Consider the following 55708-nt stretch of genomic DNA (forward strand, 5'->3'; position numbering starts at 1 on the left):
AGTTGATAAAAGCTCAAAAAGTTAATCTGGCTTGTTAAACTTCTTAAAAAGAAGTTTTGTTAATGTTTGGTTGTTTAGTTTTCAAAGAGCAATTTTCCACCGCTCAAAAGCGACTTTCTTAATTTAACACTTTTAATCACAACTGTCAACAAGTTTTTAATTTAAAATTTAAATTAATTTTGCTCAGCAGCGACGTTTTTTAATATATCAAAATAATAAACACTATGCAACTATTTTTTTAATATTTTTTTCACATTAACTTTTATATGCCTTTTTTCCCTTTGTTCTCATGTATTTTAGGCAGTCAGTTGGAGTAGCTACCCGCTTAAATAGCGTAAATAATATTTTATATCTTTCTTCCATTGCACGCTTAACAATGTGGTCAATACGATCATCCTTGAGGTCAAATAAGATTTCATCCATTTCCCTTTTTATTAAATATTGAATTTCTTTTATTTCCTTTTCATTAATTAGCATTCCAATCATTCCATACCCTCCAATTTAATTCTTGTTTATGTAGTGTTTTCCAATTTTATTTTTTTTATAAAAAAATTTTGTTCATAACTTCTTTATCTTTGCATAGAAATAGGACAAGAAGTGTTGGACGAGGTGATGAGGTTGAATTTCTTTTTTGTTATGAATGGTAAGGTTTTAAAACAATTAGCTTTGATTATTGTATTAGCTTTTATTACTGCCTTTTTACTCTATTTTGAAAACCTGGGCTATTCTCCTGTTTTTTCGACAAAAGATGGGCCAAAAGCTGTTTATCGCGGAGAAAAGGATATTGCCTTAACCTTTAATATTGGTTGGGGAGATGAAAAAGCAGCTCCGATCTTAGATGTTTTAGAGAAAAGAGGGGTTAAGTCTGCTACATTTTTTCTTGCAGGATCTTGGGCAGAAAGACACCCTGATTTGGTTGCAAGAATGGTTAAATCCGGTTACGAGATTGGCATGCTAGGCTACGATTATGTAGATTATTCATCCATAGAGGATAGCGAAATTCGAAAGGATATTTCAAAAGCACAGGTTGCATTTGGAAAATTAAATATTAAAGACATAAAACTATTACGAGCACCTACGGGTCACTTTGACAAAAGAACATTGTCGATTGCTAATCGTTACGGGTATACGGTTGTTCATTGGAGTGTAGATTCAAATGATTGGGATAATCCAGGAGTCGATATTATTGTAAAAAATGTCGAGAAAGCTGGAAAAGGTGATATTATTCTTTTACACGCATCAGATTCGGCGAAACAGACAGCCAAGGCCTTGCCTAATATTTTAGATAGTATAGATAAAAAAGGACTTAAGTTGGTGTCCGTATCTGGCATGATCGCTAACGGGTCTGCCTATTCAAGTGATATAAAATAAAGCCATCCTATTTGGATGGCTTTATTTTTGGCTGTGGTTTCATTTTTGGTTGTTGTTTTTTATTTGTTTGCTGTTGGGTTGTTTCCAGTTGCGATGCTTTCAATTTTGCTTTTTCTTCTCGTTCAAGATTCGATTTTTCGTTTATTTTATGCAGTGTTAATAATTGATAAGCGTTACATACTAATAAAGCTAGCCCCATTAAATAAACCCAACTTTTTTCATTTGGTCTAAGAACCGGAACCCATTCAATGGTTGTTACAACAACCATAAAGAATAAAGCAGGAATAAAAGCCTCTTTATTTGTTTGTTTTGCTTTAAAATAGGCTACTATTATGCCGACTAATAATACAATGCACGCTAAAGCAAGATAAGGGAACATGCCTTCGCCCTTTTTTGCAAACGAAATATAACGTAAATAAACAAGGTCAAATAATACAAAACCAATTAATACAACCTGGACCGAATTCCATAATTTTGCCGATTTAAAAATTCCTAAACCAAAACGGTGAACGGTTAAATAAGCAAAAAAGCCCATTTGGCTTATAAGACTAAAAATTAGTCCAACACCTATTAACCAGATTAAAACCATTAGAATTTCAATTATCTCAAGATTTACTACATATTGTTCAAATTCTTTCCATCGAATAAAAAAACCTGCGATTCCTGTTGTTAGTCCACCTATTAATAATGTGGAGAAGAACAATTTTACCAAATTACGGCTAGTCACTTACTTTTCCCCCAAATATTTAATTCCATCCTTCTAATTGTATCAATCCAAATTTAAAAAATCTAGGTCGAATAATTTTTCACGAAATTCTCATCCTAACATTAAGGTTAAATATGTGAAAGGAGCTTGTTAAAGATGAAGGGAAAATGGTTGCTCCTCCTAGCTTTAATGGGATTGATTATTACTGGCTGCACTGCCGCCGATGAAAGTGGTGGGGAGTTAGATTATGAAAAAACGAAGAAAATGGTTGTTGATATTTTAAAAACAGATGATGGCAAAAAAGCATTACAAGAAATTATGTCCGACGATAAAATGAAAGAACAGCTTGTTATGGACCAAAAGGTCGTTTCGGACACAATCGTTAGCACTTTAACATCGAAGGATGGAAAGGATTTTTGGAAGAAGAATTTCGAGGATCCAAAATTTGCTGAAAGTGTTGCTAAAAGTATGAAAACGGAAAATTCTGCTCTTCTAAAAGATTTAATGAAGGATCCTGAATATAAAGGGATGATGATTGAGGTTTTAAAAGATCCCGAACTTGAAAAAGAAGTGACGAAACTGTTAAAAAGTAAAGAATATCGTGAGCATTTACAAAAAGTGATTACCGAAACCTTGGAAAGCCCTTTATTTAAAGTGAAAATGCAGGATATCCTAATTAAAGCTGCTGAAGAAATGAAGGGTTCAAAAGAAGGCGGAGGTAGCAGCGGCGGTGGCGACTCCGGCGGTGGCGGACAGTAATTTTGCGAAAAAAGAGGCTGAGTGATTTCAGCCTCTTTTTTGTGATTATTTTTCAAGCAGTTGAACCACTTTCTCAGCAATACCTAGGTATTCTTTACCAAGTTTATGTTCAACTTGGTACACGGATGGAGCAAAATCGGTCTCATTTTTATCTGGCTGGGCTAGAGGTAGTTTGCCAAGAAGTTCTGTTTGCAGTTCTTCAGCTAACTTTTCTCCTCCGCCTTGTCCAAAGACGTATTCCTTTTCACCTGTCAATTTACTTTCAAAATAGGACATATTTTCAATAACACCTAAAATTTCATGGTCCGTGCGTAAGGCCATTGCACCTGCTCGAGCGGCAACAAAGGCTGCTGTTGCGTGTGGTGTTGTAATGATGATCTCTTTACATGAAGGTAGCATTGTGTGGACATCTAATGCAACGTCACCGGTACCTGGTGGGAGATCAAGTAGTAAATAATCAATATCCCCCCACTCCACTTCGTTAAAAAAGCTATTCAGCATTTTCCCAAGCATTGGTCCGCGCCAAATAATCGGTGCATTATCTTCAACGAAGAATCCCATTGAAATGACCTTTACACCAAAGCGATCAACCGGTAGGATTTTTTCATTTTTAACAACAGGTCTTTTCGTAATACCCATCATGTCTGGAACACTGAACCCATAAATATCGGCATCAATTAAACCAACTTTTTTGCCTAGGCGCGCTAAAGAAACCGCTAAGTTTACAGATACAGTTGATTTACCTACCCCTCCTTTACCGCTGGCAATCGCGATAAAGGTAGTCTTACTTCCTGGACTTAGTAATGTTTGATTTTCCTGTTTAGCTGCCTGATGTTTTACAAGTTCCTCATCAGGTAATTGACCAAATCTTAACCCAACGGATTCTGCACCCGCTCCTTTTAAAGCGTTAACAATTTGCGTTTGCAATTGGAGTTGTTCAGCTGTTCCGGTTTTCGCAATCGCAATTTTGACACTCACATGGTTCTTTTCTTCTTTTATTTTAATTTCTTGAATTGCATTTACTTCATTTAAGGATTTATGTAAAAAGGGCTCCTTCAATCCACTTAGCACTTCCAAAACCTTTGCTTCTGTTAACATCCTTAAACCCCCCAATTTAATTATTCAATACCATTTTCCAGTATAACACATAAAATCATTATAACTGTTAACTACATCACTGCACAAATGAGTGAAATACAAACAAACATCACTTTAGCGCTTTAAAGGATGTGGGGACTGTCCCCGCATCCTTTAAAGCGCTAAAGTGTAATTATTTTATTTTGTTGTTATTCTTCGTCTTTTTCTTCGTTTTCTTTGGTGTAGTAGCGGAGTATTCCGTTATAAACGGCTGCGGCTACTTTTTCTTGGTATTTTTCTGATTTGAGGTTTTCCTTCTCGTCAGGGTTAGATAGGAATCCAATTTCGACAAGGACTCCTGGTTTTTGTGCGTTTTTCAGCATATAGGTGCTTGTCATAGGTTTGGCTTTCCGGTCTGTGTTCTCTAAATTTCGTCTTAGCTCTGCTTGAATAAACTTAGCAGCTCTTTTGTTCTCTATATATTGAGGGGAATAGAAAACTTGTGCGCCTCGCCATTGTGGTTCAGGAATAGCGTTTAAGTGGACACTTATAAAAAAATCAACCTGAGGGTCATTAATCATTTCCACTCTTCGACGCAAGTCTTGAGACTTTCTTTTACTATATCCTTTCAAGCCTGGATCGGCTAAATCGGTATCCGTCTCCCTTGTCATCAGCACTAAGGCCCCTTGTTGTTGCAAAAAGTCCCTCATCTTAAGTGAGACAGACAGGGCGATATCCTTTTCGATCGCATCTTTAGGTCCCGCTCCTGGGTCAGGATATCCATGTCCTGGGTCAACTAAAATTATTTTTCCTGACAAAGGAAGATTCCAGGAATTCCAAGAATCATCTTCCATAAAATCATATTGTAAAATGATAAATAGCACAAGAAGCCCTACCGTAAAGATACCCATCTTCAGTTTCTTATTCAACAAAACCATTCCTTCCTGCTCGTCCCTAGTCATTTACACTATATGGGACAGGAAGGTATTTTAGAACTAAAAAAGCTGCATCACCACGGCCTAGGCGATGTAGCTATATGACCATAATTCTTCTAATGGAGCCTTAATTTATATCTTCTTTCACCTTTTTTAAATCCCTCCATCCACCATTCCCCTACATACTGCTCGCACAGATAGTAAAGTGATTCGCTATAGCGCCCCTCATCCAAGGAACCCCAGTATAAAAGGAAATTATACAAAGTATCCGCAAAATGCTTTTCTTCGATCGCACATCTGTTTCGAATTTGATCGATAGACTCACCATAATAGCCGAACTTACTAAATTTTGCACCTAGTAGATATGCCTCAATGGCCACATCATAACAGGCCTCTTCAACACCATTTCTCATTAGAATGTTTTGCGACAGATTGGTCGAGCCAAAGAATCGCTGCACTCGAGCCTTTAACATATTTATCGATAAATCACGTAGAATGGTCCGCTCATATTTTATTTGCTTTTCACGTCGCTTATCTTTAAGAGTCGTAATGACATTCATAATTTCACCTCTTAAAAATAGTCTTTAACGTAAGGCTCCGAGTATCCGCAAAATTCATTTCCAGTTCTTGATGAATAAGGAATATATATAATGGCTTTAACCGAAGGACTTTGGGATATTTTATCTGTACAAAAAAAGACCCCCAACCAAAATGGTTGAGAGCCTTCCGAACGTTGATAATTAACGCTTTGAGAACTGAGGCGCACGACGAGCACCTTTAAGTCCGTATTTCTTACGCTCTTTCATACGAGCGTCACGAGTTAATAATCCAGCGCGCTTTAATGTTGGGCGGAATTCTGGATCAGCTTGAAGTAACGCACGAGCGATACCGTGGCGGATAGCGCCAGCTTGACCAGTGTAACCTCCACCTTTAACATTTACAAGCACATCGTATGCACCTAAAGTTTCAGTTGCATTTAATGGTTGTTTTACTACTTCACGTAATGCTTCAAACGGAATGTAGTTTGTGATTTCACGATCGTTGATGATAATTTGTCCGTTACCTGGTACTAAACGTACACGAGCAACAGAACTTTTACGGCGACCTGTACCGATATATTGAACTTGTGCCAAGTTAATAACCTCCCCTTAAAATTATCCGCGAAGTGTGTAAACTTCAGGTTGTTGTGCTTGTTGCTTGTGCTCAGGACCAGCGTAAACGTGCAATTTCTTGAACATTTGACGTCCTAAAGAATTTTTTGGAAGCATTCCTTTAATTGCAAGCTCAAGCATTTGCTCAGGAAACTTTGTTCTCATTTCAAGAGCTGTACGAGTCTTTAATCCACCTGGGTGCATAGTGTGACGGTAGTAAATTTTGTCAGTTAATTTCTTACCTGTTAATTCGATCTTTGAAGCGTTGATGATGATAACATGATCACCAGTATCAACATGTGGTGTATAAGTTGGTTTATGTTTACCACGTAAAATGGATGCTACTTCACTAGCAAGACGACCTAAAGTTTGACCTTCAGCGTCAACTACTAACCATTTACGTTCGATGTTTTGTGCGTTCGCCATAAATGTTGTGCGCATGGTTTACCCTCCTAAGAAATTGTTTCATTACTAAATTGGTTTCGTATATTTTTAATCACAGATAAGTTCCGGGGCTTATTTGTGGGGATATATAACATACCATATGCTATAATATAACTTTCCCAAACAGATGTCAAGAAAATGTTACACCAGGATGGGTTGTTAATGAAATTTTTTTTTATATTATTATTAAAGACACTTGGAAGACCCTTTTTCCATTTTGTTACCGAAAATGGGTATCAAAACACTAGTAAAAAACCTTCCACAGATATAACCCATGGGCAGGTGCGGTTTTACCCGCGGCAGCGCGGTCCTTTTTATCAATGATGGACGAAATCGAGTTTGCAGTTCTTTTACCCCCACCAATTTCTAAAAGGGTTCCTGTTAAAATCCTTACCATATTATACAAGAATCCGTTGCCAATATATTGAAATATCAACATCCCGTTTTCTTCAAAAAGGTCTATATCATAGATGGTTCTAACCTTGTCCTCTACTTCTGTTCTTGCAGCGCAAAAACTGGTGAAATTATGGGTTCCCCGTAATTCTTGCATCGCCACTTTTATTGCCTCAAGATTTAGCGTATAAGGAACACTTAACGAATAATGACGCAAAAAAGGATCCTTTTCGGCCGTTGGATAGACGAAATAACGATATTCCTTTCCTTTTGTATCAAAGCGCGCATGAAAGCTAGAGGAGACCTTCTCCGCCTCCAGAAGAGCAATATCGCTTGGAAGTAGAGAATTTAGTGCCGTTGGCCATTTTTCAACAGGTATCCTAAGAGGTGTATCAAAGTGAATCACCTGACCCTTCGCATGGACACCTGCATCAGTGCGACCAGAAGCGACAATTTTTACCTCTGTGCCCTTGTGCAAGGTTTGGAGGGCTTTCTCCACTTCCTCCTGTACAGTGCGACCTTTAGGTTGGATTTGATAGCCGGAAAAATTTGTTCCATCGTATGCTAATGTGCATTTTATTCTTTGCATTTGCAATCATCCCTACGTTCTATAGATAACTAGAAGAATCGTCAAAACCGCCACTAATATTAGAATAAACGTATCAGAAAAAGTCCAAGATAATTGGCGGTATTTCGTTCTACCTTCACCACCTCGATAGCCCCGTGCCTCCATCGCGATGGCCAGTTCTTCTGCACGTTTAAACGAACTGACAAACAAAGGAATTAACAATGGAACAATAGCCTTTAAACGAGCCTTTATTGGACCGCTTGAAAATTCAACTCCCCTAGCAATTTGCGCCTTCATAATTTTATCAGTTTCCTGCATTAAAGTTGGGATAAAGCGCAAGGAAATCGACATCATTAACGCCATTTCATGGACAGGAAATTTTATCTTCTTCAAAGGATCGAGCAATGTTTCCAATCCATCGGTAATTTCAATTGGAGTGGTCGTTAAAGTCAATAACGAAGTCATTAATATCAAATAAAAAAACCTTAAACTAATAAAAAGACCCTGCCTTAAGCCTTCTTCGTAAATCTCTAACCAACCAAGCTTAAATAGAAGGTCCCCTTCTTTTGTTAAAAATAAATGTAATAAGAGCGTAAATACAATAAGCAATAGGACAGGCTTTAATCCACCGTATAAGAAACGCACCGGAATTTTTGATAAAACTAACATGAAAACGGTGAATATTCCTAATAATAGATAGGTTAAAGCATTATTAGCTATAAAAACGATGCAAACAAACGCAAAGACAAGTATTAACTTGGAACGAGAATCCATACGATGGACCAATGAATCCATTGGCACATATCTGCCGAATATAAGTTTTTCCATCATAAGCGAACACCTTCCTTCGCTAATGCTGCAATTGCATCCGTAAGCTCCTCAAGCCGAAGATACCTTTTTGAAAAGGTCTTTCCGATTTTTTTCTCAACCTGCATTTGAAAACGAATCACTTCAGGAACATTTAGACCGAGACCTACTAACTCATCTGGAGAGGAAAAAATATCCTCCGGCGTCCCTTTTTTATAGACAGTACCCTTATGCATAATCACAATCTGATCGGCATAGTCAGCAGCATCTTCCATACTATGGGTTACTAAGATAGTAGAGAGATTCTTCTTTTTATGAAGGTCATAGAAGAGATTCATGATCTCCTTTCGACCTCTTGGATCCAGTCCGGCAGTGGGCTCGTCAAGAACAAGGCAATCTGGCTCCATGGCTAATACCCCGGCAATGGCTACACGTCTCATTTGTCCACCTGATAGATCAAATGGTGATTTCAACAGAATTTCTTCTGGTAGGCCCACAAGCTTAATGACTTCTCGCGCTCTTTTTTTTGCTTCCGATTCGGAGACACCAAAATTCATCGGTCCAAAACAAATATCTTTTTCTACCGTTTCATCAAAAAGCTGGTGCTCTGGAAATTGAAAAACAATCCCTACCTTTTTTCGGACGTCCTTTAGATTTTTTTCTTTACGGCCAGCTTCGATTGTCCTGTCACCAATGCTGATACTACCCTTCGATGGTACCAAAATGGCATTTAGATGTTGAAGTACTGTAGACTTCCCTGAACCAGTATGACCTATGATTGCTAAAAACGTACCCGATGGCACCGTAAAGGATACATCAAAAATGGCCAATCGCTCAAAAGGGGTTTTTGCCTGGTAACGATATTCTATTTCTTGAAGTGTAATGTCCATAATTCGTTTACCAGCTCCTCTTCTGACAAATGATGTTTAGCGAGTGTTATCCCTTTATCACGTAGCTGTTTACTTACTTTTACAGAAAAAGGGATGTCCAAGCCTAGCTCTATTAATTCTTGATCCATTTGGAAAATTTCCTCAGGGGTACCTTCACGATAAACCTTCCCCTTGTTCATCACAATAATTCGGTCAGCCTTAGCTGCTTCATCTAAATCATGGGTAATGGAAATAACCGTCATCACATGCTCTTCCTTTAACTTACGAACTGTTTCTAAAACCTCTTCCCGTCCAATCGGGTCCAGCATCGAAGTTGCTTCGTCTAGAATAATGATGGCAGGTTGTAGGGCTAAGACTCCGGCAATGGCAACCCGTTGTTTTTGACCACCTGATAGATGGTGCGGCTCTTGATTCAGAAATTCCTCCATCTTTACCTTCTGTAAAGAATCAATCACTCTAGTAGTCATTACTTCTCTAGCTAGTCCATTATTTTCTAACCCAAAAGCCACATCATCCTGTACGGTTGTACCAACAAACTGATTGTCTGGATTTTGGAAAACCATACCGATTTGTTTTCGAACTTCCCAAACATAATCTTCATTTATTTCTATACCACAAACCTGGATATAGCCCTTTTGGGCAAATTGTAGTCCATTTAGTAATTTTGCCAGTGTAGATTTTCCTGAACCGTTATGACCTACAATAGCAAGCCATTCGCCCTCATACACAGATAAATTAACCCCTTGAAGGGCGTATTCAGACTCTTGTTCATAACGGAATGAAATATCCTTCATTTCAACAATCGATTTACTCATCGCTATTCATCCCCTCAACTCTGCTTCTCTATCTCAACTTATCTCAACATATAAAAAAAAGCCTGCACCTTCTCCCGGTTTGCAAAAATCGATTTATTTTTGCAAATGCGAATAATGGGAGAAGATGCTAGAGCTAGACAAGACATTAGATTGTGATTACCGTACTTAGAAGCAAATATCCAAAACAATAAATGTTTTGCTAATGCTCATCATAACGCTCAGGTTTGGCTTGGGCGTCGAAACCTTGGTTTGAACTTAAAATACACCATCCTGGTTTCCACGAATGTTACTTAAAAAGGGCCAAGAACAAGTTTGTGCTAAACTGTCCTAGAAGCCCTTGTTATTGAAAAGTAACTATTAAACTAATTCGATAATGACCATTGGTGCGCCGTCACCGCGGCGTGGTCCAAGTTTCATCATACGAGTATATCCACCTTGACGCTCAGCATAACGAGGAGCGATATCAGCAAATAACTTTTGTAATGCGTCTTGATTCGTTTCAGCATTTGCAATTTCATTACGAACGAATGCAGCAGCTTGACGACGAGCGTGTAAATCACCACGTTTACCTAAAGTGATCATTTTTTCCACAGTAACGCGGATTTCTTTTGCACGAGTTTCAGTTGTTTCAATGCGCTCGTTGATAATTAAATCAGTAGTTAAATCACGAAGCATTGCTTTACGTTGAGAGCTAGTGCGTCCTAACTTTCTGTATCCCATGAGGATTCCCTCCTTCATTGAAGTTTCGATATTTGTGTAAAGATATTCCGTCTAGTCGTCTTTTCTTAAGCCTAATCCAAGGTCTTCAAGCTTTGCTTTAACCTCTTCAAGTGATTTACGACCTAAGTTACGAACCTTCATCATATCTTCTTCTGTTTTATTTGCTAATTCTTGTACAGTGTTAATACCTGCACGCTTTAAGCAGTTATAAGAACGAACAGAAAGGTCAAGTTCCTCAATTGTCATTTCAAGAACCTTTTCTTTTTGGTCTTCTTCTTTTTCAATCATAATTTCAGCATTTTGAGCTTCATCAGTTAATCCGACAAAGATATTTAAATGCTCTGTTAAGATTTTTGATCCTAATGCAATCGCATCTTTTGGACCGGTGCTACCATCTGTCCATACATCAAGTGTCAACTTATCATAGTTTGTCAATTGACCAACACGAGTATTCTCGACTTGATAAGATACACGTGAAACAGGAGTATAGATGGAATCAATCGGAATCACACCGATTGGTTGGTCTTCACGCTTGTTTTGATCAGCAGGTGTATAACCACGACCACGTCTTGCTGTTAAACGCATGCGAAGATGACCATTTTTTGCTAGAGTCGCAATATGAAGATTTGGATTTAAAATTTCCACATCACTATCATGAGTGATGTCAGAAGCCTTAACGGAACCTTCACCTTGGATATCAATCTCTAAAGTTTTCTCTTCATCTGAATAAACTTTAAGAGCTAGCTTTTTAATGTTTAAAATAATAGATGTTACATCCTCTACGACGCCTTCGATTGTTGAAAACTCATGAAGTACCCCGTCGATTTGAATCGACGTGACAGCGGCACCTGGGAGTGAAGATAATAGGATACGACGTAAGGAGTTACCCAAAGTTGTTCCATATCCACGCTCAAGTGGCTCTACGACGAACTTCCCGTACTTGGCATCATCGCTGATCTCAACCGTTTCAATTTTTGGTTTTTCTATTTCGATCATCAAATAACCCTCCTTCAAAACGTCGAAACTTCAGTAAAAATGAATTTACTAAAATCCCTTTGTTTACGTTCCCGTACATGCACAACAACTCGATATATTTTACCTGTATTTCTTAGAATAATTGCATCATATCCCATTATAGACAGATGATACAAATTCTATACAGAAAAAATTAAACGCGACGACGTTTTGGTGGGCGACATCCATTATGAGGAACTGGAGTAACGTCTTTAATAGCAGTAACTTCTAGACCAGCAGCTTGTAATGCACGGATTGCAGCTTCACGTCCTGCACCCGGTCCTTTAACTGTTACTTCTAAAGTTTTCATACCATGCTCCATTGAAGCCTTTGCAGCTGTTTCAGCAGCCATTTGAGCAGCATATGGAGTAGATTTACGAGAACCTTTAAATCCAAGAGCACCTGCACTTGACCATGCTAATGCATTTCCGTGTGCATCAGTAATTGTTACGATTGTATTATTGAAAGTAGAACGGATGTGTGCAATACCAGTGTCGATATTCTTTTTCACACGACGTTTACGAGTATTTGTTTTACGAGCCATTGAAAGTTACCTCCTTTACCGATTATTTTTTCTTGTTCGCTACAGTCTTACGAGGACCTTTACGAGTACGAGCGTTGTTCTTTGTATTTTGACCACGAACAGGTAAGCCACGACGATGACGTAAACCGCGGTAGCAGCCAATCTCCATTAAACGCTTAATGTTAAGGGAAACTTCACGACGAAGGTCACCTTCAACTTTTAATTTATCAATAATATCACGAATTTTATTTAACTCATCTTCAGTTAAATCGCGTACACGAGTGTCTTCAGAAACACCAGCATCAGCTAATACTTTTTGTGCAGTCTTTTTACCAATACCATAAATGTATGTTAAAGAAATAACTACACGCTTTTCACGTGGGACATCCACACCAGCAATACGTGCCATAAATTACGCGCACCTCCTTAAATATTAACCTTGTTTTTGTTTATGTTTAGGGTTTTCACAAATAACCATTACTTTACCACGTCTACGAATAACCTTACATTTTTCGCAGATTGGCTTCACAGATGGTCTAACTTTCATTATCCTAACCTCCTTAATAGTACGGAGTGCAGTTTATTTAAAACGGTAAGTAATTCTACCGCGTGTTAAATCGTATGGAGAAAGTTCCACTGTCACTTTATCACCAGGTAGAATTCGGATGAAATGCATACGAATTTTACCCGAAACGTGAGCAAGAACTGTGTGTCCATTTTCCAATTCAACTTTAAACATGGCATTAGGCAATGTTTCCGTTACAGTGCCTTCTACCTCAATGACATCATCTTTTGCCATTCAAATCGTCTCCCTTCATATCCGTATAGACGTTGTGGTATAAGATTTTTGGGTTTTAAACTGTTGTGAATATCTCATAACCTGATTCAGTGATCGCGATTGTATGCTCGAAATGAGCACATAATTTACCGTCAACTGTTACCACTGTCCAGTCATCAGCCAAAGTTTTTACATAACGACTGCCAGCATTCACCATCGGTTCGATTGCAAGTACCATTCCAGGTTTAAGTCGTGGGCCTATATTAGGCGGACCATAATGTGGAATTTTCGGGTCCTCATGTAAGTCTTGCCCGATACCGTGACCAACATACTCGCGTACAATAGAAAAGCCATTCTCTTCCACATACGTTTGGATCTTATTGGAGATGTTCGAAAGGCGTGCACCTGGTTTTGCCTCTTCTAAACCAAATAATAACGATTCCTCTGTAACATCTAATAAACGCTGTGTCTCCGCATCAATCGTGCCAACTGCGTATGTCCAGGCCGAATCACCGTGATAACCATTAAATTTAGCGCCAATATCAATACTGATAATATCACCATTTTTCAATTTAAGGTCACTGGGGATTCCATGAACAAGCTCATTATTGACCGAAGTACAAATGCTGCCACGGAAACCATTATAACCTTTGAACGAAGGAATTGCACCTTTTTTGCGTATAAACTCTTCGGCAATCCGATCTAATTCCTTTGTTGTCACACCCGGAACAATATGTTTCCTTAGTTCTTGATGGGTTAGAGCAACAATTCGTCCAGCTTCACGCATAATCTCGAGTTCACGAGGGGTTTTACAAATAATCATTAAGACAAACTCCCAAGTAATTCGTTAATGTCAGCAAATACTACATCAATATCTTGCTGTCCATTAATATTGCGTAAATAACCTTTACTCTCGTAGAAGTTTAATAATGGAGCCGTTTGTTGCATATTAACTTCAAGACGGTTTTGTACAGTTGCTTCATTATCATCTGCTCTTTGATATAATTCTCCACCACAACGGTCACATGTACCTTCTTTAGCTGGAGGATTAAAAACTAAATGATAAGTTGCCCCACATGACTTACAAATTCGTCTTCCGGTTAATCGAGCCATTAACAGTTCATGATCAACATCAATGTTAATGACATAATCTATTTTTTTATTTAATCCGGTTAACATCTCTTCCAATGCCTCAGCTTGAGGTACTGTACGAGGAAAACCATCAAGTAAAAATCCTTTTTCACAATCAGGCTTTGTCAGACGTTCGCGAACAATCCCAATCGTAACATCATCCGGAACAAGAGCACCTTGATCCATAAAGGACTTTGCTTTTAAACCAAGTTCCGTTTCTTCCTTCATAGCCGCACGAAACATATCTCCGGTTGAAATATGAGGAATACCGTACTTGGCGACAATTCTTTCTGCCTGTGTTCCTTTTCCAGCACCAGGAAGACCCATTAATACTAAGTTCATGTATATACCCCCTAGTTAAAGCGTATCGGCCAAGGGAACAAAATGTTCCCTTTTAATCCGTTACTGCTTAATGAAACCTTTATAATGACGTTTAACAAGCTGACTCTCAAGTTGCTTCATCGTATCCAAGGCTACCCCAATAACAATTAGCAAGCTTGTGCCACCAATTTGTGCAGATTGCGGTAAATTTGCAATATTAATGAAGACAACTGGAAGGACAGCAATAACTGCTAAGAATAAAGATCCAACTAGAGTTAATCGGTATAAAATACGGGTTAAGTATTCCTGAGTGCTCTTTCCTGGGCGAATCCCCGGAACGTATCCACCTTGTTTCTTAAGATTTTCAGCCATTTGTTCCGGATTAACCTGAATAAAGGCATAAAAATAAGTAAAGGCGATAATAAGCGCTGCATATAAAACCATACCAATTGGATGGCTATAGTCAAAAACTCGTTGAATCCATAAAGTAACATCATTTGTTGGGAAAAATGATGCAATTGTTCTTGGTGTAATGATAAATGAAACAGCAAAGATAACTGGAATAACTCCGGCAGCATTTACTTTTAACGGTAAATGTGTTGATTGACCCCCAACTTGATTACGTCCAGCATTCATGCGCTTCGCATATTGAATTGGAATTTTACGTAATGCTTGTTGAATAAAAATTGTCCCTACAACAATTGCAATAATCGCTAAGACAATTAAGGCAACCGTAATAATGTTTATAAACAAGCTTTCTCCAGCATTCTCAAACTTTTGAGCATAGATTTGGTTAACGACCGTAGGAATACTAGCAACAATCCCAGCAAAGATGATAATGGAAATTCCATTACCAACACCCTTTTCGGTGATTTGCTCACCTAGCCACATTAAAAATGCAGTACCACCTGTTAAAACAATTGATATCAATGCATACGTTGTAAATCCAGGATTTTCAATTAATTGGCCACTAGCCATATTATTAAAGCCATATGACATACCAAATGCTTGAATAAATCCAAGCACAATTGTGAAGTAACGGGTAAACTGAGCAAGTTTACGGCGTCCTACATCTCCTTGTTTTGACCACTCCGTAAATTTAGGAACAACATCCATTTGTAAAAGTTGAACAATGATGGAAGCTGTAATATACGGCATGATTCCCATTGCTAGGATGGAGAAGTTTTTTAACGCACCACCGCCAAATGTATTTAAAACACCAAAGACACTAAGCTGATCTTGAGCAGCTAAAATGTCAGCATTAACATTTGGTACCGGTATAAACGTACCGATACGATAAACCACTAACATTAAAAGGGTGAATATAATCTTTCGTCTTATATCACCCACGCGCATAAAATTGGAGATTGTCGAAAACATTACAACACCTCAGTTTGACCGCCAGCAGCTTCAATCGCTTCTTTAGCAGCTGAGGAGAATTTGTGAGCTTTCACTGTCAACTTTTTCTCTACATTACCTTTAGCAAGAATCTTAATTCCTGCTTTTTCACTTTTCACTACACCGCTCTCGATCAAAAGTTCAGGTGTAACTTCTGTACCATCTTCAAAGCGATTTAAAGTGTCAAGGTTTACTACAGCAAACTCTTTGCGATTAATATTCGTAAAACCACGCTTCGGTAAACGTTGGAATAATGGTGTTTGACCACCCTCAAATCCAAGACGAACTCCTCCGCCTGAACGAGCGTTTTGTCCTTTATGACCTTTACCAGCAGTTTTCCCTTGACCGGAACCGATACCGCGTCCTAAACGCTTGCGTTCCTTACGGGAACCTTCAGCAGGCTGTAATTCATGAAGTTTCATATGGGCACCTCCTTATTGTTAAGAAGAATCGATTAAAGTTCTTTAACCGTCACAAGATGAGCAACTTTATTAATCATTCCACGGATAGCCGCGTTGTCTGGCTGCTCAACAGATTGATGCATTTTACGTAAGCCTAAAGCTTTGACCGTTTCTTGTTGATCCTTATTGCGACCAATTAAACTACGAGTAAGGGTAATCTGTAATTTGTTTGCCATAACATTTCCCCCCTTATCCTAATAGTTCTTCTACTGATTTACCACGTAATTTAGCTACGTCCTCAGCACGTTTTAATTGTGTTAATCCGTCAATCGTTGCACGAATTACATTGATAGGAGTGTTTGTTCCTAGTGATTTAGATAGGATATCTTGAACACCAGCTAACTCAAGGACAGCACGAACTGGTCCTCCAGCAATAACTCCTGTACCTTCTGCAGCAGGTTTTAACAGAATTTCACCCGCACCAAATCGTCCTAGTACTTGGTGTGGAAGTGTAGTTCCAACCATTGGTACTTCAATTAGGTTTTTCTTTGCATCTTCGATTGCCTTGCGGATCGCATCTGGTACTTCTTGAGCTTTACCAGTACCGAAACCAACGTGACCGTTTTTATCTCCAACTACAACTAGTGCAGAGAAACGGAAACGACGTCCACCTTTAACAACCTTAGCTACACGATTAACCGTAACTACGCGTTCTTCAAGTTCAAGTTTGTTTGGATCAATACGACGCATCTTTTTGTGTCCCTCCTTTGACTATTAAAATTCTAAGCCGTTTTCGCGAGCAGCATCTGCTAATGCTTTAACGCGTCCATGATAAAGGTATCCTCCGCGGTCAAAGACAACAGATGAAACGCCTTTCTCTACCGCACGTTTAGCAACTAATTCTCCGACCTTCTGAGCTGCTGCAACATCTTTAGTAGACTCAAGAGATAATTCTTTATCTAAAGTAGAAGCACTTGCAATTGTAACTCCGTTAACATCGTCAATTAATTGAGCATAAATGTGTTGGTTAGAGCGGAACACATTTAGACGAGGACGAGCTTCAGTACCGCTAAGTTTCGCACGAACACGAGCATGTCTTTTCTTGCGAGTAGCGTTTTTATCAAGCTTCGTAATCATTTACGTCACTCCTTTCGTTTACCTATGCGGCATTACTTACCTGTTTTACCTTCTTTACGACGTACAAATTCGCCTTCGTAACGAATCCCTTTGCCTTTGTACGGCTCAGGCGGACGAACTCCACGAATATTAGCAGCTAATGCGCCGACACGCTCTTTATCGATCCCTTTAACAGTGATCTTTGTGTTTGTCGGAACTTCAACTTCTACACCATTTTCAGGTTCAAATTCAACTGGATGAGAATATCCTACGCTTAATACTAATTTGCTACCTTGCTTTTGAGCACGGTAACCAACCCCGATTAATTCAAGGTTTCTTTCAAATCCTTTTGAAACACCTTCAACCATGTTTGAAAGTAACGCACGAGTTGTACCGTGGATTGTACGGTGTTCTTTTGAATCAGATGGACGAGAGACTGTAATAACATTCTCTTCTACTGTAATCGTCATATCAGGGTTAAAAGTACGTGTTAATTCACCTTTAGGTCCCTTCACTGTTACAGTGCCGTTATTATTTGTCAATGTAACTCCTTGTGGAAGTTCAATTGGCTTTTTACCTACGCGTGACATTTAGTGCACCTCCAATCAATTCAGAAAATCTATTACCAAACGTACGCTAATACTTCTCCACCAGCTTGTTTTGCACGAGCTTCTTTGTCAGTTAAAACACCTTGTGAAGTAGAAAGTAGCGCGATACCAAGTCCGTTAAGTACACGTGGTACTTCATTAGATTTCGCATAAACACGTAACCCTGGCTTACTAATACGTTTTAAACCAGTAATAACACGCTCATTGTTTGCACCGTATTTTAAGAAGATACGGATAATACCTTGCTTATTGTCTTCGATATATTCAACATCACGAACGAAACCTTCACGCTTTAAGATTTCAGCGATTTGTTTCTTGATGTTAGAAGCAGGTACCTCTAACTTCTCGTGACGTACCATGTTCGCATTACGAATGCGAGTAAGCATATCTGCAATTGGATCTGTCATGACCATTTGTGTTTACCTCCTTCCCTCAGATAGGGTTTTACCAGCTAGCTTTTTTCACACCAGGAATTTGTCCTTTGTATGCTAATTCACGGAAACAAATACGGCAAAGCTTAAATTTACGATAAACAGAGTGTGGACGTCCGCAACGTTCGCAACGTGTGTACTCTTGTACCTTAAATTTTTGAGTGCGCTTTTGTTTCACAATCATTGACTTTTTAGCCACGATTTCGCCTCCCTTTGTTTACTTTTGGAATGGCATTCCGATTTGTGTTAACAATTCACGAGCTTCTTCATCAGTGTTAGCTGTCGTAACGATAACAATATCCATTCCACGAACCTTGCTTACTTTATCGTAATCAATTTCAGGGAAAATTAATTGTTCTTTCACACCTAATGTGTAGTTTCCACGACCGTCAAATGCCTTTTTAGAAACACCACGGAAGTCACGTACGCGTGGTAGTGAAATTGAGACTAATTTATCTAAGAACTGATACATGCGTTCGCCGCGTAGCGTAACTTTTGCACCAATCGGCATACCTTCACGAAGACGGAAGCCAGCGATTGATTTCTTTGCACGAGTTACAACAGGCTTTTGACCAGTGATAATAGCTAATTCTTCAACAGCAACATCAAGAGCTTTTGCGTTTTGAACAGCGTCACCAATCCCCATGTTTACGACGATTTTTTCCAATCCAGGAACTTGCATTACTGATTTATAATTAAACTTGCTCATTAGAGCAGGAGTAATTTCTTTTACATATTTTTCTTTTAGGCGGTTCATTCAGGCGTACCTCCCTTCTTTAATGACTATTTATCAAGAACTTGACCAGATTTTTTTGCAACGCGTACTTTCTTTCCGTTCACTTCAGTGTAACCAACACGAGTTGGAGCACCAGTTTTAGGATCGATTGGCATAACGTTTGATACATGGACAGGTGCCTCTTGGCTAATAATTCCGCCTTGCGGATTAGCTTGTGAAGGTTTAGAGTGTTTCTTCACTACGTTAACACCTTCTACGAGTACACGGCTCTGTTTAGGATAAGCTTCAAGGATTACTCCTGTTTTGCCTTTATCCTTACCGGAGATGACCATTACTTTGTCACCTTTTTTAACATGCATCTTGCGCACCTCCTTAAAGGCATAGAAATTTATTATAGTACTTCTGGAGCTAAAGAAACGATTTTCATAAAGTTGCTATCGCGAAGTTCACGAGCAACTGGGCCAAAGATACGAGTTCCACGTGGACTCTTGTCTTCTTTAATGATTACACATGCGTTTTCATCAAACTTAATGTATGAACCATCTTTACGACGTGCACCACTCTTTGTACGAACGATTACGGCTTTAACAACATCACCTTTTTTAACAACGCCACCTGGTGTTGCTTGTTTCACAGTACAAACAATAATGTCACCGATACCGGCTGTTTTACGGCCAGAACCACCTAGTACTTTAATTGTTAATACTTCACGTGCACCAGAGTTGTCAGCAACCTTCAAACGTGTTTCTGTTTGGATCATGCTTGTAACCTCCCTTCGGATTTAACTTATCCGAACTATTAAATAATAACAGCTTGTTCTACTACTTCAACTAAACGGAAGCGTTTTGTAGCTGAAAGTGGACGAGTTTCCATGATGCGTACCACGTCGCCAACTTTTGCTTGGTTTTGCTCATCATGAGCTTTAAACTTCTTAGAGTACTTTACGCGCTTACCATATAGAGGATGCTTTTTATATGTTTCTACAAGAACAGTGATAGTTTTATCCATCTTGTCAGAAACAACGCGTCCTGTGTAAACTTTGCGTTGGTTGCGTTCACTCATTTGCGAACCTCCTCCCAATTATCGATTGTTAACGCCGATTTCTCTTTCACGAATCACAGTTTTCATGCGAGCAATCGCTTTGCGCACTTCACGAATGCGAGCTGTATTTTCAAGTTGACCAGTCGCCAATTGAAAGCGAAGGTTGAAAAGCTCTTCTTTTAAAGATTTAACTTTTTGTTCAATTTCGGCAGTGGTAAGTTCTTTAATTTCATTAGCTCTCATTTGATTCACCACCAATTTCTTCACGTTTTACAAACTTACATTTTACAGGAAGTTTGTGTGATGCAAGACGCAATGCTTCACGAGCGATTTCTTCAGAAACACCCGCAACCTCAAACATGATACGACCAGGTTTTACTACAGCTACCCAACCTTCTGGAGCCCCTTTACCTGAACCCATACGCACTTCTAGAGGCTTAGCAGTATATGATTTGTGTGGGAAAATTTTAATCCAAACTTTTCCTCCACGCTTCATATAACGAGTCATCGCAATACGCGCTGATTCGATTTGACGGTTCGTGATCCAAGAAGCTTCCATAGCTTGTAGACCGTATTCACCAAACATTACTTCAGTACCGCCCTTAGATTGACCGCGCATATTTCCACGGTGTACACGACGATATTTTACGCGTTTTGGTAATAACATATTATTTGCCTCCTTCCTCGGTTTTCTTCTTCGTAGGAAGGACCTCTCCACGATAAATCCATACTTTTACGCCAAGTTTACCGTATGTTGTATCTGCTTCAGCAGTAGCGTAATCGATATCTGCACGAAGAGTATGAAGTGGAACTGTTCCTTCGCTGTAATGTTCTGAGCGAGCAATATCCGCACCGCCTAAACGACCAGATACCATAGTTTTGATTCCTTTTGCGCCAGCACGCATTGCACGTTGAATAACTTGCTTTTGTGCACGACGGAAAGAAACACGATTTTCTAATTGACGAGCGATATTTTCTGCTACTAACTTAGCATCGATATCCGCTTTTTTGATTTCAAGAATGTTGATATGAACACGTTTGCCAGTTAGTTCGTTAAGAGCCTTACGAAGTGCTTCAACTTCAGTACCACCCTTACCGATAACCATACCCGGCTTAGCAGTGTGGATTGTGATATTTACACGGTTTGCAGCACGCTCGATTTCAATTTTAGAAACAGAAGCATCGCTCAAACGCTTTGTAACGTATTCACGAACTTTGATGTCTTCGTGTAAAAGATCAGCATAGTCTTTGCCTGCGTACCATTTAGATTCCCAATCACGGATGATCCCAATACGCAATCCGACTGGATTTACTTTTTGACCCACGGCTTATCCCTCCTTCTTTTCTGATAAAACGATAGTAATATGGCTAGTGCGCTTATTGATTTGGCTTGCACGACCCATTGCGCGAGGACGGAATCTCTTTAAAGTTGGTCCTTCGTCAACGAAAGCTTGAGCAACTACTAGGTTATTAACATCCATTTCGTAGTTATGCTCAGCGTTTGCCATAGCAGATTTTAATACTTTTTCCACGATTGGAGAAGCTGCTTTAGGCGTTAAGTTTAAAATCGCCACTGCTTCACCAACTTGCTTTCCTCGAATTAAATCAACGACTAAACGAGCTTTACGAGGAGCAATACGAACTGTTCTTGCAACAGCTTTAGCTTGCATGAAAATGCCTCCTCTCATTAACGTCTTGTTTTCTTGTCATCATTACCATGGCCTTTGTAAGTACGAGATGGAGCAAATTCTCCAAGCTTGTGACCTACCATGTCTTCAGTAACATATACAGGCACATGTTTGCGACCATCATAAACCGCGATAGTATGGCCAATAAATTGTGGGAAGATCGTTGAACGTCTTGACCAAGTTTTAACAACTTGTTTGCCGTCAGTTTCGTTAAGTTTCTCGATCTTAACCATTAAATGATCATCAACAAATGGTCCTTTTTTCAAGCTGCGACCCATGCTTGAACCTCCCTTCGTGACTGATCTACGGTTCTATTGGCGAACCGTAGGACAATCCCGTTATTTTTTACGACGACGTACGATAAACTTGTCGGATTTGTTTTTCTTTTTGCGAGTTTTCGCTCCAAGAGTTGGTTTACCCCATGGAGACATTGGAGATTTACGTCCGATAGGTGAACGTCCTTCCCCACCACCGTGTGGGTGATCGTTAGGGTTCATTACAGATCCACGAACAGTTGGGCGTTTGCCTAACCAACGAGAACGACCTGCTTTACCAATGTTGATTAACTCATGTTGTTCGTTACCAACTTGACCAACTGTTGCGCGGCAAGTTGCTAGAATCATACGAACTTCACCAGAGTTCAAACGTACGATAACGTACTTATCTTCTCTACCTAGGATTTGCGCAGAAGTTCCTGCTGAACGAACTAATTGTCCGCCTTTTCCTGGTTTTAATTCGATGTTGTGAATGGTTGTACCCATTGGAATGTTTGCAAGTGGTAAAGCATTACCTACTTTAATATCTGCCTCAGGGCCAGACATGATTTCCGTTCCAACTACTAAGTTTTTCGGAGCTAGGATATAACGCTTTTCTCCATCAACGTAGTTAATTAATGCAATGTTTGCTGAACGGTTTGGATCGTACTCAATTGTAGCAACGCGTCCTGGAATGCCATCTTTATCGCGTTTAAAGTCGATTAAACGATATTGACGCTTGTGACCGCCGCCTTGATGACGAACAGTAATCTTACCTTGGTTATTACGGCCAGCCTTGTTCTTTAATGGAGCTAATAAAGACTTTTCTGGTGTGCTTGTAGTGATTTCTGCAAAATCAGATACAGTCATACCACGACGGCCGTTAGAGGTAGGTTTGTACTTTTTAATCGCCATGCTGATTCCCTCCTTTTCTTACGGTTGTATTATGCTTCAAAGAATTCGATTTCTTTGCTATCAGCTGTTAGTTTTACGATTGCTTTACGACGCTTATTTGTGTAACCGCCGAATTTACCCATACGCTTGAATTTCCCTTTATAGTTCATGATGTTAACTTTTTCAACATCCACACCAAAGATTTTTTCTACAGCGTCTTTAACTTGGGTTTTATTAGCTTTCACATCAACTTCAAATGTGTATTTTTTTTCTGTCATTAAATCAGTTGAGCGTTCAGTGATTACGGGGCGCTTAATGATATCGCGTGCATCCATTATGCAAGCACCTCCTCTACTTTTTCAACTGCAGCTTTCGTCATGATTAATTGATCATGATTTAATACATCTAAAACATTAATGCCATCTGCTGTTACCACAGTAACACCTGGGATGTTACGAGCTGATAATGCAACATTTTCATCTAAATCTGCAGTAACGATTAAAGCTTTCTTCTCAACAGAAAGACCCTTTAACACACCTGCAAATTCTTTTGTTTTCGGTGCTTCGAAAGCTAGGCTCTCTAATACTAAAATGTTTTCTGCTAATACTTTTGATGATAAAGCAGATTTAATTGCTAAACGGCGAACTTTCTTCGGTAATTTGTAGCTGTAGCTACGAGGAGTAGGACCGAATACGATTCCACCTCCGCGCCATTGTGGAGAGCGGATTGAACCTTGACGTGCACGTCCTGTTCCTTTTTGACGCCATGGTTTACGTCCACCACCACGAACTTCAGAACGATTTTTTACTTTATGATTACCTTGACGTAATGATGCTCTTTGCATAACAACCGCTTCAAAAAGCACATGATTGTTAGGCTCGATACCAAATACGGAATCATTTAATTCGATTTCGCCAACTTGTGTACCTGCTTGGCTGAATAATGATACTTTCGGCATTTACGTTTTGCCTCCTTTCTTTGAAAATAATTATGCTTTTACCGCACTTTTAACTTGAATTAGTCCGCGTTTTGGTCCTGGTACATTTCCTTTTACTAATAAAAGGTTACGTTCAGCATCAACCTTAACGATTTCTAAGTTTTGTACTGTTACTTGTTCTCCGCCCATTCTTCCAGCTAATTTCTTACCTTTGAAAACACGGTTTGGAGCAACAGGTCCCATTGAACCAGGACGACGATGATAACGAGAACCGTGAGCCATTGGCCCGCGTGATTGTCCATGACGTTTGATAACACCTTGGAAACCTTTTCCTTTTGAAACTCCAGTAACATCTACTGTATCGCCAGCAGCGAAAATTTCTACTTTGACTTCCTGACCAACCTCATAAGCTACTAAACCATCTCCGCGGAATTCCTTAACGAAGCGCTTAGGAGCAGTGTTAGCTTTAGCTGCATGGCCTTTTTCTGGCTTGTTAGCAACTTTTTCACGTTTAGTTTCAAATCCAACTTGAACTGCTTCGTATCCATCAACTTCAACTGTCTTCTTTTGAAGAACTACGTTGTCAGCAGCTTGGATTACAGTTACAGGGATAAGATCTCCGTTTTCAGCAAACACTTGAGTCATACCGATTTTTCTACCTAAGATTCCTTTGGTCATTAGTCACACCTCCTATTGATTTTCCTTGTTTATTCATTAAAGTTTGATTTCGATATCTACACCTGACGGTAAGTCTAAACGCATAAGTGAATCAACTGTTTGTGGAGTTGGGTTCACGATGTCAATTAGACGCTTGTGTGTACGCATCTCGAATTGTTCACGAGAATCTTTGTACTTATGAACCGCACGAAGGATCGTGTAAACTGATTTCTCAGTCGGTAATGGAATCGGGCCTGAAACAGCCGCACCAGAACGCTTTGCAGTTTCTACAATCTTTTCAGCTGATTGATCAAGAATTCTGTGATCATAAGCTTTTAAACGGATACGAATTTTTTGTTTTGCCATTATTTTCCCTCCTTTTTCGCCTATTTCGCTATAGACATTCTCCGTGAAAATTTCCCACACACTCGCCATGGCAAAGCGGCCGGGTGTGTCAGCAACCTTTCACATCATCGCAGTCAAAGACCAACATTGTCTATTATACATAAACACTAGGTCATTTGCAACAATTATTATGTTGAAAACCTTGTGATTCGCACTTTTTTTATTATAGCGACCTAGATGTAAATTTTCAAGAGCAGATTTAAAAGACCAAAATTTACATAATACATTTCTCTTCTATATTATATAGAAGAAACTTGAATGAAAAATCCATACAAAAAGCAGATGGCGTCCCATCTGCTTTTATAAGGTCTTGATATTATTCAGTGATTGTAGTGATTGAACCAGAACCTACAGTACGTCCACCTTCACGGATAGAGAACTTAGTTCCTTCTTCGATCGCAACTGGTGCGATTAGTTCAACAGTCATTTCGATATGGTCCCCAGGCATAACCATTTCAGTTCCTTCTGGAAGCATACAGATACCAGTGATGTCAGAAGTACGGAAATAGAATTGTGGACGGTAGTTAGTGAAGAATGGAGTATGACGTCCACCTTCTTCTTTAGATAAAACGTAAACTTGTGCTTTGAACTTTGTGTGTGGAGTGATTGACTTTGGCTTAGCCAATACTTGACCACGTTCGATTTCTTCACGAGATACCCCACGAAGAAGTGCACCGATGTTATCTCCAGCTTCAGCATAGTCAAGAAGCTTACGGAACATTTCTACACCTGTTACAGTAGTAGATTTTGGCTCTTCAGTGAAACCAACGATTTCAACTACGTCACCAACTTTAACTTGTCCGCGCTCTACGCGTCCAGTTGCAACTGTTCCACGACCAGTGATTGAGAATACATCCTCAACTGGCATCATGAAAGGCTTATCAGTGTCACGAGTTGGTGTTGGAACATACTCGTCAACTGCATTCATAAGTTCGATAACTTTAGCTTCCCATTCAGCTTCGCCTTCTAATGCTTTAAGAGCTGAACCTTTAATTACAGGAATGTCGTCTCCAGGGAAATCGTATTCAGAAAGAAGGTCACGAACTTCCATTTCAACTAATTCTAATAATTCTTCGTCATCAACCATGTCACACTTGTTTAAGAATACAACAAGGTAAGGTACACCTACCTGGCGAGAAAGAAGAATGTGCTCACGTGTTTGTGGCATTGGGCCGTCAGCAGCAGATACTACTAAGATACCGCCGTCCATTTGAGCAGCACCAGTGATCATGTTTTTAACATAGTCAGCATGTCCTGGGCAGTCAACGTGTGCATAGTGACGAGTTGCAGTTTGGTATTCTACGTGAGAAGTGTTGATTGTGATTCCACGTTCTTTTTCTTCTGGAGCAGCGTCGATTTGATCATATCCGCGTGCTTCTGCACCACCAGCTTTTGCAAGAACAGTTGTGATAGCAGCAGTTAAAGTTGTTTTACCGTGGTCAACGTGACCAATTGTACCAATGTTAACGTGTGGCTTAGAACGGTCGAATTTAGCTTTACCCATTAGGAAATCCTCCTTAATAATAAAAAATTATATTTTATGTAAGCGTAGAAAAAAGGGTTGTCCCTAGTTTCTACGCTTCATAGCTTACAATAGTAGTTATACTTTAATAGTGAATGAAAATCAATTATTCACCTTTATTTTTTTTGATGATTGCTTCAGAGATTGATTTAGGTACTTCTTCGTAGTGGTCAAAGTGCATTGTAAATACTCCGCGACCTTGTGTACCAGAACGTAATGAAGTAGCATATCCAAACATCTCAGAAAGAGGTACCATTGAACGAACAACTTGTGCATTACCACGAGCTTCCATACCCTCAACACGACCACGACGTGATGTAATTCCGCCCATGATATCACCCATGTACTCTTCAGGAATTACAACTTCTACTCTCATAACCGGTTCAAGGATAACTGGTTGACACTTAGAAGCAGCGTTTTTAAGCGCCATAGATGCAGCAATCTTAAACGCCATTTCAGATGAGTCAACATCATGGTAGGAACCATCAAACAGTCTTGCTTTAATATCTACCATTGGGTAACCAGCAAGTACCCCACGCTCAAGCGCATCTTCAAGACCTGCTTGAACTGCTGGGATGTATTCACGTGGTACAACCCCACCGACGATACCATTTTCGAATTCAAAGCCTTTTCCTTCTTCGTTTGGAGAGAACTCGATCCAAACGTGTCCGTATTGTCCACGTCCACCTGATTGACGCGCAAACTTTCCTTCAACTTGCGCTGAACTACGGAATGTTTCACGATATGCAACCTGTGGTGCACCAACGTTTGCTTCTACTTTAAATTCACGACGCATACGGTCAACAAGGATATCAAGGTGAAGCTCACCCATACCCGCAATGATAACCTGACCAGTTTCCGGATCAGTATGCGCGCGGAATGTTGGATCTTCTTCTTGAAGTTTTTGTAATGCCGTTGTCATCTTGTCTTGGTCAGCCTTTGACTTAGGTTCAACAGAAAGTTGAATAACTGGCTCTGGGAATACCATTGATTCTAGGATAACAAGGTTTTTGTCATCACAAAGTGTATCACCAGTAGTAGTATCTTTCAAACCAACAGCTGCAGCAATGTCACCGGAATAAACCTTGGAGATTTCTTGACGGCTGTTTGCATGCATTTGCAGGATACGACCAACACGTTCACGTTTTCCTTTCGTAGAATTCTGAACATAAGATCCAGACTCTAATGTACCTGAGTACACACGGAAGAACGTTAATTTTCCAACATAAGGGTCAGTCATAACTTTGAATGCAAGTGCAGCGAATGGCTCTTCATCACTAGAGTGACGTACAATTACCTCTTCTGGATCATCCACAGCATGACCATTAATTGCTGGTACATCTAATGGTGATGGAAGATAATCGATTACTGCATCAAGCATTAACTGAACACCTTTGTTTTTGAATGCTGTTCCGCAAACTACTGGATAGAATTCAACGTTTGTAGTACCTTTACGAATAGCAGCTTTGATTTCTTCTTTAGTTAGCTCTTCGCCACCAAGGTATTTCTCCATTAATTCTTCATCTAGTTCCGCAACTGCTTCAACTAACTTTTCACGGTATTCTTCAGCTTGATCTTGATATTCAGCAGGGATTTCACCAACTGTAATATCAGTTCCTAGATCATTAGCATAGAAAGTAGCTGTCATTTCAACTAAATCAATGATTCCTTTGAACTGGTCTTCAGAACCGATTGGTAATTGAATTGGATGTGCATTTGCTTGTAAACGTTCGTGAAGTGTTTTCACGGAATACAAGAAGTCAGCACCGATTTTATCCATTTTGTTTACAAATACGATACGTGGTACGCCGTAAGTTGTTGCTTGGCGCCAAACCGTTTCTGTTTGTGGTTCTACACCAGATTGTGCATCAAGAACAGCAACTGCACCATCAAGTACACGAAGGGAACGTTCAACCTCTACTGTGAAGTCTACGTGTCCTGGAGTGTCAATGATGTTTACACGGTGGTTTTTCCATTGAGCAGTAGTTGCCGCAGAAGTAATTGTGATTCCGCGTTCTTGCTCTTGTTCCATCCAGTCCATTTGAGAAGCACCTTCGTGTGTTTCTCCAATTTTATGGATTTTACCTGTGTAGTAAAGAATACGTTCTGTTGTTGTCGTTTTACCAGCATCAATGTGTGCCATGATACCAATATTGCGAGTTTTTTCTAAGGAGAACTCTCTTGCCATTGGGTCTTTCTCCTTCCTAGTAAGGATAATTTGGTTTTGAAGGTTATTCTACCAACGGTAGTGAGCAAACGCTTTGTTTGCTTCCGCCATTTTGTGTGTATCTTCACGTTTCTTCACTGATGCACCAGTGTTGTTAGCTGCATCGAGAATTTCATGAGCTAAACGCTCTTCCATAGTCTTTTCTCCACGGTTACGTGAATAGTTCACTAACCAACGAAGACCTAAAGTTGTACGACGCTCAGGACGCACCTCTACTGGTACTTGATAGTTTGATCCACCTACACGGCGTGCTCTAACTTCAAGAACTGGCATGATATTTTTAAGAGCTTGGTCGAAAACTTCCATTGGCTCTTTACCAGTACGTTCGCGAATAATATCAAATGCTGAATAAAGAATTTCTTGAGATTTACCTCTTTTACCGTCAATCATCATTTTGTTGATTAGACGAGTAACCAATTTAGAATTGTAAATCGGATCTGGTAAAACGTCTCTTTTTGCTACAGGACCTTTACGTGGCATGTTGTTTCCTCCTTTCAAAGATGCTTAAAAGCTATTTAGATAGATTATTTTTTAGCTGCAGTTTTTCCTGCTTTCGGTCTCTTAGTTCCATATTTAGAACGACCTTGCATACGGTTGTTAACACCAGCTGTGTCAAGTGCTCCACGAACAATGTGATAACGTACCCCAGGTAAGTCCTTTACACGTCCACCGCGAATTAAAACAACGCTGTGTTCTTGTAGGTTATGACCAATACCAGGAATATAAGCTGTTACCTCGATACCGTTTGTTAAACGAACACGCGCATATTTACGTAACGCTGAGTTCGGTTTCTTCGGAGTCATTGTACCAACACGAGTACATACACCACGTTTTTGAGGTGAAGATAAATTAGTTTGTGATTTTTTGAAACTATTGTACCCTTTATTTAACGCTGGTGATTTTGATTTTTCCTCGATTGATTTACGAGGTTTACGGACTAATTGGTTAATAGTAGGCATTTTTATTTCCTCCCTTCACGTTTTTGTTAAGCCCACACATCCAGGTGGTTCATTTTAAAGCAAAAACAAAGTTTTTGAAGATACGCTCGATCTACAAAAACAGTTTTTAATAAATAATTGCAACAGCTGCAGCAGCAACCTCAATTCCACAAGCTTTGCCGAGCTTTTTCATCGAGTCAACTTGCGAGATTGGAATTTGAACTTCTTTAGCTATTTGCATAACCTTTGCTGTTACCTTTGGGTCAGCATCAGTTGCAATGACTAAACATTTCACTTTCCCTTCTTGCAGTGCTTTTACAGTTTGCTTAGTTCCTACAATAATTTCTTTTGCCTGCAATACTTTTTCATAAGACATTTGATATCCTCCAAAGTATCAGGTGTATAGGAGCACCTTTGCTATATTATCATTTGTAAAAATCATTGTCAACTTTAATTTGAAATTTTTATGGTACTTGCGCTGGATGCGCAAGTACCATTTTAACAAACTTATTCAACTAAAGCTGGTTCTTCAGGCATTTCGCCTTTTAAGTATGACTCTGCTTTTCGGTAGCGAAGCATTCCCGTTCCTGCAGGTACTAACTTACCGATAATAACGTTCTCTTTAAGTCCAAGTAATTCATCACGCTTTCCTTTAATGGCAGCATCAGTAAGAACTCGCGTTGTTTCTTGGAAGGAAGCAGCCGATAAGAAAGAATCTGTCTCAAGGGAAGCTTTTGTAATACCAAGAAGTACCGGACGACATGTTGCCGGTAAATTCCCTTTGAGTAAGGCCTTTTCATTGGCGTCAGTAAATTGATGAACATCAAGAAGCGAACCAGGCAATACATCGGTTTCACCCGCATCGATAACGCGTACTTTGCGAAGCATTTGACGTACCATTACTTCAACGTGTTTATCACCAATTTCTACCCCTTGCATACGGTATACTTTTTGAACTTCACGCAATAAATACTCTTGTACAGCACCAATGTCTTTGACTTTTAATAGTTCCTTTGGATCAATAGAACCCTCAGTAAGTTCTTGTCCTCTAGCAATTCTATCACCTACGGAAACTTTTAATCGAGCCGTGTAAGGAGCACTATAGGTACGATCTTCATGCTCACCCTTAATTAGAATTTCATGCTGACGATCGCGGCCTTCATTTATGCTAATGATTTCTCCATCAAATTCGGCAATAACCGCCTGACCTTTCGGGTTACGCGCTTCAAACAATTCTTGGATACGCGGCAAACCTTGTGTAATATCGTCTCCGGCAACCCCACCCGTATGGAACGTACGCATTGTTAACTGTGTTCCAGGTTCTCCGATTGATTGAGCTGCGATAATTCCAACCGCTTCACCAACCTCAACCTCTTGGCCAGTTGCTAGATTGCGTCCATAACACTTTTTACATACACCATGTCTAGTGTTACAAGTAAACGCTGAACGGATATTTACTTTTTCAATGCCAGCATTGACGATTTCTTTGGCAATATCTTCTGTGATTAAACCATTCTCCTCAACAAAAACATGCTTCGTTTCCGGATGCTTAATCGCTTTACGAGCATAACGTCCGATAAGACGTTCTTCTAATGGTTCGATAATTTCCGTACCATCACGCAGAGCACTTACAATCAATCCGCGGTCTGTTCCACAATCATCATCACGAACAATGACATCTTGGGCTACATCAACTAGACGTCGTGTTAAATAACCGGAGTCTGCTGTTTTTAGGGCCGTATCGGCAAGACCTTTACGCGCACCGTGTGTCGAGATAAAGTATTCAAGAACCGTTAATCCTTCGCGGAAACTTGATTTAATTGGTAATTCAATGATACGTCCAGCCGGGTTGGCCATTAGCCCACGCATACCGGCAAGCTGTGTAAAGTTAGACGCGTTACCACGGGCTCCGGAATCACTCATCATGAAGATTGGGTTTGTTTTATTTAAAGACTGCATCAATTTTCCTTGAATGACATCCTTTGCTTGGCTCCAAATGGAGATTACGCGGTCATACCGCTCATCTTCCGTAATTAATCCGCGTCTAAATTGCTTTAATACATTATCAACTTTATTTTGGGCATCTTTTAAGATATCCTCTTTTTCACCTAAAACAACGATATCAGCAACCCCTACCGTAATACCAGCACGAGTTGAATATTTAAATCCTAAATCTTTCATGCGGTCAAGCATTTTAGACGTCTCTGTAATTTTAAAACGTTTAAATACTTCAGCAATGATGTTCCCTAAGATTTTCTTTTTAAATGGATCAATTAGAGGCATTTCCTTAATCTTTGCCCGAACATCAGCACCCTTACCAACAAAATATTTAGCAGGCGTTTCAACCTCTAAATTATGTTGAGTTGGCTCGTTAATGAATGGGAATGATTTTGGTAAAATCTCATTAAATATCAGCTTACCAACAGTTGTAATTAATAGCTGCTGGTTTTGTTCTTCCGTAAAGGTTTCATTATGAAGCGAGCCAGCATGTACTGCTACACGAGTATGCAAATGGGCATAGCCGTTTTGGTAAGCAATAAGTGCTTCATTTGTATCTTTAAATATCATTCCTTCACCAATAGCACCTTCGCGCTCAAGGGTTAGATAGTAGTTACCTAATACCATGTCCTGGGAAGGAGTAACAACCGGCTTACCATCTTTAGGGTTCAAGATGTTTTGAGCTGCAAGCATTAGAAGTCTAGCCTCTGCTTGGGCTTCAGCCGATAGCGGTACGTGAACCGCCATTTGGTCCCCGTCAAAGTCTGCATTATAAGCAGTACAAACAAGTGGGTGAAGACGAATCGCACGACCTTCTACAAGGGTAGGTTCAAACGCTTGAATACCTAGTCTATGTAGCGTTGGGGCACGGTTTAATAGAACTGGGTGTTCCTTAATCACATCTTCTAAAACGTCCCAAACATCAGGCTGAACTCGTTCAATCTTCCGTTTAGCAGATTTAATATTATGTGCTAAGCCCTTTTCCACTAATTCTTTCATAACGAATGGCTTGAATAATTCAAGAGCCATTTCTTTTGGTAGTCCACATTGATACATTTTTAAATTTGGTCCTACAACGATAACGGAACGACCTGAATAGTCAACGCGTTTACCTAATAGGTTTTGACGGAAACGACCTTGCTTCCCTTTTAACATATGGGAAAGTGATTTTAACGGACGATTTCCTGGTCCTGTTACAGGACGGCCACGGCGGCCATTATCAATTAAAGCGTCCACTGCTTCTTGAAGCATCCGCTTTTCATTTTGTACGATAATGCTTGGTGCACCTAAATCCAATAAGCGCTTTAAGCGATTATTCCGGTTGATAACTCGACGGTATAAATCGTTTAAATCTGAAGTCGCAAATCGACCACCGTCTAATTGTACCATCGGACGAAGTTCAGGCGGAATGACTGGTAGGACATCTAGAATCATCCATGAAGGCTCATTTCCGGAATTTCGGAACGCTTCTAGAACTTCTAAACGCTTAATCGCTCGGGTTCTTCTTTGCCCTTGCGCATTTTTCAACTCTTCTTTAAGAGCATTTACTTCTTTTTGAAGGTCAATGTCTTGTAAAAGCTTTTTAATGGCTTCAGCACCCATCGAAGCTTGGAACTTATTACCGTACTTATCACGGAATGAACGATATTCCTTTTCTGATAATAATTGTTTCTTTTCAAGCGGTGTATCTGCATTGTCAGTCACGACATAAGAAGCAAAATAAATGACTTCTTCTAATGCACGAGGCGACATGTCTAAAACTAGACCCATCCGACTTGGAATCCCTTTAAAATACCAAATATGGGATACCGGTGCAGCTAATTCAATATGGCCCATCCGTTCACGGCGCACCTTTGCACGGGTTACTTCAACACCACATCGGTCACAGACAACACCTTTATAACGAACGCGTTTATACTTTCCGCAATGACATTCCCAGTCCTTTGTAGGTCCGAAAATCCGTTCACAGAATAGCCCGTCCTTTTCTGGTTTCAACGTACGATAGTTGATTGTTTCCGGCTTCTTTACTTCACCAAATGACCAAGAACGGATCTTGTCGGGTGAAGCTAAGCCAATCTTCATATATTCAAAGTTATTAACGTCTATCAAGGGGCTACCTCCCTTTCAATCTACTTCGTTTTTCGAAGCAAACTTATTCAGAACTAATATTGAATAGTATTGATGTCTAGCTGCAGGCGCCATCGGCTCGAGGTCATAAGCCAATCCGACAAGAAGGTTAAAAAACAACCTTCATGCCAGCTCGTCTTATGCTTGTCGCCGATAGGCAGGCGCCTTCCGCTTTTCAATTCAATCTTTTAAACTAACTGTTTCAACTTCAGGTGTATCTACTTCTGGAGCTATTGGAAATGAGTCGGCTTGCCCGATGTCATCCTCATCTTCCATATCTCTCATTTCGATCTCTTCATCATTGCTTGAAAGGATTTTAACATCCATACCTAAGCTTTGAAGTTCCTTAATTAATACTTTAAATGATTCCGGAACACCTGGTTCAGGAACGTTTTCACCTTTTACAATGGCTTCATACGTTTTAACACGACCAACAACATCGTCCGATTTAACCGTTAAGATCTCTTGTAATGTATAAGCTGCACCATATGCCTCAAGCGCCCATACTTCCATTTCCCCGAAACGCTGACCACCGAATTGAGCCTTACCTCCAAGTGGCTGTTGCGTAACAAGTGAGTATGGTCCAGTTGAACGAGCATGAAGCTTATCATCAACCATGTGGGCAAGTTTAATCATGTACATGACACCAACAGAGATTCGGTTATCAAACGGTTCACCGGTACGGCCATCATAAAGAACGGTCTTAGCATCTCTTGCCATACCCGCTTCTTCAATTGTTGCCCAAACATCTTCTTCACTCGCTCCATCAAATACCGGAGATGCAACATGAATATTTAAATATCTAGCTGCCATTCCTAAGTGAAGCTCTAATACCTGACCGATATTCATCCGTGATGGAACCCCTAATGGGTTTAACATGATATCAACTGGTGTTCCATCAGGTAGATATGGCATATCTTCCTCTGGTAATATACGAGAAATAACCCCTTTATTACCATGGCGTCCCGCCATTTTGTCCCCTTCGGAAATCTTACGTTTCTGAACAATATATACACGTACAAGTTGATTTACTCCTGGAGGAAGTTCGTCTCCATCTTCGCGGTTAAAGACTTTTACATCTAAAACAATTCCACCACCACCATTTGGCACACGGAGAGAAGTATCACGTACTTCACGAGCTTTTTCACCAAAGATCGCATGTAGTAAACGTTCTTCAGCTGTAAGTTCGGTGACACCTTTAGGTGTTACTTTACCAACAAGAAGATCACCATCTTTTACTTCAGCTCCAATACGGATAATTCCACGCTCATCAAGGTTACGTAGTGCATCTTCCCCGACATTCGGGATGTCACGAGTAATTTCTTCAGGCCCTAGCTTTGTATCACGAGATTCAGACTCATACTCTTCAATGTGAATCGAAGTATAGACATCATCTTTCACAAGACGTTCACTCATGATGATAGCATCCTCGTAGTTATAGCCATCCCAGTTAAGGAAAGCAACTAACACGTTACGACCTAATGCCAATTCTCCAAGTTCCATCGAAGGACCATCTGCTAAAATCTCACCTTTTGTTACTCGGTTGCCGACTGCAACAATCGGGCGCTGATTATAACAAGTTCCTTGGTTAGAACGAATAAATTTCAATAACTTATATTTATCAAGGTCGCCTTTTACTTCTTGACCGTCGATTTCTTTCACCCGGCGGACCCATACTTCACGCGCTTCCACATGCTCAACAATACCATCATGTTTACAAATAACAGCCGCACCAGAGTCTTTACCTGAAACGTATTCCATCCCAGTTCCTACTCTTGGCGCCTCTGGTTGCATTAGAGGCACAGCTTGACGTTGCATGTTCGCACCCATCAAAGCACGGTTGGAGTCGTCATTTTCTAAGAATGGGATACAAGCAGTCGCTGCTGATACTACCTGTTTAGGCGAAACGTCCATATAGTCGATTCGATCACGATTAACAACAATATTTTCATCCTTAAAACGAGCAACAACATCCTCATCTAAGAATGAACCGTCATCACCGAGACGAGCATTCGCTTGCGCTACGACATAAAGATCTTGTTCGTCTGCTGTTAAATAATCGATTCTTGATGTTACTTTACCTGTTTCCGGGTCAATTCTTCGGTAAGGTGTTTCGATAAACCCAAAACGATTTACCTTAGCATAGGATGATAAAGAGTTAATCAATCCGATGTTTGGACCTTCCGGCGTTTCAATCGGACACATACGACCATAGTGAGAGTAGTGAACGTCACGAACTTCGAATCCTGCGCGCTCACGAGTTAATCCCCCAGGTCCTAGTGCAGATAATCGACGTTTATGGGTTAATTCAGCTAATGGATTGGTTTGATCCATGAACTGAGATAACTGTGAACTTCCAAAGAATTCTTTAATGGAAGCAATTACAGGGCGAATGTTAATTAATTGTTGTGGTGTAATCGTAGCTGTGTCCTGAATGGACATTCTTTCTCTTACCACACGTTCCATCCGAGATAAACCGATTCGGAATTGGTTTTGCAACAATTCACCTACAGAACGCAAACGACGATTTCCTAAATGGTCGATATCATCTGTATCACCAACACCATGCAATAAATTAAAGAAATAACTTATTGAAGCCATGATATCAGCAGGAGTAATATTTTTAATTGGCTCTTCGACATAGGCGTTACCAATGACGTTAATGACCTTTTCATTATCATCATAAGGAGCATAAATTTTAATAGATTGAAGAGTAACAGGCTCTTCGACTACGCCACCAACCGGTTGAGAAGTTTTATAGCCAATATGATTATTTTCTAAATAAGGGAGAACTTTATCTAACGTACGGCGGTCTAGAATAGCCCCTTTTTCAACTAGGATTTCACCTGTTTCAGGGTCTACCAAATTTTCTGCTACTCTTTGACCAAAGAGACGATTTTTTATATGGAGCTTTTTATTGATTTTATAGCGTCCAACACTTGCAAGATCGTAACGCTTTGGATCAAAAAATCTTGAAACTAATAAGCTCTTTGCATTTTCTACGGTTGGCGGTTCACCCGGGCGGAGACGTTCATAGATTTCTAACAACGCCTTTTCAGTACCTTCTGTGTTATCTTTATCAAGGGTGTTGCGAAGATACTCGTTATCGCCGATCAATTCGGTAATCTCTTGATTAGAACCGAACCCTAGAGCACGCAAAAGAACCGTAACGGGAAGTTTCCGAGTACGATCGATTCGAACATATACTACATCTTTCGCATCTGTTTCATATTCAAGCCAAGCACCACGATTTGGAATAACCGTAGCGGAAAAGCCTTTTTTTCCGTTTTTATCAAGCTTACCACTATAGTAAACACTTGGTGAACGAACAAGCTGAGATACGATAACTCGCTCTGCTCCGTTAATAACAAAGGTACCTGTTTCAGTCATCAATGGGAAATCACCCATGAAAACATCCTGGTCCTTTACTTCACCAGTTTCCTTGTTGATAAGACGTACTTTCACACGCAACGGCGCTGAATATGTGACATCTCGTTCTTTTGATTCCGCAACGGAATATTTCGGCTCGCCAAGACTGTAATCAATAAATTCAAGCGATAGATTACCAGTAAAGTCTTCAATTGGTGAAATATCCTGGAACATTTCACGCAAACCTTCATCTAAAAACCATTGATAAGATGCGGTTTGAATCTCAATTAAATTTGGTAATTCTAAAACTTCACTGATTCGTGCATAACTTCTTCGTTGGCGGTGTCGTCCATACTGAACTAGTTGACCTGTCAACTGATTCACCCCTCAAATCAAGCGTTATAGTTACATCTATTAAATCTTACAAATGCATGTTATAATAACACCTGTAAGACAAAAAGAAAAAGGGTTTTTAAGCTAAAAAACCACATTTTCACATTTACACTATTATTTTATTAGCATACCCCTCTATACCCAAATTTATACAATTAATGATTAAATTAGTATGTATACAGAGTATACTATGTTGGCATTTTATAATATTAGCATAGGGTATAATCCTACGTCAAATGTTTTGTTGCTTTGATAATAAAATATCCCTTTTTCTTATCAACCACTTCTACTTCCGCAAAAATCTCTTTCAGTTTATCGATTGCAGAAGGCGCCCCTTGTTTCTTTTGAATAACAACCCACAATTGCCCACCAGTCTGCAAATGGTCGAAACTTTGTTCCAAAATGGCATGGACCACCTTTTTACCAGCACGAATTGGTGGATTGGTTAAAATAGCTGCGAAGTCCCTTCTTTGCACACTATTTAAACAATCACTTTCGTAAATCACAACATTGTGAATCTGATTGGCCTGGGCGTTTTCACTCGCTAAAGAAAGGGCTCTTTCATTTACGTCCACCATATGCACAACTCGATTTTGAGCTTCCTTTGCAAGACTAAGCCCGATTGGTCCGTATCCGCAACCCACATCTAAAAGATCACCGTTTATGGACGGGAATTCAAACGCTTCAACTAACTCCCTAGAACCAAAATCAACTTCCCCTTTAGAAAAAACACCATTGTCTGTTTTAAATTTCAAAAGATGTTTCCTTAAGGTAAAATCAATGAACCTTGGTGCACTTTCCACATTTTGTTCTCTAGAATAATAATGATTTGTCATGATCGGCACCACCTTGAGAAATCCTTTCTAGCGAAAAAAAGCCCGCTTTATTAAGCGAGCTTTTCATTCTTGGATTACTTAACTTCAACGTTAGCTCCAACTTCTTCAAGTTTAGCTTTGATTTCTTCAGCTTCTTCTTTAGAAACGCCTTCTTTAATTGGCTTTGGAGTGTTGTCAACAAGATCTTTCGCTTCTTTAAGACCAAGACCTGTGATTTCACGTACAACTTTAATAACTTTGATTTTTTGGTCGCCTGCAGAAGCAAGAACAACGTCAAACTCAGTTTTTTCTTCAGCAGCAGCTGCACCGCCACCTGCCATTACAGCTACAGGAGCAGCAGCAGTTACACCGAATTCTTCTTCGATTGCTTTTACAAGGTCGTTTAATTCTAAAACAGTCATATTTTTAACTGCTTCAATGATTTGTTCTTTAGTCATGATAAATTTTCCTCCTTATTGGTTGTTTTCATTTTATCGATTATGGGAGTAAGCTCAGCTTACGCGCCTTGTTCTTCTTTTTGATCTGCAACTGCTTTTGTAACAAGAGCAAGATTGCGGATTGGAGCTTGAAGAACGCTGAGTAACATAGAAAGTAAACCTTCGCGAGATGGAAGTTCAGCAAGTGCTTTCACTTCTTCAACTGTCGCAACGCTTCCTTCGATAACACCAGCTTTGATTTCAAGTGCTTCGTTTTTCTTAGCAAAATCATTAAGGATTTTCGCTGGAGCTACAACATCCTCGTTAGAAAATGCGATAGCGTTCGGGCCTGTTAATGCGGCATTTAAACCTCCTAACTCAACAGCATCCGCTGCACGGCGAGTCATAGAGTTTTTGTATACTTTGAATTCAATGCCAGCTTCACGTAATTGCTTACGAAGTTCAGTTACTTGTGCAACTGTTAATCCACGGTAATCAACAACGATTGTTGATTTACTGTTTTTAAGCTTTTCTGCGATTTCATCAACAACAAGCTTTTTTGATTCGATTGCGCTGCTCATTCATAACACCTCCTGTAGTAGTACTACATTTATACCGAGCATATAAAAACCTCCACGCTGTTTAATAGACATGGAGGCAGATGAAAAAGTCGTAAAAGAAACGGACTGTATTCAATCAATTAACCTCGGTAGGATTTTTAAGCGTTAGCCCCTACTGTCTACGGTACAAATGTTATTTATTTCAAACAACAGATATTAATATATCATGGTGTTTTATTAATGTCAATTACCAATATATTACTTAACTGCAACTGAAGATGGATCTACCTTCACACCAGGTCCCATTGTAGAAGCAACAGTTACGTTCTTCATGTATGTTCCCTTAGCAGCAGCAGGCTTTACTTTTACCATAGTATCAAAAACAGTTGTAAAGTTTTCAATAAGCTTTTCGTTTTCGAATGACGCTTTTCCGATAGGAACGTGGATGTTACCCGCTTTATCAACACGGTATTCTACTTTACCCGCTTTGATTTCGTTAACTGCTTTCGTTACATCGAAAGTAACAGTTCCTGTTTTAGGGTTTGGCATTAAACCTTTAGGTCCTAATACACGACCAAGTTTACCAACTTCACCCATCATGTCAGGAGTCGCAACGATTACATCAAACTCAAACCAACCTTGTTGGATTTTGTTGATAAACTCTGAATCGCCAACAAAGTCAGCACCAGCAGCTTCTGCTTCTTTCACTTTTTCACCTTTAGCGAAAACTAAAACACGTTGAACTTTACCAGTACCGTTTGGTAATACTACCGCACCACGGATTTGTTGGTCAGCTTTCTTAGGATCTACTCCTAAACGGAAAGCTACTTCTAAAGTTGCATCGAATTTTGCATAGTTTGTTTTCTTTGCTAATTCAATCGCTTCAGCAATTGGATAAGCTTTTGTGCGATCTACAAGCTTTGCAGCTTCTAAATACTTTTTACCTTTTTTAGCCATTGTAAAATCCTCCTAAAATGTGGTAATAACGAAATTTTCTCCCACGAATAAAGGTTGCGAAGTGAAACTTAATTCGCCCCCGCAACCCCTTAACACTTCAAACACGGATTAATCTTCGATTACAATACCCATGCTGCGAGCAGTACCTTCAACCATGCGCATAGCTGCTTCAACGCTAGCTGCATTTAAGTCAGGCATTTTCTGTTCAGCAATCTCGCGTACCGTATTACGCTTAACTGTTGCTACTTTATTACGGTTTGGTTGACCTGAACCAGACTGGATTCCAGCCGCTACTTTTAAAAGAACAGCAGCAGGAGGAGTTTTCGTAATAAATGTAAATGAACGGTCTTCAAATACCGTAATTTCAACAGGAATGATTAAGCCAGCTTGATCAGCTGTACGAGCGTTAAATTCTTTACAGAATCCCATGATGTTAACACCCGCTTGTCCTAGTGCAGGACCAACTGGTGGCGCTGGGTTAGCTTTACCAGCAGGAATTTGTAATTTAACTACCTTAATTACTTTTTTAGCCACGAGACACACCTCCTTAAAGTCCGTGATGTGGTAATAGGGGGTTACCCTCCCACTCAACAAATTTCTTTATATAAAAATAAAGAACTTTACAAATTTGTCCATGCCTCAAATTTGAGACATACTGACCTATGAAATATTATCACTTTTTGAACTTGATTTCAAGTTTTTATGTTATATTTTTTCAATTTGCGTGAATTCCAGCTCCACTGGAGTGTCTCGACCAAACATATTTACTAACACCTTAAGCTTTCCTTTATCCTTATCCATTTCTTCGATGATGCCGGTAAAGTTCGCAAACGGTCCTTCTTTCACTTGGACGGTTTCACCTAAAGTGAAATCGTAGTCAACACGTTTTTCTTCAACACCCATCCGTTTTAAGATAAACGTTACTTCTTCGGGTAAAAGTGGAGTTGGTTTAGATCCAGATCCAGCTGAACCAACAAATCCGGTCACACCAGGTGTATTTCGTACAACATACCAAGAATCATCTGTCATCACAAGTTCAACTAATACATAGCCTGGAAAAACTTTTCTTTTAACCACTTTCTTTTTACCATTTTTAATATCAGTTTCTTCTTCCTCAGGAACAACAACTCGGAAAATTTTATCCTGCATCGCCATTGTTTCAACACGCTTCTCGAGGTTTGTTTTCACTTTATTTTCATACCCTGAATACGTATGAACAACATACCAATTCTTTTCCATGACTTTGGACTATGCGTCCTTCCCTCCCTAAATCAATTATAGAAAATTTATGTCAACTTCGTTTTTTACTCCAAATTAAAAAACCCGTTGAACGGGTTTTTTACAAAGTTGTTTCTTCTGTTCCATTATACCATAACTTACCACTAGTTATTCAAGGATTAGCCGGATTAACTCAGAAATCCCTAAATCAACTACAGCAAAAAACACTGCAAACAAGGTAACTGTCACCATAACAGTAATGGTATAACGTGTAAGCTCTTTACGTTTCGGCCAGCTAACCTTCTTCATTTCACGAACAGTATCTCGCAAAAAGTTGACAATTCGTTGCATTTCCTAACCCCCAAACTTGCCTTTACAAGGAATTTCTATCTATCTTCTTACTTTGTTTCACGATGTAAACTATGTTTATTACAGGTTTTACAGAACTTTTTTAATTCAAGTCTACTTGTTTGTGTTTCTTTATTGCTTTCCGTTGTATAATTGCGAGATCCGCAATCCACACAAGCAAGAATAACTTTTTTATTCATCAAAATGACACCTTCTATGCGGGCATAATATCCTTAAAAATGTAACACGGGACTATTGGTCTGTCAATAATCGTCACAATTTTATAATAAACACTTTTTTCCTTTTAAAGAGAAAATTCCCGAAGCTCTAAGTATCGTTCCAGCTTTCTTTTTACACGTTGGAGTGCATTATCAATCGATTTGACATGCCTGTTTAACTCTTCTGAAATTTCTTGGTACGATTGTCCGTCCAAATAGAGGGCCAATACTTTTCGCTCTAAATCACTTAACAATTCTGCCATCTTAAATTCAATTTGGTCAAATTCTTCCTGGCTAATAATAAGCTCTTCAGGATCTAATACTTTTGCTCCTGAGATGACATCCATTAACGTCCTGTCTGATTCTTCATCGTAAATAGGCTTGTCCAATGAGACGTAAGAATTTAACGGAATGTGTTTTTGTCTGGTTGCTGTTTTAATGGCGGTAATAATTTGTCGGGTGATGCAGAGCTCAGCAAACGCCTTAAAGGAGGTGAGCTTGTCCTCCTTAAAATCCCGAATTGCCTTATATAGCCCAATCATTCCTTCCTGTACAATATCCTCTTTATCCGCACCAATCAAAAAATAAGATCTTGCCTTTGCACGAACAAAATTCCGATACTTATGTATGAGGTAATCTAACGCTTCGCTTTCGCCTTTGTGGACCAAATCAACGATTTCTTCATCTTCCTTATGGGCATACATTTCGTTGATTTTTGTTCTTAAGTCACCACTCATTTCGTAGACCCTCCTTACCGTACAAGCATAGATAGAAATATTATACAGTAGAAAATTTCCAAGAGTCAAGGTGGTCACTGCTGTCCTCGGCGCCATTTTTCAAAAATTTCTGCCACTTCTTTCGTTAGCTTTATTTTTGATATCGGTTGCTGCTCTTGAATTTTGCGGACACTTTTTTCGATTTTTTTATCAATACCTTCAATTTCAATTAATAATTCACGTGCAGATTTTCTTAGAGCACCTTGTCCAAATATCGACCATTGCTCAGTGTAGTCGGAGGTAGCCACATGAACTTGTGTTCTCCGATTGTTTAATTGAATGGCTAATTTTTCAATTCGTTCATCAGCCGTTTCATTTTCTTTGGTAAAAATGATTTCCACCTTGTAATTGCGATACTTTTTTTCAATTCCTTGCACATAATGAGCATCGAAAACGATAATCACCCGATAACCTGTGTATGCCTGATATTCAGCCATCATTTCAATTAATCGGTCTCTTGCAGCAGGTAAATCCTTATCCCTTAAAGCGCGTAACTCTCCCCAAGCTCCTATCATGTTATACCCATCGACTAAGAGGATATCCATTTTATCCCTCTAGAGAATGTCTTGTTCGATAAACCTCATACATAAGAATAGCAGCCGCTACTGATGCATTTAATGAGGTCACATGACCGACCATTGGGAGATGGAACAGGAAATCGCACTTTTCACGAATAAGACGGCCCATCCCTTTTCCTTCACTGCCAATGATGAGGCCCAGTGGCATTTTTCCGTCTATTCGTCGATAATCCTGGCTGCCTTTTGCATCCGTACCAGCAATCCAAACCCCTTTTTCTTTTAATTCTTCAATCGTTCTTGCCATATTTGTTACTCTAACAACAGGGATATATTCAATAGCTCCAGTAGATACCTTTGCCACAGTTGCCGTCAAACCGACAGCACGACGTTTCGGAATAATGATTCCGTGGGCACCAACAGCATCTGCCGTTCTCATAATCGATCCTAAATTATGCGGATCTTCAATTTCGTCAAGGATGAGGAAGAAAGGTGGTTCCATTCTTTCTTCTGCCACTTTAAATAAGTCATCTAATTCAGCATACTGATACGCTGCAACATGGGCAATTACACCCTGATGATTACCGGAACTTAATTGGTCCAACTTCTTTTTCGGAACTAATTGAACTAATACTTTATTTTCGTTTGCCATATGGGCAATTTGTGCCATTGCCCCTTTTTGTAGCCCTTCTAGAATAAAAATTTTATTAATATCCCGCCCTGACTTTAATGCTTCTAAAACGGGGTTTTTTCCAATTACATAATCCTCGCTCATAATTTATTCCTCCTTTCTCGATTCGATAAACGAAAGACTAAGCTGAATGATTTCCTCTAATCGTTTTTCCTGATGAGCTAAGTATAAATATCCAATGAGTGCCTCAAACGCCGTGCCATGACGATAGGTTTGAACATCGGTATTTTTTGGAATCGATCCTGATTTAGCATTACGCCCCCGCTTAATAACAGCCATTTCATATTCTGATAAAATTCCTAAATCAATTAACTGAAACAAAATACTAGATTGTGCTTTTGCCGAAACATATTTTGTTGCTTCTTTATGCAACTGATTTGGCTTAACCCTACCTGCTTGCAAGAGGTGATGCCTGACGTATTTTTCAAATACAGCATCACCCATATAAGCTAGCGCCAAACTATTTAACTGCTTTTCATCCACTTTTTGGTCGTAATGAAGCATCTCTTAGCCTCTTTTCCAACGCGTGCCCTGAGGTGTATCCTCTAAAATAATATTCATTTCTTTTAATTGGTCACGGATTTTGTCTGACAGTTGGAAGTCGCGATTTTTCCTCGCTTCGATTCTCTTTTGAATTAATGTTTCAATTTCCTCGTCAAGGAGTTCTTCGTTTTGGAGACCCAAACCTAATACATTAGCAAGTTCCTCTAGTTCCTTTAAGAAGGTGTCAATCACTTCGACTGAAGTATTTTTCTCCAATAGATAGTAATTAGCTTGTTTCGAAAGTTCAAATAACACCGATACAGCATTGGCCGTATTAAAATCATCATCCATTTCTACGATAAATTGTTCTCTTAAAGAGGCTATTTTATCTAGCCATTCTTGCTTATGCTCATTTAAATTGGCACTCATTTCACGGCGATGCTTTAGATTTTGATAGGATGTCTTGATCCGATCAAATGCCGCTGCTGTATTTTCCAATAATTCCTCACTATAGTTAATCGGGTTCCGATAGTGTACAGAAAGCATAAAAAACCGTAATACTTGTGGATCATGTTGTTTGATAATATCGTGAACTAGAACGAAATTCCCAAGCGATTTGGACATTTTTTCATTATCGATATTAATATACCCATTATGCATCCAATAACGAGCAAACTCTTTACCTGATAGCGCCTCAGACTGCGCGATTTCATTTTCATGGTGCGGGAATGTTAAATCCTGACCGCCTGCATGAATGTCAATCGTATCACCTAAATACTTTTTCGCCATCGCGGAGCATTCGATATGCCAACCTGGACGCCCTAACCCCCACGGACTTTCCCAAGAGATTTCCCCTTCTTTAGCCGCTTTCCAAAGGGCAAAATCTAGAGCATCTTGCTTTTTCTCCCCAACTTCAATCCGTGCACCAACTCGCAGTTCATCGATAGATTGGTGTGACAGTTTGCCGTAATGATCAAACTTTCTAGTGCGGAAATAGACATCCCCTTCGGACTCATAAGCAAAATCCTTTTCGATTAATTTTGCGATAAAGTCAATAATGATATCGATGCTTTCCATTACCCTTGGGTGTGCGTCTGCCTTTTTGCAACCTAATGCTGTAACGTCTTCAAAATAGGCATTGATGAAACGCTCAGCAATGGTTGGAACATCTGAGCCTAATTCATTTGCTGCGCGGATAAGTTTATCATCTACATCTGTAAAATTGGAAATGTATTTGATATCATAACCTCTAAACTCAAAGTATCTTCTTACAGTATCAAAGACAATGGCCGGTCTAGCGTTCCCTATATGAATATAGTTATAGACCGTTGGACCGCACACATACATTTTTACCTTGCCTTCTTCGAGTGGAATGAATTCTTCTTTCTTTCTTGTTAACGTATTGTAAATTTTAATCGCCATTGATTTTGCTCCTTCCTATCGTTACGTCCTTTAATTGGGTTTTAAGTAGGTCAATTTCTTGTTGTAGTTCCTTTAAACGGTCATTAATTGGGTCAGGCAGATCGCAATGATTTAAATCCTTTCCGATTCTAACTCCGTCCTGAATGACCACCTTACCTGGAATTCCTACCACTGTTGAATTGGGCGGAACATCCTTTAAAACGACGGAACCGGCACCTATTTTTGAATTTTCCCCTATGGTGATTGATCCTAAAACCTTAGCCCCGGTGGCAATTAAGGCATTGTCTTTAATGGTCGGATGCCGTTTTCCTTTTTCTTTTCCTGTTCCCCCTAAGGTCACTCCTTGAAAGACTGTGACATTGTCACCAATTTCACAGGTTTCGCCAATGACCACTCCCATTCCGTGGTCAATGAAGAAACGACGGCCAATTGTCGCCCCAGGATGAATTTCAATCCCGGTAAAGAACCGGCTAATTTGGGAGATAACCCGGGCGATAAAGAAGAATTTTTGCTTATAAAATTCATGGGCCAGTCGATGTGCCCAAATCGCATGTAAGCCTGAATACGTAAGGATGACTTCAAAATAAGTCCTGGCTGCCGGATCCTGCTCAAAGATTACATCGATGTCATCCTTAAGAGTTTTGAACATATTCGTGTTCCCTCCTTTTCGAATCAAAATAAAAAGCGCCCCTGTCTAAATAGACAGAGACGCATATATGCGCGGTTCCACTCTGATTAGATGACAAATGTCATCTCGCTTAAACCTTGTAACGGAAGGTTCCGCCCTTATTTACTGAAAAAAATGTTCAATAAGAGACTCAGAGGTGCATTTTCAAAAAACGAGGGGCTTAAACCACTTTCAGCCGGTGATGGTTCTCTCTTTTCAGCTTCATTTTTTTACTTTTCCTCTTCAACATTTTTAGCTTATAAAATTAATTTAATCTTACTATATTACATTTCCCTCAAAATGTTAACTACAATTGTCGTAAACGTGCAAGAACTTTTTCCTTACCGAGCAGGGAGATTGCTTCAGGCAAGTCTGGACCATGGGTTTGCCCAGTCACACTCGCACGGATTGGCATAAATAAATTTTTGCCCTTCTGGCCAGTTGATTTTTGAACAGCCTTCATCGCTGCTTTGATTTCTTCGGCAGTAAAACTCTCTAAGGCTTCAACCTCAGATGCAAATGCCTGAAGAACTTGTGGCACTTGTTCTCCCGCTAATACTTCCTTTGCATCTTCTTCGTAGTTTACTTCATTCTGGAAAAACAATTCCGTTAGCGGAACAATTTCAGCTCCGTAGCTCATTTTTTCCTGGAATAAAGTAATCAGTTGACGCGCCCATGTTTTTTGTTCTGCGGTTAATTCCTCAGAAAGGCGGCCGGCTTTAATTAAATGTGGCAAAGAAAGCTCCACTAAACGATCAACATCAATATTCTTTACATATTGGTTATTCATCCACGTTAACTTTTGCTTATCAAATAGCGCAGGTGATTTTGATAAACGACTCGCATCAAATAGCTCAATAAATTGCTCTTTCGCAAAGATTTCTTCTTCTCCTGCTGGTGACCAACCTAACAAAGCGATAAAGTTAAACAGTGCCTCAGGTAAGTAACCTAGTTCTTCGTATTGTTCAATAAACTGAATAATCGATTCATCCCGTTTACTCAACTTTTTACGGCTTTCATTAACGATTAGTGTCATGTGGCCGAATTCTGGAGCCTGCCAGCCCAATGCTTCGTAAACCATTAGCTGCTTCGGTGTATTGGAGATATGGTCATCTCCTCTTAAGACATGAGTAATCTTCATTAAGTAATCGTCAATCGCTACCGCGAAGTTATAGGTTGGAATGCCATCCTTTTTTATCATGACCCAATCGCCAATACCATTTGATTCAAAGGAAACTTGACCCTTTACCATATCATCAAAGGAATAGATTCTATCAGCCGGAACTTTAATACGAATGCTCGGGAGTCTTCCTTCCGCTTCTAATGCAGCTCGCTCATCAGCAGTTAGATGGCGACACTTTCCGGAATACTGAGGATTTTCCCCCTTAGCCAACTGCTCTTCCCGCTCCGCAGCTATTTCTTCTTCCGTACAATAGCATTTATATGCTTTTCCTTCTTCTAGCAGCTGCGTGTAATACTGCTGATAAATGTCATTGCGTTCTGATTGACGATATGGTCCATACTCTCCACCAACATCGACGCTCTCATCCCAATCGATACCTAACCAATTTAAGTATTTAAGCTGGCTTTGTTCGCCGCCTTCAATATTTCTTTTTTGATCAGTATCTTCAATACGAATAATAAATTTCCCACCCTTGTTCCGGGCAAATAAATAGTTAAATAGGGCCGTACGCGCGTTTCCTATATGTAAATGTCCAGTCGGACTTGGTGCATAACGAACACGAACTTCATTTGTCATGGACGTAAACCTCCAATAATTAATAAAAATAGCTAATTTATTCTATCACTAAACCTAAATTTTTTGTAGCAAAACTGCAACCTGAGCAGCAATTCCTTCCCCACGACCAGCAAAGCCTAGTTTTTCGGTAGTTGTTGCTTTTACATTTACTTGGTCAATCGACGCCTCAAGCAACCCGGCAATTCTTTCGCGCATTTGTGGAATATAAGGAGCCATTTTTGGTTTTTGAGCAATAATCGTACAGTCTGCATTTACAAGTGTATAACCCTTCTCTTTCACTATTTTCCAGACATGCTCCATTAATTTGGCTGAATCGGCATCCTTAAACTGCGGATCAGTATCAGGAAAATGACGACCAATATCGCCCTCCCCAATTGCCCCTAAACAAGCATCCGCGACCGTATGCAATAATACATCCGCATCCGAATGACCTAATAGACCAAGCTCATACGGAATGGTTATCCCTCCAATAATCAATGGTCGATCTTCCACAAGCTGATGAACATCAAAACCTTGTCCAATTCTAAACATTTTCCGTTCTCCTTTCCGAAAGAATAACCTTAGCAAAAGCTAAATCTTCTTTTGTCGTTAATTTGATATTGTTATAATCGCCTTCGACAACAGCGACCTTTTCCCCTAAATATTCTACCAAACTTGCATCGTCCGTGCCTAAATAATCAGTTTTAAGAGCATGTTGATGTGCTTTAACCAGTAAGGGAACGCGAAAAGCTTGTGGGGTTTGGGTTGCCCACAAGCTAGAACGCTCGACTGTTTCAATGACGATTCCGTTTTCAACTTTTTTAATCGTGTCTTTAACTGGGACTGCGACGACTGATGCCCCAAAAACATTGGCGGATTCCACTAATTTTGCAATTAATCCCGCAGTTAGAAATGGCCGAGCTGCATCATGAACTAGAACAATTCCTTCACTAGTTACTTGCTTTAGACCGTTATAAACACTGTGCTGGCGCTCGGCTCCACCGTACACCAAGCTTACTTTTCGGCCTACTCCATACCGGCTAATCAGTTGATTCATTTCCATCTCATCATCGGGATGAATAGAAAGAATGATTTTTTGACATCCTTCATCTTCGTCAAAAACCCTTAAGGTATGAATAAAGACAGGAATCCCCTCTAACTCAATAAATAGTTTATTCTTGCCGAAACCCATTCTTTTACCCATTCCTGCTGCGGGCAGAATGACTCCATATTTCATAACTAGACCCCTAACCCTATAACGCTTTTTCTAATAATTTTGGTTTGGCAAAAATCATTCTTCCGGCAGAAGTTTGTAAGACACTCGTGACCAGAACATCAATTCGCCTACCGATAAATTCTCGACCATCCTCTACAACAATCATGGTTCCATCATCCAAATAGGCTACACCTTGATGATATTCCTTTCCGTCCTTAATGACTTGGACGTTCATTTCCTCACCCGGTAAAACCACTGGTTTAACAGCATTTGCCAAGTCATTAATATTTAGAACACCAACGTTTTGTAATTCACAAACCTTATTTAAATTAAAATCATTTGTGACGACAATTCCATTTGTGAGCTTGGCTAATTTTACTAGCTTGCTATCCACTTCAGCAGTATCTTCAAAATCTAGTTCATGGATTTCTACCTTTACTGACAGTTCTTTTTGAATTCGATTTAAAATATCCAGTCCTCGCCTACCGCGGTTTCTTTTCAACGCATCTGATGAATCAGCAATATGCTGAAGTTCTTCTAAAACAAAGCGCGGAATCACAATGGTTCCCTCTAAAAATCCTGTTTGGCAGATATCTGCCACACGCCCATCAATAATGACGCTTGTATCAAGGATTTTATAGGGCGATAAAGTCTTCTTTTCTTGTTCTTCTTCGCTACTTTTCTTTTTAGCTTTATTTCCAAAGAGATTTAGAAATTCATCCCGCTTTTTAAAACCCACCTGAAAACCTAAATAACCAAAAAGTAAGGTCAAAAGGATAGGCGCAACGGTATTCACAACCGGTACTTGAATCGCATTTAAGGCAAAACCTATTAAAAAGGCAATAAACAATCCAAAAACAAGCCCAATGCTTCCGAATAATACATCCGCAATAGGAATTTTGAGTAATGACTCTTCAACCCATTTAACAAAGTTAATAACATAATCGATTGCCCAGAATGAAATAAAATAAAAAATAATAGCACCGAATAAGGCGGACATATACCCGTTATTGATAAGAGGAATGTGGTTTAAATTTAGTAGTTTTAACAAATCAGGGATTAAAAATATTCCCAAAGTACCTCCAATGATAAGGAAGCACGCTTGCACAACACGTTTTAACATTCCTTCACCTCCTTCTATTCATTATAAACAATTTCAATTCATTGAAACCTTATCAACCAACAATAATTTTACCTTTCTTTTGAAGCTATTAACCACCTAGAGTGGCTACTAATGCTTCCGCAACCGTAGAAACTCCAATTAATTCGATACCAACAGGAGCTTTCCAACCGCCAAGATTATTTTGAGGCAAAATCACTCTTTCAAACCCAAGCTTCGCAGCTTCTTGAACTCGTTGCTCTATTCTTGATACCCTTCTTACTTCACCTGTTAAACCAACCTCACCAATAATACAATCAGTTGTCTTTGTCTGTTTATCACGGAAACTTGAAGCAATACTTACAGCAACAGCCAAGTCAATCGCTGGCTCATCTAACTTAATCCCACCCGCAACTTTTAAATAAGCATCTTGATTTTGTAACAGCATACCAACTCGCTTTTCTAATACTGCCATTAATAGTGACACCCGGTTATGATCAATTCCTGTTGCCATTCTGCGCGGATTGCCAAAGCTAGTGGGGGAAATTAGCGCCTGTATCTCTACTAATACTGGCCTTGTTCCTTCCATTGAGGCAACGACCGTAGACCCTGCTGCTCCTTGGGAACGTTCCTCAAGGAATATTTCTGACGGATTAGCTACTTCCTCTAGACCAAATTCTTTCATTTCAAAAATACCCATTTCGTTTGTGGACCCAAATCGATTTTTTACTGCGCGTAAAATCCTAAAGGTGTGATGTCTTTCCCCTTCAAAATAGAGAACAGTGTCAACCATATGCTCTAAAAGGCGCGGTCCAGCAATTGATCCCTCTTTTGTCACATGACCGACAATAAAAATAGCGATGCCTTTTGTCTTAGCAATCCTCATTAATTCTGCCGTACATTCACGAACCTGCGAGACGCTACCGGGTGCTGAGGTAACATTGGGATGATACACAGTTTGAATCGAATCGATGATCACAAAATTAGGGCTCATTGATTCAATCGTATGGTGAATATCTTCTAGGTTTGTTTCTGAATAGACTAGTAAATTTTCAGAAATGACTCCTAGTCTGTCAGCGCGTAGCTTTGTTTGCCGCAGCGATTCTTCTCCGGAAATATAGAGAACACGGTTGCCACCTTTAGCAAGCTGAGAGGAAACTTGAAGTAAAAGCGTAGATTTCCCAATCCCTGGGTCTCCACCAATTAACACAAGCGAACCGCGTACGACACCACCACCGAGAACGCGATTCAACTCTTGTAAATCGGTTTGCACCCTTGGTTCATTTTCCGTTTCGATTGCCGTTATTGGCATGGCTTTTGAGACGTTTTTATCTTGGTCCGAATGTATGAATGCCCCTTTTCGTGCAGGGTGAGATCGTTCTATCTCTTCGACCATCCTATTCCATACTCCACATCCAGGACATTTCCCCATCCACTTAGCAGATTCATAACCACATTCCTGGCATATAAACTTTGTTTTCTGCTTAGCCATCTCTTTCTTCCTCTCTTTAAATTGCCATTTAATATCCATTTTTATGATTACTATTTTTTAATAATTTACCTTGTCCTGTTGAGGGACAGAGAAAGGATTTCAATTTCCATTCCAATCTAAATAAATAGGTACACGATTGTGTTTCGTGTACCTATCTTATCATCATTTTACCTCTTGTGCAGTTCTCACGACAAATTCGCCGTTTTCGACATCGATCATGACTTTATGGCCGGTCAAGACATTTCCTTTTAGCAATTCCTCTGACAAGCGGTCCTCGATATGTTTTTGAATGGCCCTTCTCAAAGGACGAGCACCGTACTCAGGGTCGTAGCCTTCTTCGGCAATTTTATCTTTTGCAGCATCGGTTAAACCAATATCAATATTTTGTTCTTTTAATCGTTTCACTAACTGATCCGCCATTAGTGTCACAATTTCTCTTAAATGCTTTTTCTCAAGAGCATGGAAGACAATAATCTCATCAATCCGGTTCAGGAATTCTGGACGGAACGCTTTTTTCAGCTCCTCCATGACCTTCCCTTTCATATCCTTATAATCCTGCTGTCCATCCTGAATATTAAAACCAACATATTTATTCTTTTTCAGGGACTCAGCACCAACGTTCGAGGTCATAATTAAAACGGTATTTCTAAAATCAACCGTTCTGCCTTTGGAATCTGTTAAACGGCCATCCTCCAATACTTGCAGGAGAATATTAAAGACATCAGGGTGGGCCTTTTCAATTTCATCTAATAGGATTACGGAATACGGTTTTCTTCTTACTTTTTCAGTTAATTGGCCACCTTCCTCATAACCGACATAACCCGGAGGGGAACCTACTAAACGCGAAGTTGAATGTTTCTCCATATACTCAGACATATCAATTCGAATCATGGCATCTTCATCACCAAACATGGCTTCCGCTAACGCACGCCCAAGCTCGGTTTTCCCTACTCCAGTTGGTCCTAAGAAAATAAACGAACCAATCGGGCGCTTAGGATCCTTTAATCCAGCCCGTGCACGTCTTACTGCCTTCGAAATCGCGACAACAGCTTCCTCTTGACCGATTAAGCGTGAATGAAGAATTTCCTCTAATTTTAACAGCTTAGCCGTTTCGGTTTGCGCTAATTTAGAGACAGGGATTCCTGTCCAACTGGATACTACATTTGCAATATCCTCTACCGTAACCTCATTATTTTCTTTACCTTGCTTTTCTTTCCAATTTTTCTTTGTTTCTTCAAGTTTTTCCCTTAGACGTTGTTCCGTATCTCTTAAGGAAGCCGCTTTTTCAAATTCCTGACTTTGAACGGACGCATCCTTTTCCTTGCGTACCTCTTCAAGCTTCAATTCTAGCTCCTTTAAGTTTGGTGGAGTTGTATAGGAACGAAGACGAACCTTTGAACCAGCTTCATCCATTAGGTCGATTGCCTTATCAGGTAAGAAACGGTCGGAGATATAACGATCAGAAAGTTTGACCGCTGCTTCAATTGCTTCATCGGTAATCGATACACGATGATGTGCCTCGTAACGGTCACGCAATCCATATAAAATTTGAATAGATTCCTCTTGGGTTGGCTCGTCGACACGAATTGGCTGGAATCGTCTTTCTAGTGCGGCATCCTTTTCAATATATTTGCGATATTCATCAAGGGTGGTCGCACCAATACATTGCAACTCACCACGCGCTAATGATGGTTTTAAGATGTTAGAGGCATCGATTGCACCCTCTGCACCACCCGCACCAATTAACGTATGAAGCTCATCTATAAATAAAATAATATTGCCTGCCTGGCGAATTTCATCCATTACCTTCTTTAAGCGATCTTCAAATTCACCTCGGTATTTGGTACCGGCAACAACTGTACCCATATCAAGAGTCATCACTCGTTTATCTCGTAAAATTTCCGGAACTTCATTATTGACGATTTGCTGCGCTAAGCCTTCCGCAATAGCTGTTTTCCCAACCCCAGGTTCACCAATAAGGACAGGATTATTTTTGGTACGACGGCTTAATACCTCGATTACACGTTGAATTTCTTTACTGCGCCCAATTACCGGATCAAGGCTTCCTTCACGCGCAATCGCAGTTAAATCACGGGCCAAACTATCAAGCGTAGGTGTGTTGGCATTCGCTGCTGCTCCACCTTGATGACCACCTGATTCATTGCTACCTAAAAGTTGCAACACTTGTTGACGCGCTTTATTCAGGCTGACACCGAGGTTATTTAACACCCGGGCAGCAACACCTTCACCTTCGCGGATTAACCCTAATAAAATATGCTCTGTACCCACATAGGAATGACCAAGCTTTCGTGCCTCATCCATCGATAGCTCAATCACCTTTTTGGCCCTAGGAGTATAATGAACCGTTTGTGAAGTATCCTGGCCCTTGCCTATCAGATTTTCCACTTCTTTTTGAATTTTATCTGAACCAAGACCTAAGGCATTTAAGGCCTTTGCTGCAATGCCATCACCTTCACGAATTAAGCCAAGTAAGATATGTTCAGTACCGATATTATTATGTCCTAATCTGATCGCTTCCTCCTGCGCCAACGCCAAAACCTTTTGGGCCCTTTCTGTAAAACGTCCAAACATCATTGTCCATTCCTCCTATCGGGGTATCATTTCTCTAATTGAAGCCGCTCTCTTATTAATGTTGCTCTTCTTATATCTCGTTCATTTGGCCGGAGTACACCGCCGGCAAATTGTTGGAGAAATCCAGGTTGAGTAACGATCATTAATTCATTCAAAATGTTTTTTGAAATGTCTTCAATATAGCCCATATCAATGCCTAGGCGTACATCTGACAAGCATCTTGCCGCTTCCTTGGACTCAATAATCCGACAATTTGATAAAACACCTAGTGAACGGAAAACCCTGTCTTCTAATTGTATGTTCGAAGTTTTCGCTAATGCTTCGCGAGCATTTCTTTCCTGTGAAATTAATTGACTAACAACACTAATTAAATCCGTGACGATATCCTCTTCCGACTTACCTAAAGTAATTTGATTGGAGATTTGAAAAATATTCCCGAGGGCTTCACTGCCTTCTCCGTAAATTCCTCTTACCACAAGCCCAAGCTGGTTGATGGCCGGAATAATTCGATTCATTTGTTGCGTTAAAATAAGTCCAGGCAAATGCATCATGACAGAAGCCCTTAAACCAGTCCCTACATTTGTAGGACAACTTGTGAGATATCCATGCTGCTCATCAAAAGCGTACACGACATATTCTTCTAAAGAGTCATCAATTCCATTGGCCAATTCCAATGCTTCCATGAGCTGAAGACCTGGGAAAATGCATTGAATTCGAATATGATCCTCTTCGTTAATCATAACGCTGACCTCTTCATTTTCAGAAAGTAGCACAGCCCCATTGGAAGAGTCTTCAGCTAAATTCGGACTAATCAAATGTTTTTCAACTAATACCCGTTTTTGCAAGTTTTGTAACTCATTCATTCTCAGCATTTCAAGGGGTATCGACATTTTGTTATCTTGAATTACTTTTTCAAGAATA

The 55708-nt window shown here is 39.8% G+C and carries 71 protein-coding genes and 2 other annotated features (1 of these 73 cut by a window edge); of the genes, 2 read left to right on the forward strand and 69 right to left on the reverse strand.

The features are described 5' to 3' along the window. Nucleotides 1-255: 255 nt before the first annotated feature. A complete protein-coding gene (locus ACX9YW_RS19780; protein ID WP_460349747.1) occupies nt 256-486 on the reverse strand; it encodes a hypothetical protein in 231 nt (76 codons plus the stop codon). Nucleotides 487-618: 132 nt separating this feature from the next. Between ACX9YW_RS19780 and pdaB the strand changes: the two genes are divergently transcribed. After that, nucleotides 619-1371 (forward strand): polysaccharide deacetylase family sporulation protein PdaB, encoded by a 753-nt coding sequence (pdaB, locus tag ACX9YW_RS19785; RefSeq protein WP_460349749.1) that lies wholly within the window; start codon nt 619-621, stop codon nt 1369-1371. Between the two features lie 7 nt (nt 1372-1378). Here pdaB and ACX9YW_RS19790 read toward each other — a convergent pair whose 3' ends face one another. Beyond that, nucleotides 1379-2098 (reverse strand): KinB-signaling pathway activation protein, encoded by a 720-nt coding sequence (locus tag ACX9YW_RS19790; RefSeq protein ID WP_460349751.1) that lies wholly within the window; start codon nt 2096-2098, stop codon nt 1379-1381. 135 nt (nt 2099-2233) lie between these two features. Here ACX9YW_RS19790 and gerD point away from each other — a divergent pair, with 135 nt between their 5' ends. Next, nucleotides 2234-2836, forward strand: a complete 603-nt coding sequence (gene gerD, locus ACX9YW_RS19795; RefSeq protein WP_460349753.1) for a spore germination lipoprotein GerD — start codon at nt 2234-2236, stop codon at nt 2834-2836. 45 nt (nt 2837-2881) lie between these two features. Here the strand turns inward: gerD and ACX9YW_RS19800 are convergent, their stop codons facing one another. The 67 genes from ACX9YW_RS19800 to mcsB form a co-directional block, all read right to left on the reverse strand. Continuing rightward, nucleotides 2882-3934, reverse strand: a complete 1053-nt coding sequence (locus ACX9YW_RS19800) for an iron-sulfur carrier protein/transcriptional regulator SalA (RefSeq protein WP_460349755.1) — start codon at nt 3932-3934, stop codon at nt 2882-2884. Between the two features lie 188 nt (nt 3935-4122). Then, nucleotides 4123-4842, reverse strand: coding sequence for an N-acetylmuramoyl-L-alanine amidase CwlD (gene cwlD, locus ACX9YW_RS19805; protein WP_460349884.1), 720 nt, complete (start codon nt 4840-4842; stop codon nt 4123-4125). A 122-nt stretch (nt 4843-4964) separates the two neighbouring features. Further along, nucleotides 4965-5408: a YbaK family protein gene (locus ACX9YW_RS19810; protein ID WP_460349757.1), complete on the reverse strand. Its 444-nt coding sequence runs from the start codon at nt 5406-5408 to the stop codon at nt 4965-4967. Nucleotides 5409-5588: 180 nt separating this feature from the next. After that, nucleotides 5589-5981: a 30S ribosomal protein S9 gene (gene rpsI / locus ACX9YW_RS19815; RefSeq protein WP_460349759.1), complete on the reverse strand. Its 393-nt coding sequence runs from the start codon at nt 5979-5981 to the stop codon at nt 5589-5591. 21 nt (nt 5982-6002) lie between these two features. Then, nucleotides 6003-6440, reverse strand: coding sequence for a 50S ribosomal protein L13 (gene rplM / locus ACX9YW_RS19820; protein ID WP_460349761.1), 438 nt, complete (start codon nt 6438-6440; stop codon nt 6003-6005). Nucleotides 6441-6687: 247 nt separating this feature from the next. Beyond that, nucleotides 6688-7425 (reverse strand): tRNA pseudouridine(38-40) synthase TruA, encoded by a 738-nt coding sequence (gene truA, locus ACX9YW_RS19825; protein ID WP_460349763.1) that lies wholly within the window; start codon nt 7423-7425, stop codon nt 6688-6690. Nucleotides 7426-7437: 12 nt separating this feature from the next. Then, nucleotides 7438-8235 carry an energy-coupling factor transporter transmembrane component T family protein gene (locus ACX9YW_RS19830; RefSeq protein ID WP_460349765.1) on the reverse strand — a complete coding sequence of 266 codons (798 nt, stop codon included), beginning with the start codon at nt 8233-8235 and terminating at the stop codon, nt 7438-7440. Beyond that, entirely contained in the window at nt 8232-9101 is an 870-nt protein-coding gene (locus ACX9YW_RS19835) for an energy-coupling factor ABC transporter ATP-binding protein (protein ID WP_460349767.1), read from the reverse strand. The genes ACX9YW_RS19830 and ACX9YW_RS19835 overlap by 4 nt, the downstream gene beginning before the upstream one ends. Then, a complete protein-coding gene (locus tag ACX9YW_RS19840; RefSeq protein ID WP_460349769.1) occupies nt 9077-9916 on the reverse strand; it encodes an energy-coupling factor ABC transporter ATP-binding protein in 840 nt (279 codons plus the stop codon). Before ACX9YW_RS19840 ends, ACX9YW_RS19835 begins: the two co-directional genes overlap by 25 nt. A gap of 357 nt (nt 9917-10273) precedes the next feature. Further along, the gene (gene rplQ, locus ACX9YW_RS19845; RefSeq protein ID WP_460349771.1) at nt 10274-10636 is read right to left on the reverse strand and encodes a 50S ribosomal protein L17; all 363 of its coding nucleotides are present in this window, start codon (nt 10634-10636) and stop codon (nt 10274-10276) included. A gap of 51 nt (nt 10637-10687) precedes the next feature. Continuing rightward, nucleotides 10688-11632, reverse strand: a complete 945-nt coding sequence (locus ACX9YW_RS19850) for a DNA-directed RNA polymerase subunit alpha (protein ID WP_460349773.1) — start codon at nt 11630-11632, stop codon at nt 10688-10690. A 172-nt stretch (nt 11633-11804) separates the two neighbouring features. Beyond that, the gene (gene rpsK / locus ACX9YW_RS19855; RefSeq protein ID WP_460349775.1) at nt 11805-12194 is read right to left on the reverse strand and encodes a 30S ribosomal protein S11; all 390 of its coding nucleotides are present in this window, start codon (nt 12192-12194) and stop codon (nt 11805-11807) included. A 22-nt stretch (nt 12195-12216) separates the two neighbouring features. Then, the gene (rpsM, locus tag ACX9YW_RS19860; protein ID WP_460349777.1) at nt 12217-12582 is read right to left on the reverse strand and encodes a 30S ribosomal protein S13; all 366 of its coding nucleotides are present in this window, start codon (nt 12580-12582) and stop codon (nt 12217-12219) included. A gap of 24 nt (nt 12583-12606) precedes the next feature. Then, a complete protein-coding gene (gene rpmJ, locus ACX9YW_RS19865) occupies nt 12607-12720 on the reverse strand; it encodes a 50S ribosomal protein L36 (RefSeq protein WP_000868344.1) in 114 nt (37 codons plus the stop codon). Nucleotides 12721-12753: 33 nt separating this feature from the next. Then, nucleotides 12754-12972, reverse strand: coding sequence for a translation initiation factor IF-1 (gene infA / locus ACX9YW_RS19870; RefSeq protein WP_040372572.1), 219 nt, complete (start codon nt 12970-12972; stop codon nt 12754-12756). A 55-nt stretch (nt 12973-13027) separates the two neighbouring features. Further along, on the reverse strand, nt 13028-13774 hold the full coding sequence (map, locus tag ACX9YW_RS19875) for a type I methionyl aminopeptidase (protein WP_460349781.1): 747 nt from the start codon (nt 13772-13774) through the stop codon (nt 13028-13030). Continuing rightward, a complete protein-coding gene (locus ACX9YW_RS19880; protein ID WP_460349783.1) occupies nt 13774-14424 on the reverse strand; it encodes an adenylate kinase in 651 nt (216 codons plus the stop codon). Before ACX9YW_RS19880 ends, map begins: the two co-directional genes overlap by 1 nt. Nucleotides 14425-14484: 60 nt before the next feature. Further along, the gene (gene secY, locus ACX9YW_RS19885) at nt 14485-15783 is read right to left on the reverse strand and encodes a preprotein translocase subunit SecY (RefSeq protein WP_460349785.1); all 1299 of its coding nucleotides are present in this window, start codon (nt 15781-15783) and stop codon (nt 14485-14487) included. Next, nucleotides 15783-16223 carry a 50S ribosomal protein L15 gene (gene rplO / locus ACX9YW_RS19890; protein WP_460349787.1) on the reverse strand — a complete coding sequence of 147 codons (441 nt, stop codon included), beginning with the start codon at nt 16221-16223 and terminating at the stop codon, nt 15783-15785. Before rplO ends, secY begins: the two co-directional genes overlap by 1 nt. A 32-nt stretch (nt 16224-16255) precedes the next feature. Then, complete coding sequence (gene rpmD / locus ACX9YW_RS19895; RefSeq protein WP_460349789.1) at nt 16256-16438, reverse strand: 50S ribosomal protein L30; 183 nt, start codon at nt 16436-16438, stop codon at nt 16256-16258. A gap of 13 nt (nt 16439-16451) precedes the next feature. Beyond that, nucleotides 16452-16952, reverse strand: coding sequence for a 30S ribosomal protein S5 (rpsE, locus tag ACX9YW_RS19900; RefSeq protein ID WP_460349791.1), 501 nt, complete (start codon nt 16950-16952; stop codon nt 16452-16454). A gap of 24 nt (nt 16953-16976) precedes the next feature. Further along, nucleotides 16977-17339 (reverse strand): 50S ribosomal protein L18, encoded by a 363-nt coding sequence (gene rplR, locus ACX9YW_RS19905; protein ID WP_460349793.1) that lies wholly within the window; start codon nt 17337-17339, stop codon nt 16977-16979. 32 nt (nt 17340-17371) lie between these two features. After that, nucleotides 17372-17908: a 50S ribosomal protein L6 gene (gene rplF, locus ACX9YW_RS19910; RefSeq protein ID WP_460349795.1), complete on the reverse strand. Its 537-nt coding sequence runs from the start codon at nt 17906-17908 to the stop codon at nt 17372-17374. 32 nt (nt 17909-17940) lie between these two features. Then, nucleotides 17941-18339 carry a 30S ribosomal protein S8 gene (gene rpsH, locus ACX9YW_RS19915; protein ID WP_460349797.1) on the reverse strand — a complete coding sequence of 133 codons (399 nt, stop codon included), beginning with the start codon at nt 18337-18339 and terminating at the stop codon, nt 17941-17943. A 31-nt stretch (nt 18340-18370) separates the two neighbouring features. Beyond that, nucleotides 18371-18556 carry a type Z 30S ribosomal protein S14 gene (locus ACX9YW_RS19920; RefSeq protein ID WP_230498276.1) on the reverse strand — a complete coding sequence of 62 codons (186 nt, stop codon included), beginning with the start codon at nt 18554-18556 and terminating at the stop codon, nt 18371-18373. Between the two features lie 18 nt (nt 18557-18574). Continuing rightward, complete coding sequence (rplE, locus tag ACX9YW_RS19925; RefSeq protein WP_460349799.1) at nt 18575-19114, reverse strand: 50S ribosomal protein L5; 540 nt, start codon at nt 19112-19114, stop codon at nt 18575-18577. A gap of 26 nt (nt 19115-19140) precedes the next feature. Beyond that, nucleotides 19141-19452: a 50S ribosomal protein L24 gene (gene rplX, locus ACX9YW_RS19930; protein ID WP_460349801.1), complete on the reverse strand. Its 312-nt coding sequence runs from the start codon at nt 19450-19452 to the stop codon at nt 19141-19143. Nucleotides 19453-19484: 32 nt separating this feature from the next. Further along, the gene (gene rplN / locus ACX9YW_RS19935; RefSeq protein WP_460349803.1) at nt 19485-19853 is read right to left on the reverse strand and encodes a 50S ribosomal protein L14; all 369 of its coding nucleotides are present in this window, start codon (nt 19851-19853) and stop codon (nt 19485-19487) included. Between the two features lie 38 nt (nt 19854-19891). Continuing rightward, complete coding sequence (rpsQ, locus tag ACX9YW_RS19940) at nt 19892-20155, reverse strand: 30S ribosomal protein S17 (RefSeq protein WP_460349805.1); 264 nt, start codon at nt 20153-20155, stop codon at nt 19892-19894. Between the two features lie 18 nt (nt 20156-20173). After that, nucleotides 20174-20377, reverse strand: a complete 204-nt coding sequence (gene rpmC / locus ACX9YW_RS19945; protein WP_230498271.1) for a 50S ribosomal protein L29 — start codon at nt 20375-20377, stop codon at nt 20174-20176. After that, nucleotides 20367-20801: a 50S ribosomal protein L16 gene (gene rplP, locus ACX9YW_RS19950; RefSeq protein ID WP_460349807.1), complete on the reverse strand. Its 435-nt coding sequence runs from the start codon at nt 20799-20801 to the stop codon at nt 20367-20369. The genes rpmC and rplP overlap by 11 nt, the downstream gene beginning before the upstream one ends. Before the next feature lies 1 nt (nt 20802). Beyond that, nucleotides 20803-21459 carry a 30S ribosomal protein S3 gene (gene rpsC / locus ACX9YW_RS19955; RefSeq protein ID WP_460349809.1) on the reverse strand — a complete coding sequence of 219 codons (657 nt, stop codon included), beginning with the start codon at nt 21457-21459 and terminating at the stop codon, nt 20803-20805. A 3-nt stretch (nt 21460-21462) separates the two neighbouring features. Further along, a complete protein-coding gene (gene rplV / locus ACX9YW_RS19960; protein ID WP_042453964.1) occupies nt 21463-21804 on the reverse strand; it encodes a 50S ribosomal protein L22 in 342 nt (113 codons plus the stop codon). A 17-nt stretch (nt 21805-21821) separates the two neighbouring features. Then, nucleotides 21822-22100 (reverse strand): 30S ribosomal protein S19, encoded by a 279-nt coding sequence (rpsS, locus tag ACX9YW_RS19965; RefSeq protein ID WP_460349812.1) that lies wholly within the window; start codon nt 22098-22100, stop codon nt 21822-21824. A gap of 60 nt (nt 22101-22160) precedes the next feature. Beyond that, nucleotides 22161-22991, reverse strand: coding sequence for a 50S ribosomal protein L2 (gene rplB, locus ACX9YW_RS19970; protein ID WP_460349814.1), 831 nt, complete (start codon nt 22989-22991; stop codon nt 22161-22163). A gap of 29 nt (nt 22992-23020) precedes the next feature. Next, nucleotides 23021-23305: a 50S ribosomal protein L23 gene (rplW, locus tag ACX9YW_RS19975; RefSeq protein WP_460349816.1), complete on the reverse strand. Its 285-nt coding sequence runs from the start codon at nt 23303-23305 to the stop codon at nt 23021-23023. After that, nucleotides 23305-23928 (reverse strand): 50S ribosomal protein L4, encoded by a 624-nt coding sequence (gene rplD / locus ACX9YW_RS19980; RefSeq protein WP_460349818.1) that lies wholly within the window; start codon nt 23926-23928, stop codon nt 23305-23307. Before rplD ends, rplW begins: the two co-directional genes overlap by 1 nt. Nucleotides 23929-23958: 30 nt before the next feature. Continuing rightward, the gene (rplC, locus tag ACX9YW_RS19985) at nt 23959-24585 is read right to left on the reverse strand and encodes a 50S ribosomal protein L3 (protein ID WP_460349820.1); all 627 of its coding nucleotides are present in this window, start codon (nt 24583-24585) and stop codon (nt 23959-23961) included. A gap of 36 nt (nt 24586-24621) precedes the next feature. Further along, nucleotides 24622-24930 carry a 30S ribosomal protein S10 gene (rpsJ, locus tag ACX9YW_RS19990; RefSeq protein WP_003354783.1) on the reverse strand — a complete coding sequence of 103 codons (309 nt, stop codon included), beginning with the start codon at nt 24928-24930 and terminating at the stop codon, nt 24622-24624. 355 nt (nt 24931-25285) lie between these two features. Beyond that, entirely contained in the window at nt 25286-26473 is a 1188-nt protein-coding gene (gene tuf / locus ACX9YW_RS19995) for an elongation factor Tu (RefSeq protein WP_460349822.1), read from the reverse strand. A 124-nt stretch (nt 26474-26597) separates the two neighbouring features. Continuing rightward, on the reverse strand, nt 26598-28679 hold the full coding sequence (gene fusA, locus ACX9YW_RS20000) for an elongation factor G (protein ID WP_460349824.1): 2082 nt from the start codon (nt 28677-28679) through the stop codon (nt 26598-26600). Between the two features lie 48 nt (nt 28680-28727). Then, nucleotides 28728-29198, reverse strand: coding sequence for a 30S ribosomal protein S7 (gene rpsG, locus ACX9YW_RS20005; protein ID WP_460349826.1), 471 nt, complete (start codon nt 29196-29198; stop codon nt 28728-28730). Nucleotides 29199-29242: 44 nt separating this feature from the next. Further along, nucleotides 29243-29677 (reverse strand): 30S ribosomal protein S12, encoded by a 435-nt coding sequence (gene rpsL, locus ACX9YW_RS20010; RefSeq protein ID WP_460349828.1) that lies wholly within the window; start codon nt 29675-29677, stop codon nt 29243-29245. Between the two features lie 106 nt (nt 29678-29783). After that, a complete protein-coding gene (locus tag ACX9YW_RS20015) occupies nt 29784-30032 on the reverse strand; it encodes a 50S ribosomal protein L7ae-like protein (protein ID WP_460349830.1) in 249 nt (82 codons plus the stop codon). A gap of 131 nt (nt 30033-30163) precedes the next feature. Continuing rightward, entirely contained in the window at nt 30164-33763 is a 3600-nt protein-coding gene (gene rpoC / locus ACX9YW_RS20020; RefSeq protein WP_460349832.1) for a DNA-directed RNA polymerase subunit beta', read from the reverse strand. Nucleotides 33764-33961: 198 nt separating this feature from the next. Further along, nucleotides 33962-37525, reverse strand: coding sequence for a DNA-directed RNA polymerase subunit beta (rpoB, locus tag ACX9YW_RS20025; protein WP_460349834.1), 3564 nt, complete (start codon nt 37523-37525; stop codon nt 33962-33964). 245 nt (nt 37526-37770) lie between these two features. Beyond that, nucleotides 37771-38379, reverse strand: coding sequence for a class I SAM-dependent methyltransferase (locus tag ACX9YW_RS20030; protein ID WP_460349836.1), 609 nt, complete (start codon nt 38377-38379; stop codon nt 37771-37773). Between the two features lie 74 nt (nt 38380-38453). Then, the gene (gene rplL, locus ACX9YW_RS20035) at nt 38454-38816 is read right to left on the reverse strand and encodes a 50S ribosomal protein L7/L12 (RefSeq protein WP_460349838.1); all 363 of its coding nucleotides are present in this window, start codon (nt 38814-38816) and stop codon (nt 38454-38456) included. 59 nt (nt 38817-38875) lie between these two features. Then, nucleotides 38876-39376 (reverse strand): 50S ribosomal protein L10, encoded by a 501-nt coding sequence (rplJ, locus tag ACX9YW_RS20040; protein WP_460349840.1) that lies wholly within the window; start codon nt 39374-39376, stop codon nt 38876-38878. A gap of 34 nt (nt 39377-39410) precedes the next feature. Further along, nucleotides 39411-39558 (reverse strand) — a sequence feature (ribosomal protein L10 leader region). Between the two features lie 55 nt (nt 39559-39613). Further along, nucleotides 39614-40312, reverse strand: a complete 699-nt coding sequence (gene rplA, locus ACX9YW_RS20045; RefSeq protein WP_460349842.1) for a 50S ribosomal protein L1 — start codon at nt 40310-40312, stop codon at nt 39614-39616. 108 nt (nt 40313-40420) lie between these two features. Further along, nucleotides 40421-40846, reverse strand: a complete 426-nt coding sequence (rplK, locus tag ACX9YW_RS20050) for a 50S ribosomal protein L11 (RefSeq protein ID WP_192654866.1) — start codon at nt 40844-40846, stop codon at nt 40421-40423. A gap of 171 nt (nt 40847-41017) precedes the next feature. Continuing rightward, complete coding sequence (nusG, locus tag ACX9YW_RS20055; protein ID WP_460349844.1) at nt 41018-41551, reverse strand: transcription termination/antitermination protein NusG; 534 nt, start codon at nt 41549-41551, stop codon at nt 41018-41020. A 147-nt stretch (nt 41552-41698) separates the two neighbouring features. Further along, on the reverse strand, nt 41699-41881 hold the full coding sequence (secE, locus tag ACX9YW_RS20060) for a preprotein translocase subunit SecE (protein WP_460349846.1): 183 nt from the start codon (nt 41879-41881) through the stop codon (nt 41699-41701). Nucleotides 41882-41928: 47 nt separating this feature from the next. Continuing rightward, on the reverse strand, nt 41929-42078 hold the full coding sequence (rpmG, locus tag ACX9YW_RS20065) for a 50S ribosomal protein L33 (protein WP_460349848.1): 150 nt from the start codon (nt 42076-42078) through the stop codon (nt 41929-41931). Between the two features lie 104 nt (nt 42079-42182). Further along, the gene (gene sigH, locus ACX9YW_RS20070; RefSeq protein WP_460349850.1) at nt 42183-42833 is read right to left on the reverse strand and encodes an RNA polymerase sporulation sigma factor SigH; all 651 of its coding nucleotides are present in this window, start codon (nt 42831-42833) and stop codon (nt 42183-42185) included. A 74-nt stretch (nt 42834-42907) separates the two neighbouring features. After that, the gene (locus ACX9YW_RS20075; protein WP_460349853.1) at nt 42908-43417 is read right to left on the reverse strand and encodes an NYN domain-containing protein; all 510 of its coding nucleotides are present in this window, start codon (nt 43415-43417) and stop codon (nt 42908-42910) included. A 1-nt stretch (nt 43418) separates the two neighbouring features. Then, complete coding sequence (gene rlmB, locus ACX9YW_RS20080; protein WP_460349855.1) at nt 43419-44162, reverse strand: 23S rRNA (guanosine(2251)-2'-O)-methyltransferase RlmB; 744 nt, start codon at nt 44160-44162, stop codon at nt 43419-43421. Between the two features lie 3 nt (nt 44163-44165). Next, entirely contained in the window at nt 44166-44582 is a 417-nt protein-coding gene (locus ACX9YW_RS20085; protein ID WP_460349857.1) for a Mini-ribonuclease 3, read from the reverse strand. A gap of 3 nt (nt 44583-44585) precedes the next feature. After that, complete coding sequence (cysS, locus tag ACX9YW_RS20090; protein ID WP_460349860.1) at nt 44586-45983, reverse strand: cysteine--tRNA ligase; 1398 nt, start codon at nt 45981-45983, stop codon at nt 44586-44588. After that, entirely contained in the window at nt 45973-46632 is a 660-nt protein-coding gene (cysE, locus tag ACX9YW_RS20095; RefSeq protein ID WP_460349862.1) for a serine O-acetyltransferase, read from the reverse strand. Before cysE ends, cysS begins: the two co-directional genes overlap by 11 nt. A 52-nt stretch (nt 46633-46684) precedes the next feature. After that, nucleotides 46685-46906: a binding site (T-box leader), on the reverse strand. 51 nt (nt 46907-46957) lie between these two features. Then, nucleotides 46958-48409, reverse strand: a complete 1452-nt coding sequence (gltX, locus tag ACX9YW_RS20100; protein WP_460349864.1) for a glutamate--tRNA ligase — start codon at nt 48407-48409, stop codon at nt 46958-46960. A 54-nt stretch (nt 48410-48463) separates the two neighbouring features. Beyond that, a complete protein-coding gene (gene ispF, locus ACX9YW_RS20105; RefSeq protein ID WP_460349866.1) occupies nt 48464-48940 on the reverse strand; it encodes a 2-C-methyl-D-erythritol 2,4-cyclodiphosphate synthase in 477 nt (158 codons plus the stop codon). After that, nucleotides 48933-49625, reverse strand: a complete 693-nt coding sequence (gene ispD / locus ACX9YW_RS20110; protein WP_460349868.1) for a 2-C-methyl-D-erythritol 4-phosphate cytidylyltransferase — start codon at nt 49623-49625, stop codon at nt 48933-48935. The genes ispF and ispD overlap by 8 nt, the downstream gene beginning before the upstream one ends. A gap of 16 nt (nt 49626-49641) precedes the next feature. Further along, a complete protein-coding gene (locus ACX9YW_RS20115) occupies nt 49642-50727 on the reverse strand; it encodes a PIN/TRAM domain-containing protein (protein WP_460349871.1) in 1086 nt (361 codons plus the stop codon). An 88-nt stretch (nt 50728-50815) separates the two neighbouring features. Next, complete coding sequence (gene radA, locus ACX9YW_RS20120; RefSeq protein WP_460349873.1) at nt 50816-52195, reverse strand: DNA repair protein RadA; 1380 nt, start codon at nt 52193-52195, stop codon at nt 50816-50818. Nucleotides 52196-52357: 162 nt separating this feature from the next. Next, a complete protein-coding gene (gene clpC / locus ACX9YW_RS20125; protein ID WP_460349875.1) occupies nt 52358-54790 on the reverse strand; it encodes an ATP-dependent protease ATP-binding subunit ClpC in 2433 nt (810 codons plus the stop codon). A 23-nt stretch (nt 54791-54813) separates the two neighbouring features. Beyond that, on the reverse strand, nt 54814-55708 hold the 3' portion of the coding sequence (mcsB, locus tag ACX9YW_RS20130; protein WP_460349877.1) for a protein-arginine kinase McsB. The gene runs 164 nt beyond the window's last position; only the last 895 of its 1059 coding nucleotides appear in the window; its start codon lies beyond the right edge, outside the window; its stop codon occupies nt 54814-54816.

Source organism: Pseudoneobacillus rhizolycopersici, from assembly GCF_054786815.1.

Bases quoted from the DNA above. Each gene is read 5' to 3' on its own strand.
- ACX9YW_RS19780 (WP_460349747.1), bottom strand. From the start codon at position 486: ATGATTGGAATGCTAATTAATGAAAAGGAAATAAAAGAAATTCAATAT.
- rpsK (WP_460349775.1), bottom strand. From the start codon at position 12,194: ATGGCTCGTAAAACAAATACTCGTAAACGTCGTGTGAAAAAGAATATC.
- cysE (WP_460349862.1), bottom strand. From the start codon at position 46,632: ATGTTCAAAACTCTTAAGGATGACATCGATGTAATCTTTGAGCAGGAT.
- clpC (WP_460349875.1), bottom strand. From the start codon at position 54,790: ATGATGTTTGGACGTTTTACAGAAAGGGCCCAAAAGGTTTTGGCGTTG.
- rplF (WP_460349795.1), bottom strand. From the start codon at position 17,908: ATGTCACGCGTAGGTAAAAAGCCAATTGAACTTCCACAAGGAGTTACA.
- ispD (WP_460349868.1), bottom strand. From the start codon at position 49,625: ATGAAATATGGAGTCATTCTGCCCGCAGCAGGAATGGGTAAAAGAATG.
- rpmJ (WP_000868344.1), bottom strand. From the start codon at position 12,720: ATGAAAGTTAGACCATCTGTGAAGCCAATCTGCGAAAAATGTAAGGTT.
- truA (WP_460349763.1), bottom strand. From the start codon at position 7,425: ATGCAAAGAATAAAATGCACATTAGCATACGATGGAACAAATTTTTCC.
- rplC (WP_460349820.1), bottom strand. From the start codon at position 24,585: ATGACCAAAGGAATCTTAGGTAGAAAAATCGGTATGACTCAAGTGTTT.
- ACX9YW_RS19840 (WP_460349769.1), bottom strand. From the start codon at position 9,916: ATGAGTAAATCGATTGTTGAAATGAAGGATATTTCATTCCGTTATGAA.
- rplQ (WP_460349771.1), bottom strand. From the start codon at position 10,636: ATGGGATACAGAAAGTTAGGACGCACTAGCTCTCAACGTAAAGCAATG.
- rplM (WP_460349761.1), bottom strand. From the start codon at position 6,440: ATGCGCACAACATTTATGGCGAACGCACAAAACATCGAACGTAAATGG.
- rplJ (WP_460349840.1), bottom strand. From the start codon at position 39,376: ATGAGCAGCGCAATCGAATCAAAAAAGCTTGTTGTTGATGAAATCGCA.
- ACX9YW_RS19835 (WP_460349767.1), bottom strand. From the start codon at position 9,101: ATGGACATTACACTTCAAGAAATAGAATATCGTTACCAGGCAAAAACC.
- rplL (WP_460349838.1), bottom strand. From the start codon at position 38,816: ATGACTAAAGAACAAATCATTGAAGCAGTTAAAAATATGACTGTTTTA.
- rplV (WP_042453964.1), bottom strand. From the start codon at position 21,804: ATGCAAGCTAAAGCTGTTGCAAGAACAGTTCGTATTGCTCCTCGTAAA.
- map (WP_460349781.1), bottom strand. From the start codon at position 13,774: ATGATTATTTGTAAAACCCCTCGTGAACTCGAGATTATGCGTGAAGCT.
- rplA (WP_460349842.1), bottom strand. From the start codon at position 40,312: ATGGCTAAAAAAGGTAAAAAGTATTTAGAAGCTGCAAAGCTTGTAGAT.
- secY (WP_460349785.1), bottom strand. From the start codon at position 15,783: ATGTTTTCGACAATCTCCAATTTTATGCGCGTGGGTGATATAAGACGA.
- rplP (WP_460349807.1), bottom strand. From the start codon at position 20,801: ATGTTATTACCAAAACGCGTAAAATATCGTCGTGTACACCGTGGAAAT.
- cysS (WP_460349860.1), bottom strand. From the start codon at position 45,983: ATGGCGATTAAAATTTACAATACGTTAACAAGAAAGAAAGAAGAATTC.
- radA (WP_460349873.1), bottom strand. From the start codon at position 52,195: ATGGCTAAGCAGAAAACAAAGTTTATATGCCAGGAATGTGGTTATGAA.
- secE (WP_460349846.1), bottom strand. From the start codon at position 41,881: ATGCAACGAATTGTCAACTTTTTGCGAGATACTGTTCGTGAAATGAAG.
- rpsJ (WP_003354783.1), bottom strand. From the start codon at position 24,930: ATGGCAAAACAAAAAATTCGTATCCGTTTAAAAGCTTATGATCACAGA.
- rpsE (WP_460349791.1), bottom strand. From the start codon at position 16,952: ATGCGTCGTATTGATCCAAACAAACTTGAACTTGAAGAACGCGTAGTT.
- ACX9YW_RS19810 (WP_460349757.1), bottom strand. From the start codon at position 5,408: ATGAATGTCATTACGACTCTTAAAGATAAGCGACGTGAAAAGCAAATA.
- ACX9YW_RS20085 (WP_460349857.1), bottom strand. From the start codon at position 44,582: ATGCTTCATTACGACCAAAAAGTGGATGAAAAGCAGTTAAATAGTTTG.
- rplB (WP_460349814.1), bottom strand. From the start codon at position 22,991: ATGGCGATTAAAAAGTACAAACCTACCTCTAACGGCCGTCGTGGTATG.
- ACX9YW_RS19800 (WP_460349755.1), bottom strand. From the start codon at position 3,934: ATGTTAACAGAAGCAAAGGTTTTGGAAGTGCTAAGTGGATTGAAGGAG.
- rplE (WP_460349799.1), bottom strand. From the start codon at position 19,114: ATGAACCGCCTAAAAGAAAAATATGTAAAAGAAATTACTCCTGCTCTA.
- ACX9YW_RS20115 (WP_460349871.1), bottom strand. From the start codon at position 50,727: ATGTTAAAACGTGTTGTGCAAGCGTGCTTCCTTATCATTGGAGGTACT.
- rpsS (WP_460349812.1), bottom strand. From the start codon at position 22,100: ATGGGTCGCAGCTTGAAAAAAGGACCATTTGTTGATGATCATTTAATG.
- ACX9YW_RS19830 (WP_460349765.1), bottom strand. From the start codon at position 8,235: ATGATGGAAAAACTTATATTCGGCAGATATGTGCCAATGGATTCATTG.
- rlmB (WP_460349855.1), bottom strand. From the start codon at position 44,162: ATGAGCGAGGATTATGTAATTGGAAAAAACCCCGTTTTAGAAGCATTA.
- rpmC (WP_230498271.1), bottom strand. From the start codon at position 20,377: ATGAGAGCTAATGAAATTAAAGAACTTACCACTGCCGAAATTGAACAA.
- rpsG (WP_460349826.1), bottom strand. From the start codon at position 29,198: ATGCCACGTAAAGGTCCTGTAGCAAAAAGAGACGTTTTACCAGATCCG.
- ACX9YW_RS20015 (WP_460349830.1), bottom strand. From the start codon at position 30,032: ATGTCTTATGAAAAAGTATTGCAGGCAAAAGAAATTATTGTAGGAACT.
- rpsL (WP_460349828.1), bottom strand. From the start codon at position 29,677: ATGCCTACTATTAACCAATTAGTCCGTAAACCTCGTAAATCAATCGAG.
- rplX (WP_460349801.1), bottom strand. From the start codon at position 19,452: ATGCATGTTAAAAAAGGTGACAAAGTAATGGTCATCTCCGGTAAGGAT.
- nusG (WP_460349844.1), bottom strand. From the start codon at position 41,551: ATGGAAAAGAATTGGTATGTTGTTCATACGTATTCAGGGTATGAAAAT.
- gerD (WP_460349753.1), top strand. From the start codon at position 2,234: ATGAAGGGAAAATGGTTGCTCCTCCTAGCTTTAATGGGATTGATTATT.
- rpmD (WP_460349789.1), bottom strand. From the start codon at position 16,438: ATGGCAAACAAATTACAGATTACCCTTACTCGTAGTTTAATTGGTCGC.
- gltX (WP_460349864.1), bottom strand. From the start codon at position 48,409: ATGACAAATGAAGTTCGTGTTCGTTATGCACCAAGTCCGACTGGACAT.
- ACX9YW_RS20075 (WP_460349853.1), bottom strand. From the start codon at position 43,417: ATGGATATCCTCTTAGTCGATGGGTATAACATGATAGGAGCTTGGGGA.
- rplD (WP_460349818.1), bottom strand. From the start codon at position 23,928: ATGCCGAAAGTATCATTATTCAGCCAAGCAGGTACACAAGTTGGCGAA.
- rpmG (WP_460349848.1), bottom strand. From the start codon at position 42,078: ATGAATAAAAAAGTTATTCTTGCTTGTGTGGATTGCGGATCTCGCAAT.
- rplO (WP_460349787.1), bottom strand. From the start codon at position 16,223: ATGAAACTTCATGAATTACAGCCTGCTGAAGGTTCCCGTAAGGAACGC.
- rpsQ (WP_460349805.1), bottom strand. From the start codon at position 20,155: ATGAGTGAACGCAACCAACGCAAAGTTTACACAGGACGCGTTGTTTCT.
- ACX9YW_RS19850 (WP_460349773.1), bottom strand. From the start codon at position 11,632: ATGATCGAAATAGAAAAACCAAAAATTGAAACGGTTGAGATCAGCGAT.
- rpsM (WP_460349777.1), bottom strand. From the start codon at position 12,582: ATGGCACGTATTGCTGGTGTGGATGTCCCACGTGAAAAGCGTGTAGTT.
- rplR (WP_460349793.1), bottom strand. From the start codon at position 17,339: ATGATTACGAAGCTTGATAAAAACGCTACTCGCAAGAAAAGACATGCT.
- ispF (WP_460349866.1), bottom strand. From the start codon at position 48,940: ATGTTTAGAATTGGACAAGGTTTTGATGTTCATCAGCTTGTGGAAGAT.
- rplW (WP_460349816.1), bottom strand. From the start codon at position 23,305: ATGGATGCACGCGATATCATTAAGCGCCCCGTAATCACTGAACGCTCA.
- ACX9YW_RS19880 (WP_460349783.1), bottom strand. From the start codon at position 14,424: ATGAACTTAGTATTAATGGGTCTTCCTGGTGCTGGAAAAGGAACACAG.
- ACX9YW_RS20030 (WP_460349836.1), bottom strand. From the start codon at position 38,379: ATGACAAATCATTATTATTCTAGAGAACAAAATGTGGAAAGTGCACCA.
- fusA (WP_460349824.1), bottom strand. From the start codon at position 28,679: ATGGCAAGAGAGTTCTCCTTAGAAAAAACTCGCAATATTGGTATCATG.
- tuf (WP_460349822.1), bottom strand. From the start codon at position 26,473: ATGGGTAAAGCTAAATTCGACCGTTCTAAGCCACACGTTAACATTGGT.
- rpsH (WP_460349797.1), bottom strand. From the start codon at position 18,339: ATGGTCATGACAGATCCAATTGCAGATATGCTTACTCGCATTCGTAAT.
- infA (WP_040372572.1), bottom strand. From the start codon at position 12,972: ATGGCAAAAGATGATGTCATTGAGGTAGAAGGCACTGTAACGGAAACA.
- sigH (WP_460349850.1), bottom strand. From the start codon at position 42,833: ATGAGTGGTGACTTAAGAACAAAAATCAACGAAATGTATGCCCATAAG.
- rplN (WP_460349803.1), bottom strand. From the start codon at position 19,853: ATGATCCAAACAGAAACACGTTTGAAGGTTGCTGACAACTCTGGTGCA.